Source organism: Paenibacillus sp. LK1 (assembly GCF_002750415.1).
In the GTDB taxonomy this organism is placed as follows: Bacteria; Bacillota; Bacilli; order Paenibacillales; family Paenibacillaceae; genus Paenibacillus; species Paenibacillus taichungensis.
On the sequence record NZ_PEII01000006.1, the window covers coordinates 230,686 to 288,356 of the forward strand.

The following is a 57,671-nucleotide window of genomic DNA, read 5'->3' on the forward strand; positions in this document are numbered from 1 at the left end:
CTGCAAGACAACCAGTACAACCGGGAACAGGCTTACTGGATGAGCCAGATGAATGGGGCAGAGCCCCTGGCGTTACAGCATGATTATCCGGCAGGCGCTTCGCAAGAGGGACTGGGCTATGAATTGCGTTTTGACATTTCGGAATCGCTGATGACGGATATTACGCAAGTATCCAAAGACAACGAAGTAACCGTATTTATGTTTTTTATGGGCGCCTTTGCAATCCTCATGAATAAATATGCGGGTACACAGGATATTACGTTTTCTTCCCCGTATTCACATCGGCCAGGGATGGATTTGGAAGAAACGATCGGTTGTTTTGTCCATATGCTGCCTATGCGATTTCACCTTGACCCCGAATCCACGCTAACACCTCTGCTGCAACAAGTAGCCGCAACCTGGATGGAGACTTATAGACATATCGGTTACCCGAACAACCTCATCGTCAGGGACAGTATGTTACAGGCTCGGCCTGGATCACCATCGTTGTTTGATATCTCCTTTGTCTATGATTCCTACGAAGAAGAAGATGCTTTTGGAACGCATATGTTGGAACAGGACCAGGTTACTTTTCCTGGTGATCTGATGGTAATCCTGTATCGCTCACCTCAAGGTACACAATTGAAGCTTCAATATAAATCAAATCTCTTCCATGCCGATTCCATGAATCGTATGGGGCAACGGTTCCTCTATTTGCTTGAACAGCTGGCAGCCTCTCCTGAGAAGTCCATCCGTGAGTTCAGTCTGCTGATGCAGGAGGAAAGAGAGACCCTGCTTCACGAGCTCAATCAAACTGCTTATTTCCCGTACATCCCGCAACATATTATCGATGTATTCCATGAGAAAGTTGCACGATTTCCGGATCGCGTTGCTCTGCTGGAAGGCAGCCAACATCAGACGTATGCGGAGGTCAATGCCAAAGCCAATCAACTGGCCAATCAGATCATGGCGCGAAAGAGCAGGGATAACGAAGCAGTCGGCGTTCAAATGCCCCGCAGCTCAGATCTGGTGATTGCCTTGCTCGCTGTGTTAAAAGCAGGATGTGCTTTTGTCCCTGTGGACCCGGCCTATCCCTTCTCCAGAAAGAGCTATATTGTAGCGGATGCAAGCATATCGATCGTGCTGGCCATCCAGCCTGAAGAAGAGGACAAACTGCTCGATGTACATTTTATATACACGGCAGATGGTCATGCCTACACAGGAGATTGCTCCAATCCCGGACATGAACTCAACCCGCATAGTCTTGCCTACATCATGTACACCTCGGGATCAACAGGCAAACCGAAGGGAGTTATGATCGAGAATCACAGCGTAGTAAACACTCTGCTTGATCTGGAGCGGCGCTTTCCGGTACAGGCCAATGATGTGTATTTGCTGAAAACGGCTTATACCTTTGATGTTTCCGCGACGGAACTGTTCGGCTGGTTTATGGGAGAAGGTGCCTTAAGTATCCTTGAGCCTGGAGCAGAAAAAGATCCTTCCCGTATTGCGTCCACCGTTGCGGCACATCAGGTAACCCATATCAATTTTGTCCCTACCCTGTTCCGTCTTTTTCTGGAAACGATGGAACTGCGTTCAGACCTATCGCCACTTGAAACGTTGAAATGGGTCTTTGTTGGCGGAGAGGCTGTTACACCGGACATAATTCAGAAATACAACAAGCTGGGTATACGGGCAAGTCTGGAAAATGTATACGGCCCGACAGAGTGCACCATCTGGGTATCGCATTATGCATTAAGCAACTATGAAGGCCCAGGTACTGTACCGATCGGCTTCCCGCTTAATGAGTCAAGATGGTATGTCGTTGGCAGTGATAACAGCCTTCAGCCTGTCGGTATTCCCGGGGAGCTGTGCCTAAGCGGAGTAGGACTTGCCCGTGGGTATCTTAATCTGGAACAGATGACTCATGAGAAGTTTGTCCTCAATCCTTTTTATGAAGAAGGGCAAGACCCGGAGTATTTCAGGTATATGTACCGCACTGGTGACCTGGTTCGTTCGCTCCCCAGCGGAACAATCGAATATCTGGGTCGCATTGATTTTCAGGTCAAATTTCAGGGAGCCAGACTGGAGACGGGAGAAATTGAGAATGGCCTGTCATCCTATCCGGGAATTATTCAGAGCGTTGTGGTCATGAAATCGTTTGAGGGCAGACCGGGCTTGCTATGTGCGTATTATCTGTCAGAGCAGGAACTCCCTGCATCCCAGTTAAGAGAGCATTTATCCAATTCCCTGCCGGCGTATATGATTCCATCCGTATTTATACATAAGTCTGAATTTCCGCTGAATAGCAGTGGGAAGATTGACCGGAATGCGCTTATGGCGGATATGACACATACCCACGCTTCCAGTACAATTTATGCCGCTCCGGTCACTGAACTTGAGAAGATTGTGGCTGCGGTATGGTCCCAGGTGCTGGGCGTTGAAAAAGTAGGCAGGGATGATCATTTCTTCGATTTGGGTGGCAATTCATTTTCCGTTATTCAGGCTCACAATAAGCTCAAGCATTATACAGATGTGGATTTCCCCGTTCCCCGCTTTTTTGAATGTCCAACACTGCGTCAATTTGCAGCTCAGGAACAGGCTGAAGAAGTCTACACACTGCCTTCTGAACGGGAGAAGATGTTTCAACGCAGGGCAGGCATCCAGCGGGAAGACATTGCTATCGTGGGTATGGCCGTGAATGTGCCGGGCGCGGAGGACATACGGGAGTTCTGGAGCAATCTGGTTGAACGGCGCGAGAGTATTCATTTTTATAGTGACGAGGAATTGAGAGAGCTTGGCGTGGATGAAACATTGCTACGTTCTCCCCGATACGTCAAGGCCAAAGGCCGTGCGAACGGTATTGATGAGTTTGACGCCGGCTTCTTTGACTACACACCAGGGGAAGCCAAGATGATGTCACCGCAGTTCAGACTCCTTTATCAGGGAATATGGGAAGCACTGGAGGATGCGGGCTGCAAACCGGATGAGGCAGGGAAAGTGGGCGTTTTCCTGGGCGGTTCCGATGATTTTGAATGGTATCGTCAGGTGCTCTATAACGATGCAAACTATAGCAGCAAGTACGAAGCTTTTACGCTCAGCACCAATCATTTTCTCGCGACCCGAATGGCGTACAAGCTTAATTTGAAAGGTCCGGCCTATACCGCACTGACGGGATGCTCCACTTCACTGGTTACTCCTCATCTGGCGTGCCAATCGCTCATTGTTGGGGAATGCGATGTGGCTGTAGCTGGTGGAATTACGGTGGAGCTTCCGAATGAAGGGGGCTACCTGTACGAGGATGGCATGATGTTTTCAGCCGACGGTCACTGTCGCCCATTCGATGCAGATGCCAGCGGAACGGTTTTCTCCAATGGCATGGGACTCGTGGTGCTGAAGCGGGTGAGCGATGCGCTGCACGACGGAGATCATATTTACGGCGTGATCAAGGGATCAGCCATTAACAATGACGGGCAGGAGAAACTCAGTTTTCTTGCTCCAAGCGTGAGCGGCCAAACCGAAGTGATTCAGGATGCTTACAAGGTAGCCGGAGTGGATCCGGAAACGGTGAGTTATATCGAAGCCCACGGTACAGGAACGCTGCTCGGTGATCCAATCGAGGTGAATTCGTTAACTCGTGCGTTTGCTTCGGATCAGAAGCAGTTCTGTTATCTTGGGTCGGTCAAGGGCAATGTAGGGCACATGGATACAGCGGCTGGAGTTGTAGGTTTGATTAAAGTCGCGCTTAGCCTGGGACAAGGGTATATTCCGGGAACAGCCAATTACGAGAAGCCAAACCCCAAGATTGATTTTTCAAATACACCTTTCAAAATCAATGCACACGGGGTGAATTGGAAACAGGCCAACGACGGGCTTCTGCGGGCAGGAATCAATTCATTTGGTGTGGGGGGCACGAACGCTCACATGGTATTGGAGGAGGCACCCGAGATGGAGAATTGCAGTCCGGATGATGATGTTAATCTATTGCTTTTTTCAGCTAAAACAGAGCACTCGCTGAATCGCACGGCTGAACGGATCATGGAGCATCTACTGGAGCAGCCGCAAACATCGGTTTCTAACGCAGCCTGGACTCTCCAGACAGGTCGATCTGTTTTTGCATATCGCAAGGCGTTGGTTGTGGACAAGACATGGAGGGACCATCCTGAAAAGTTGCTACAGCAGCTTCAGAAAGCACGTGTGGTTCATCAATCGCCACAAGGCAGCCGTCCTGTATTCTTTATGTTCCCAGGCCAGGGCAGTCAGTATCAGGGCATGGGGGCAGAATTGTACAAATCTGCGGAACAGTCCGGCATAGCTCCCCTGTTCAGAAGTTATATTCAGGAGATTCTTGATCTGCTTCCTGCGGAGGAACGGGAAGATATGCTGTCCGTTGTATATGGCGATCAGCAGCCTGAACGAATCAACCAGACGGAGTACAGCCAGTTTGCGTTGTTTATGACCGGTTATGCCATGGCTAAATCACTGCTGGATCTGGGTATTCGTCCGGATGGCATGATTGGGCACAGCATTGGAGAATTGGCTGCAGCAGCTGTAGCCGGAGTATTCGAGCTGCAAGACGCCGTTCAGATGGTACGTCTCCGCGGACGTTTGATGCAGCAGCAGCAGCCAGGTGTCATGCTCGCCATTATGGCGGATGCAGCACGGGTGAAGTTACAACTGGAACAAGACGAAGATGTTTGGCTGGCCCTTGTTAATACGACAGGCTCCTGTGTGGTGGGCGGAACGGCAGCATCTATTGCAAGAATGGAAGCCAAGGCAGAAAGACAGGGCTGGAAATGTGTTCGTGTCAAAACTTCTCACGCGTTTCATACCCCAATGATGGACCGCGCAGCCACCGAGTTTGGACGTTATCTGGCAGAGCACTCGCTTCATGAACCAGCGATCCCGTTGTTGTCCAATACGAGTGGGACATGGGCCCGTTCTGATGAAATTACGAGTCATGACTATTGGTCCCGGCACATTTTGCAACCAGTACTGTTTGAAGCGAATCTGGCTGAAGTGTTGAAGGATGATCGTGCCGTGTTGATTGAGGTTGGAGCAGGGCGAACGTTGAGTTCCTTTGTCCGACAGCATACACGGTCACGTGATTCTCAGACCGTGCTGAACATGCTGCGTCACGTGAAGGAATCAGAGCAAGACCATGTTTATGTAAGTCGAAGACTCGCCGAATTATGGTGCGAAGGTATTGAGCTGAACTGGAAGGTGCTCAAGGGCGAGATGATACGCCGAAAATGCTCATTGCCGACATATGTATTCCAAAAGCAATTCTATCCTGTGGGTGTTTCACTTTCGGAGACATCGATATCTGATCGAATAGGAAACAGAAACGAACGGATGGTTTCGGAACGGAAACAGGCAGGGCGTTCAGCGCCACTGGCAGGAGCAGGGGAAGTCTATAATGGTGGGCCAGACCAGTTAAAGCAGGTAGTGCTTGAGGCATATCGAACGATCTTTGGCATAGAGGATCTGGAAGAAGACGTTAACTTCTTCGCGGTTGGAGGCGATTCCCTCAAAGCCGTCAGCCTGTCGGCGTCCATCCGCTCATATACAGGCATTCAACCTGAGGTTGCCGATGTATTCAACTATTCTACACCTGTTCAGTTAGCTGAGCATATCTATGAATTGGCAAAACCGGACTTGAATCTGCAAGGTCAGCAAACGATTCATCCTGCGGCTAAGATGGAGGCTTACCCGATCTCTCCCGCACAGATGCGTATGTATACTCAGGCCATGCTTGATCCAGGCAGTACAGCTTACAACTTGCCATCTGCAACCATCATTGAAGGGGACTTGAATCCCCGGAAGGTCGAAGCCGCACTGGAGAAGCTGGTGCAGCAGCATGAAGTTCTCAGAACATCATTTGAGATCCGGGGGGATCAGGTCGTTCAGTTGATTCATCCATCCGCACGTTTGGAGATGGGTTATGCCCAAAAGGAATTGGCGAACGATCAAGAGGTAACATCGTTGATTCAGTCACTGATTCGTCCATTTGATCTGAAGCAGACGCCACTTATGCGGGTGGACCTGATCCGAATTGGCGAGCGGAAGCATCTGCTGTTCTTTGATATCCACCATATCATAGCAGATGGTACATCTGTCGAAATAATCACCCGTGATTTCAATACGCTGTATTTCGGCGGAGAATGTGCTGCCCGTCTGCAGTACAAGGATTACGCAGTATGGCAGCAGCAGCGTCTTGCTTCACAGGGTTACCAATCGCATCAGGCGTTCTGGCTGGAACATCTGGGCCCTTCGGTGCCTGCCCTCCAGCTTCCGTTAGATCATGCACGTCCTTCGCAGCGAACCATGAAAGGGGAACGTCTCCATTTCACCCTGAGCCCTTCGTTGACAGAGCGCCTGCACAAGCTAGCTTCTTCTTCCGAATCTTCGATGTACATGGTGATGCTTAGCGTATGGAATCTGCTCCTTGCACAGCACACGGGGCAGGAGGATATTGTGGTAGGTACGCCTGTTGCGGGCAGGCTGCAAGAGGAGATCAGAGAGACGGTAGGGATGTTCGTCAATATGCTTGCCATGCGAAACTTTCCAGCTCGTGGGCGTGTGTATAGTGATTTTCTGCGCGAACTCAAGCAGCACACACTGGACGCATTTGCTTATCAGGAGTATCCGTTTAATGAACTTGTGACGCAGTTGGGTGCCAAGCGAGAGCTCAATCGAAATTCAATATTTGACGTTTGTTTTGATTATCAGAACATGGAGCTGCATGGACTTGAGCTTGACGGTTTGTTCTTCAGCTCTCTCCCGGTGGAGACGGGGACGTCTACCTATGATCTGCTGCTGACCTGTCAGGAAAACAGGGAGAAGCAAGTGATGGAAGGATATTTGGAGTTTTCGCTGGATGTGTTCGAACGGACAACCATCCAAAAGTTCATGGAGGACTTCATCGGCTTGTGTGAGCTGGTTGTTCAGCAGCCGGATCTGTCTGTGAGCGAGCTGCTGGAGCAAAACTCCCATTCTCGGGAACCCGCCATGCATCCGCTTGTTGGCCCGCATTTGATATATGATTACACGCTCGGTTTGCACAGTTTGTTTGAACAGCAGGCGAAGCTTGTGCCGGACAAAGTCGCGCTGTTAACTGCCTCAGGAGCTGCCCTTACGTACAGGGAACTGGATGAGAAGGCAAACACGCTGGCATGGAAGCTGCTGGATCAGGGCGTCCGCAGGGATGAACCTGTAGGCATAATGTCCAGGCGTAATGAGGCGCTGATTATTATGCTGCTTGCCGTGCTGAAAGCAGGAGCAGCTTACGTACCTCTGGACCCGGCTTTTCCGGAACAGCGGATTTTGAACATGATCGAAGACAGCCGGATGAACTTGGTGTTATGCACTTCCGGGGAAGAGGATACCGTCGCTTTTGACGGCGTACGGATGATCTATGATCCAATGGTCGTTGACGTGCGTTCATCCCTCAATCCCCATGTGGATGTCCTGCCTTCCGACCTTTCCTGTGTCATCTTCACTTCAGGATCGACCGGCAGACCCAAGGGGGTCATGATTACGCATGAAGCAATGGTTAATTTTGTCGAGGATATCCGGAGCAGAGGCATTTTTGCAGAGGAGACCGACCGCGTAATCAGTGTAACGACCATTTCCTTCGATATCTTTGGATTTGAAGTATGGACGCCTTTATGCACAGGCTATTCCCTTTATCTTGCCGATGAGCAGGAGCAGCTTGATCCTGTTCTGGCTTCGCTCCGCATTCGCGAACATGGCGTTACACATATTCTCAGTACAGTGTCGCGTATCAAAGCATTTGTTGAAAATACCGATTTTGCCAAAGGACTGGGCAATCTGAAGTGTATTCTTACCGGAGGTGAACGGGTTCCCGCGGGACTGCTGTCTGATCTGAAGCGACTCAGTTCGGCAAGAGTTTTTAATATGTATGGCCCAACGGAAACAACCATCTGGTCAACAACGAAGGAACTGCATGACCCGGACAGCATTACCATCGGCAATCCGATTGCCAATACAGAAGTTTATATTGTGGATGAGCAAGGTGCCATGCTGCCGCACGGAAGTTATGGTGAACTGTGTATCGCAGGTAAAGGGTTATCTCGGGGCTATCTCAACAATCCAGCAGAGACGGAAGCGCGATTTATCGCGAATTCCAATGTACTCGGTGGTCGTTTGTATCGTACAGGTGATCTCGCCTGCATTCAGCCAGATAGAGAGATTCAGTTGTTGGGACGGCTGGATCAGCAGGTGAAGATTCGTGGTTACCGAATTGAAATGAATGAAATTGAGCAGGCAGCGATGGCTCATGAATTGATCAGGGAAGCTGTGGTCAAAACCGAAGGAAACGAGCCGCACCAGCTGCAAATCATTCTGTTTTACAGTCTGAAGCCTGAGGTTGCCCTGATGGGCAATGAGGGGGATGCCATGCTTCGTTCATGGCTAAGAGAGCGTCTACCGCAATACATGATGCCGTCCCGCTTGATTCGTTTGGACAAGCTGCCGGTGCTGCCTAACGGCAAACTGAACCGCAGCGCGCTGCACCTGGCTGATGAAGAGGCGAAGCATATGGCTGGTGCACTCCCGGCATACAGCGCATCTCTTCAGGGGGCGGAACAGGCAAAAGCAGCTTTGCAGCAAATGCTTGTGGGAGCTTGGAAGGAAGTACTCAACGTGGATCACGTTGGCGTGAATGATCACTTTTTTGACATTGGCGGCAATTCACTGGGACTGATTTTGATCAATAACCGGTTGAATACGTATCTGGACCAAAGTGTTCCACTGGTGCAGCTGTTCGAGCATTCCTCCATCGCATCATTGGTTGAACATCTTATGTCCGGGCAAGTGGCCTCACCCGTTTCACCATCGATCCAGATGAGTCATGCTCATGAACTTGCTATGGGAGCTCAAGTTGAGGAAGTAAAATTGGCAAGCAGTTCGGCACCTTACGAGTTGAACCAGGCAGAAACGGAACAAGCGAGGCTGGAGTCACGAGAGCAGGAAGCTTTCGAGCAGCAACCCCCGGTTCTTTCGAAGCAAGCCGCTGTAACGCCAGCTTCGTCAGATATTGCTGTCATCGGTATGGCCGGACACTTCCCTGGTTCGAGAAGTATTGATGAATTCTGGGCAAATTTAATGGAAGGCAAGGAGGGCATCACCCGTCTGACAGAGAAGGACCTGACGGATGCAGGCGTCCGGCCTGATAGTTTTGAACATCCGGATTATGTCAGAGCCAAGGGGGCATTGCAGGATACCGAATTCTTCGATTCCGAATTTTTTGAATATCCGCAGCAGGAATCCAATATTATGGACCCGCAAATTCGTTTGCTGCATCAGTGTTCCTGGGAGGCGCTTGAGCATGCCGGATGTGATCCGTATAGCTATGAAGGTTCCATAGGTTTGTTTGCAGGCAGCGGGCTGAGTTTGCCATGGATGGTACAGTTTCTCGGTCGCTCGGGCAATCTGCTGCAAGCTTTTGAAGCCATGACGCTGAATGAGAAAGATTATATTACAACCCGGGTATCTCACAAATTAAATCTCACAGGGCCCAGCATGGCGGTACAGACCGCATGTTCGACTTCTCTCGTCGCCATCCATCAGGCAGCAGAATCACTGATCCGGGGAGAATGCGATGTAGCACTTGCTGGAGGGGTCTCCATCTCCTATCCGCTCAGAGAAGGCTATCTCTGGCATGAAGGCATGATTTATTCCAAGGACGGACATTGCAGACCGTTCGATGAACAAGCATCGGGTACCGTGTCAGGCAACGGATGCGGAATGGTTGTGCTTAAATCGCTCAGTAAAGCGCTCAGGGACGGAGATCATATCTACGGCGTGATTAAAGGCTCGGCCATTAACAATGACGGTCTGGACAAAATTGGATATACGGCACCAAGTGTTGCCGGACAGGTTAAAGTGATTGAGGCGGCACTTCAACGTTCGGGCATTGCTCCGAGTGAGATTTCCTATCTCGAAGCGCACGGAACAGGCACCAAATTGGGTGATCCGATTGAGATTGAAGCGCTCCGGCAGTCATGGGGAACGGCAGATCAAAATTATTGTGCTTTGGGTTCTGTCAAAGCCAATATCGGGCATCTGGATGCGGCAGCAGGTGTAGCGGGTTTTATTAAAACCGTGTTGACGCTGTACCACCGGGTCGCTCCACCCCAAATTCACATGCAGCGAACCAATCCGATGCTGAACTTGGAACACAGTCCTTTCTATATTAATACGGAAGCGCAGCCTTTCAGCAATCCGGCGCAGGTTCTGCGTGCGGGAGTCAGTTCGTTTGGAATCGGCGGGACGAATGCTCATGTGATCCTGGAGCAGCCACCTGTTCAGGAAAGACATGTCAATTACCAGTCCGTGCAGCTGCTGCCATTCTCGGCCAAGAGCGAAACAGCGCTGGAACGAACGTATGAATCGGTTTTGCAGGCCATCCATACCATGCCGGAGCAGTTGTCCGATGCCGCATGGACCTTGCAGAAGGGCCGAAGCAGGTTCAAACACCGAAGGGTGATGGTTGCGGTAGATGGTTATATCCCGCCAAGGGGGCAGGCTGGCGACTATGAGACTCGAGCAAGCATAGCGGAGGGAAGGCCGAAAGTGATATTCGACCTCGACGGAACTGCAAATTGGGAAGCACGCAAAATTCGGGAGCTGTATGCTTCCGTGTATCGCAGTCAGCCCTCGGAGGCGTTCAAACTGCACTTTGAAGAGATACTGAGCCTTTTTGAGTCCAAGGAACAGTATGCGATTCGCCAGGGCATGGGACGGCCGTTAACGGATTCCGGGCTAGAGCGTATGCATTGCTTTGTTGTACAGTACGCACTGTTCAGGACGGTCATGCAGTTCGGTATCCAACCGGATGCTGTTTGCGGACAGGGTGTTGGTGAACTGGTTGGCCTGGTCATCAGTGGTGCGCTTGAACCAGTACACGCCGTTCCTCTTTTATACGGTAAGGAAGACTGGTCATGGCAGGAAGGCGCCTTGTCAGATGGATTGGCAGGAAGACTGACAGATGAATATGCAGCAGACCTTGTGTCCAGGATTCGACCACTTTGTTCAAGGGAAATGCTATTTCCTTTACAGAATCGAGAGTCTTTTTCAGAGAGTGCAGGTGACAGGAGTCTGCTCTGGATCACGGTAAGTCCGCAGCAGGATAAGATACAAAGCTTCAAGAACGTGTACTCGACATCAAATGTCATTTCTCTACTGGAGAATCGTCCTGGTTCACTTGAGGCGGATGTATACTTCATGAAAATGCTTGGCTCCTGCTGGTGCTCCGGCATTGAGCTGGATTGGGCACAGTTATACGGAACGGATCGGGGACGAATCATGTCTTTGCCAACCTACTCCTTTGATCCGATTCCCCATAAACATGATGTTCCATTGTACCAACTTGCAGGTATGCCGCAGGCGGCAGCAAGTTCAGAACAAGCTGTAGAATCCTCTTTGTCTGCAGCGGCAGGATTTTCGATGACTGAGAACGAGATACAGGCTGCTTTGCTGCAGTTATGGCAGGAATTGCTTGGTTGCGATTCAGTTGATCCCGAAGATGATTTCTTCCAGCTTGGGGGGCACTCGTTGAAGGCGATATCTCTAGTGTCACGCATAAAGGAAGTTTTTGGACTGCATTCAGGATTGGACGATGTATTTGAACATTCTGGTTTTGCCCAGATGGTGCAATGGATTAGTGAGCATCAATCTGCAAGCAACTACGGATCAATGAATTCCATTCCGCCTGTGAAGCAGAAGGATAGGTACAAGACGACTTCTGCTCAGCGAAGAATGTACGTGATGCATGAGTGGATGAACGGGGAGAGTACGGCGTATAATCTGGCGAGCTTTTACAGAATTAATGGCGAGTTGGACATTGCTCAGTTCCAGACGATAATGGATGCTCTGATTCAGCGGCATGAATCGTTCCGCACCCGGTTTGAAATGGTTGATGGTGAGCTTTTTCAGATCGTGGAGGATCAGGTTCCAAAGGTCGTGGAAGTGCTGGAATCGGAGAGCATGGCGATAGAGCATGTGCAGCATTGGGTTCAGCCCTTTAATCTGACCTGTGCACCATTAATTCGTGTGAAACTCGCTCGCCTTTCAACCCGCGAGCACATCTTGTTTATCGACATGCATCACATTATTTCCGATCAGAGCTCTATTGCCATTCTGATGCAGGAATTTGCTCGCATGTACCAGGGAGAGGCTCTGGAACCACTTCATATCCAATATAAGGATTATGCGGAATGGCTTCATGAGCGTACGCTGCATGGTGTATCAGCTGAAGATGCAGAATTCTGGAAGCAGCAATTTACGGATATCCCGACACCACTCGAATTGCTTACCGATTACCCGAGACATGAGGCTACATCTTACAGGGGAGACAGACTTTCAATAGCACTGGATGAGTTGTTGAGCGGGCAGGTCAACGAATTCTGTACCCGACATGGCATTACACCGTACATGCTGTTCATGGCAACGCTGAACGTATTGATCTGGAAGTACACAGCCCAGGACGATCTGGTTGTTGGTACAGCGGTGGCGGGCCGTGAACAACCCGAACTGGACAGTGTTGTTGGAATGTTTGTTAACATGTTAGCCATTCGTACAAGCATGCACGAAGAACTGTCCATCGTGGATTACGTGCAAGGGGTACGTGATAAGCTGTTGTCCTGTTATGCACATCAACAATATCCGTACGAGGCGCTGGTAGAACAGCTCGGTTTATTTGGTGACACCAGTCGTAATCCGCTTTTTGATGTCGTGCTGAATTATATCAACATGGGGACGGCTGATCCTGAAGTGGGTGAATTGACATTTGTACCATGGATGGAGGGCAGTGTGGAGGCCAAGTTTGATCAAACCTGGACAGTGGCCGAACATGAGCAGTACTACACGGTGGAACTGGAATATCGCAAGGACCTGTTCAGAGCAGAGTCCATGCAGCTGATGCTGGATAAATTCCGGTATATTTTGTCCCAAATGACTACAAGTGATGTGGAACGAATTCGTCAGATCAGCCTAACTTTACCGGAAGAGGAAGAGTGGCTGATATATGGAGTGAATGATAATGCCATTGAGTATCCGCGAGATGCAACCATTCCTCAGTTGTTTGAAGAACAGGTTCGGTTGAACGGTCAGCAAACAGCTTTAGTCTGGGAAGACGCGGAATGGAGTTATGCTGATTTGAATCAACGAGTCCAATGGCTGAGTTCCAGATTGATGAGCGAAGGTGTGAAATCGGGCTCCAGTATTGCTCTGATCCTGGACCGTGGACCGATCCAAATGGTCAGCATCCTTGCTACACTCAAAGCTGGCTGCAGCTATGTCCCGATTGATCCTGCTTCGCCGCCTGTGAGAATCGAATTTATTTTAAAGGATAGCGGTGCATCCGTTCTGTTAACGGAGAGAGAGTATGCCGTCACCTGGCAGTCGGTGGTACCTTGTATTGTGCCTGCCGATGAACTGGAAGGGTTCATCTCGCCGTCGATGACAGAACTTGAGAACGATATGGAAGGCAACGATACAGGTGATATGGGGATTACGGCTCTTGACCCGGCTTATATCATCTATACATCAGGATCAACCGGAACTCCAAAAGGTACGGTGATGAGTCATCGCAATGTGATCAAAGTGATGAAAACCAGCAACTTTGTGACCGTGGTGCCTGAAGATCGCGTTCTGCAAATCTCGAATTATGCATTTGATGGTTCCATTTTCGATATCTTCGCTTCATTAATAAATGGGGCAACGCTTGTACTAATCTCAAAAGAGGTCACTCTGGATATGACCAGCTTGGCTGACGTCATTCGCCAACAACGAATAACGGTATTCTTCATCACAACCTCGTTGTTCAATCTGTTGGTGGATTGGGATGCAGAATGTTTGAAAAATGTGCGCAGAGTTATGTTTGGCGGTGAGGCTGCATCAGTGAGTCATGCCAACAAAGCTCTCGCAGTAGTGGGGCCGGGCAAATTGTTGAACGGATATGGACCAACGGAAGCAACCTTTTTTGCCTCCTACCATTTACTTGAACAAATGGAGCCTTACTCAGGTTCTTTGCCTATAGGATATCCATTATCGAATACCGCACTATATGTTCTGGATGATGGTCTGAGACCTGTCCCACCCAACGTTCCTGGTGAACTGTATATCAGTGGGGACGCTGTTGGAATCGGTTATCTCAATCGTCAGGAACTTACAAGCAAACACTTTCTGGACGATCCTTTCCGAAAGGGAGAGCGGATGTACAAGACAGGGGACATTGTCAAACGTTTGGTGGACGGCAGTTTGATGTTCATTGAACGCGCTGATTTTCAAGTCAAGATCAGAGGTTTTCGCATTGAGTTGTCGGAGATTTCCAACTGCATGGAACGCCTTGCGGGTGTTCGGGATGCGTATGTCATGACAGCTGCCGATGCGTCGGGCAGTCTCTATATCACAGCCTATTACACCTGTGAATCCCATACTGTAATTCATGCGGAGGAACTTCGAAGAGAGCTTCAACAACGGCTGCCTGAATATATGGTGCCGGCACAGATTCAACGTTTGGACCATCTGCCGATTAATGCAAATGGCAAAGTGGACCGAAAAGCCTTATCGGAGATGCAAGAAGTTCCATCGGTATTTAACGAAGAGAAATCACCCCGAACAAGGGTGGAGCGGACTATTCTTGACGCCATGCGTCAGGTTTTGGGAAATCCGGCTTTTGGCATGGAAGATCATTTCTTCCAGAGCGGGGGGCACTCGCTGAAGGCGATTGCATTCACTCAAATTTTGTCAAAAGAAGGAATTGCCATCAAGGTAAACGAATTATTCCAATATCCGACAGTTCGAGGGCTTGTCAATCTGGTACAGATCCGTCCTCAAGCGTCCGTTTTGTACGAAGAAAGCCTGCAAATTCAGTCCCCCATTACCATTCCACAGGACATCCCACTACATGAGAATCAACTGGACAGCCTGGTCCTGCATGTAATAAACAGCTGTAATCAGGTTTCATCCTTCATGGCGGGCACGACCACCGTTGATCGTTTCCCACTCTCTCCAATCCAACAGGCACATGTTTCTGCAACTTCACGAGCAAGCGGATTTATAACTACACTTGAAGGCGATTTGAACGAACAGGCGGTCAAAGCATTGATCCTCAGGGTGGTAGCCCGGCATCAACTGCTGCACAGCATCATATACGAGACAGATACATTGAACTGGCATCAGTGTGATCTGTCGTTAGCCGCCGATATGCTGCAACAATTGATACCGTATCTGGATACACGTCATTACGCTCAGGCTACCCTGGAACGATTGGAGCATAGATTGGCACAGACCTTGCTGCACCAGATTTACAATCTGAATGAATTGCCTTGGCGTCTGTGTATACTGCGTACAGGAAACAGGGAGCACAAGTTTTTCTGGAGTTTTGATCATCTGGCGTTTGATGGCATGAGTGCGGAGATTATCAAACAACAGCTGGAGCTGGAGGCATTCAATATCCAGCAAGGGTTCGAAACTGTTCACCCATACAATGTTCTGAAGTATGAGGACTACGTACGGTTGGTGTCTAATGGACCGGCAGGGGTGGACGAGAATGAATTGGAACAACAATTTTCACTCCGATTGTGGGAAGAGTGCAACAGCAGCATCACCAACAAGCTCCAGGAAACAGAACGTCCGCAATCTTCATCGATAATGGTTGAATTACCGCGTGCCGGGAAAGAGAATGTCGATGATTGGTGGGCAAGTTTCCGATCCTTTGCTGACATTATTGCAACCTATCTAGATGTAAACCAGTTGCCCGTTGCTCTGGTGCATTACGGCAGGGAATACGGCGAGCAGTCCTTTTACAACCATGTGGGTGAATTCCTCGATCTGATCCCGGTGCTTGTAGGCCGTGATTTTACTCAGGAAGACCTGATCAAACAACTGGATTGGGTGAAACGACATCATATCAATTTTATGGCACTTGCCCAAGAAGCTCCTGTTTCAGCGGACTATGCTGTCATTCAGAAACACTTGGGAGCAGCATACCGGAAGACCGCAGACCAGGAACATCGGAATTTGATTCTGTTCAATTATCAGGGCTTCATCTCCAGTCGAGAGGCGGTTCCGATGTTGGAAACATCGGACGAGCATGACCTTTCTTCAGCTCTAGCTCAATTTGAATGGGTCATTCATTACGACGAAGAGTATCTGTATGTTCATTTGACTTGTCAAGCCGGGCTGGATACCAAGCGTTTACAACAGCTTATTCACCAGCAGATCGGCAGCGATGTGAAAGTGAAAGTTCATAATGAGGCAGTGGAGGTGCAGCATGTCCAGTAAATCCATACAACGAGGGCCCGAACTGATTGTGCCGGAGTATTATTCGACTGTGGCTGAGCTTCTAATATATATTGCAGCGGTTCATCCCGAAAAGGGAATCACGTATATCAGTTCTTCAGGTGACGAACAGTTTGAATCGTATCCGGAATTGCTGATTCAGGCACGCCTGTACCTGCAGGGCCTCCGTGATCAGGGCATCAGGCAAGAACAGGTCGTTATTTTGGAAATAGATCAGTCCCAGGAATTTTACCGTACGTTTTGGGCTTGTATGCTGGGCGGCATTGTTGTCGCCCCTGTGAGTCCTCCTGCAGCTTGGGAACCAGGCTCGGCCGGTCTGGACAAATTCACGAAAGTCTGGGAGGTTCTGGAGCGTCCGGTTGTGATCGTTGAGGAAGCATACATGCCGAAATATAGTCAACTCGCGAACAATGCGGTATTTGAAGGCCTTTCGTTAATCAGTGTGAACAAGCTCAAGGCATCCCGAAATCCGGCGAAGGCGTGTACCACAGCACCCAATGATATTGTATTTCTGCAATTCTCATCAGGTAGTACAGGCATTCCCAAAGGGGTTCAGTTGACGAACCACAATATTATTGCGAACAGCATTGCCTGCAAGACATTTCTTGGGGCGGAAGAAGGAGACAACGTGTTTACCTGGCTGCCTCATACGCATGACATGGGGATGTTTGGACAGCATCTCACCCCTATCTTGAGCGGAGCTAACATTATGGTTATGTCTCCCTATACTTTTGTACGATCGCCTTATCTGTTTTTGAGAAAAATTACGGAGCATCAGGGGAAATGGTTCTGCTGCACCAATTTCGGTTTTGAATGGATGGTTCAGAAGATTCCGGATTCGAAACTCGGAACACTTGATCTGTCTTCACTTCGTATGACACTGAACGGTGCGGAACCTATATCCACGGCAGTAATTGAGCGCTTTGTTCAGAAATTCGCAGCTTGCGGTTATCGTCGGGACATGATGTTTCCTGCGTACGGCATGGCTGAAGCGACTGTAGGTGTATGTACTTCCATTCTGGGGGAAGAGCCGCGCATCGAACGAATCTCTCGTGCAAGGCTCGTGCAAGAAGGGCTTGCAGTTCCGGTTAATATCACGGAAAGCGAACCAACGGATGTGATTGAATTTGTCCATGAAGGGTATCCGATGACCGGCATTCAGATTCGGATTGCGAATGAGCATGGGGAAGTGCTGGATGAGCGTGTCGTTGGCGAAATTCAGATTCGCGGCGAATCGGTAACATCCGGGTATTACCACCTTCCGGACGTAAATCGTGAAATATATGTGGATGGGTGGCTGCGGACAGGCGACCTGGGTTTCATGGCCGGCGGCTCGCTCGTTGTCAGCGGACGAATCAAGGATATCGTCTTTATTCGGGGACAGAATCATTATGCCCACGATCTGGAAGAGATTCTATACCAGAATCGAAGCATTCCGAGAGGTAACCTGACGGTAGTAGGCCATTTTAACAACGCCTCACAAGTGGAGGAACTGCTAGTATTTGTGAAATACAAATCGGTTGTTCCACAGTTTCTGGAGGTGCGTCAGGATTTGATTCACCGGATGAGAGCCGAATTGGGTATTGAAATCACTCATGTTCTCCCTATTAAGGTGATACCGAAGACGACCAGCGGAAAGGTCCAGCGTTTCATGCTCAGAAACGAATATGAGTCCGGAGCATTTGATACGGATATTAAGGTTATTGAAGAACTGATTTTCCAAAACAGACAACAGCAGCAGTTCGAGGGGATTGCATCGGCGTCATTGGAACAAACGGTACGTGAAGCTTGGGCGGAAACGCTCCGGCTTCCCCTGGATCAGATTACGACGGATGTTTCTTTCCTCGCATTAGGAGGCAACTCCATTCTGTCCTACCAGCTGCTTGATAAACTGTCTGCACTTATTGGGCGTGAACTGGGTCAGGAACTGCTTGTTTTTTGCAGAACTGTACGCGAGATGGTGGAGTATCTACAGGAACTTCCTGCGGAAACAGAGCCAAGTGAACAGGCTGTGCGAGCGGATAATCATCTGAACGTACATCGTGCTATCGCCATTACCGGATTAGCCTTGCGTTTGCCAGATGCGGATACTCCGGAGCAATTCTGGAACAACCTGGTTCAGGGGCTTGATAGTGTTGACCGAATTAGCGCCGATCGTGCGATGCGTTCTAAGCGGCTGGACTGGGATGACTGGATTGGGGAACTCAAACAACCGGATACCTTTGACCATGAGTTCTTCGAGATTCCATCGGAACAAGCCACATTTATGGACCCACAGCATCGCAAACTGCTCGAAGTTTCTTACGAAGCTCTAGAAGATGCGGGCATGCTTGTGGATCAGGAGGATAAGCGCAATGTGGGTGTATACGTGGGCATTAACCCAAGCACCTATTTCGATCTGGTCGTTGACTATATGAATCAAAGTGATGGAAAGGAAGTCCATTCCCATGCGATGGTCGGCAATATGTCCAATATTGCTGCGGCTTCCATTTCACACCTGTATAACTTTACAGGTCCGGCCCTTGCCATCGACACAGCTTGCTCGTCCTTTCTCGTAGCACTGACGCAAGCCGTTACAGCCATTCAGGAAAAGCGAATTTCCGGTGCAGTTGTAGGGGGAGCAACCATTCTGGCTTCACCGCATGTACATCAGTTATCCCGCCATGCTGGAATCTGTTCATCCACGAAACATACCAAGGTCTTTGACCGAGAGGCCGATGGTTCAGTGATCGGGGAGGGTGCAGTGGTTGTATACCTGGAGCCGCTAACAGAGGCAGTTCGTGCCAATAAACATATTTATGGCCTGATTCGCGGGACAGCGGTTAACAATGATGGCTACTCTCTGGGCATTATGGCCCCGAATCCTCAAGGACAATACGAGGTGCTTCGCTCCGCTTACCGGGACGCCAATCTGAACCCGAGCGAGATATCTTATATTGAAGCACACGGGTCCGGTACGAGAATCGGTGATCCGATAGAGGTGAACGCCTTGCTTCGGTTATTTCAGGAAAAAGGGTACAACAATACCACTTCCATAGGCTTGGGTTCCGTCAAAACGAACATAGGGCATTTATTTGCAGCTTCCAGCGGTGCCAGTCTGGCCAAGGTTCTGCTCAGTATGCAGCATGCCGAATTGGCACCAAGTCTTCATATGGACAAGCCCAATCCGGCCCTCAGGCTGGAACAATCGCCTTTTCACATCGTCAGTGAGCATCGGTCATGGGACGTTCCGGAAGGGAAGACACGCAAAGCGGGCATTAGTTCGTTCGGGCTTGGAGGAACCAATGCTCACATTGTTCTGGAAGAGTGGAAAGCGTCCGTTCGGACAGAGGGTCCGGCGCGCGGACAGTTATTAACGTTTTCAGCCAAGACAGAGCAGGCTCTGCAGAAGCTGATTCATAACACCAAGCAATTTGTGTCGGAACATGAAGATCTGCATGCGGAAGATCTGTGTTTTACTCGGAACCGGTATAGAAGGCATTATCGGTATCGTGCAGCAGTCATGGTTCGCTCAACCGGGGAGTGGAATCTGGAGGACATACAATTTGGTTTCAAGTCAAGAAATCGTGCTGCTCGTGTAACGATAGTGGTAGGAAATCAGGCTGCACTTGACGCGACCTATTGGACAAGCGTGATTGAAACGCTCACCCGCTTTGTGCCTTCTATCCATGAGATTCGCGGGATAGAGGCGGGAGAAGAACTTGTTGCCAGGTTGGACCATCCTCAAAATTCGTCCAGCAAGCCAGCAAAGGCCGACATCGTCATTACAATTGCTGCAAATCCTTCGGATCAGACTGCGGGGCTTGCAGATTGCACTGGCAAGGAGCAATGGATTCATTTATCCAACAAGGATTTACTCGCTGTGGAGGAACAGCTTGCATCCTTGCTGGGACAGCTATATGTGCTTGGTGCTGCTTTGAATTGGGAACAGTTGCACCCGGATGGTTCGGGACAGATTGTGCATCTGCCATCACATCCATTCGAGCCGCATGTCCATTGGGTCGATGTGAATCAGGGAACGGAGGTCATGATATGACAAAAGAAGAAATCGTACTGTTTATGAAAAGCGAAATTGCTGCCGCACTAAATGAGGAGCCGGAGGACATTGATGAAGAGATGAACTTTCTGAAAATTGGGGTCTCTTCTGTACAGGCTCTCAAAATTATTAATCGTACGCGCAAGCACCTGCAAGTGGATATCAGTCCGGTAGCTTTGTTTGAATACAAAACCATTGCTGAATTTGCCTCATATCTCCATGAATCCCTTCTTCAAGAGGGGGTAGTTGAATGATTGAACTGGATCTGCAACAAGAGATTATTCACGAGGCTGAGCAGTTTGCTGCCAGCGAGATTCGTCCCTATGCTCAGCAGATTCAGGAACAGCAAGCCATCCCCGAATCATTGATCCGGGCCATGGCCCAAAAAGGCTACCTGGCGGCTTCTGTGCCGACTGAATATGGCGGTCTGGGCCTTGGACCGAGGTCTTATGGACAGTTGACAGAAGTGTTTGGCAAGGCTCTCCCGGCTGTACGCAGTTTATTGACGGTACATACGTCACTTGTAAGTGAAACTCTGGTTCGTTTTGGAACGGAAGAGCAAAAATCTTCATGGCTGCCCAAGCTGGTAAGCGGGGAATGGATTGGAGCCTTTGGCCTCACTGAACCGGAAGTGGGCTCGGATGCCAAAAATGTGAAGACAGAGTGGCGCGAAGAAGACGATGCTTATGTGTTGAACGGGACCAAAAAATGGATTACGTTCGGGCATTTGGCAGATGTGTTTATCATCATTGCGTCAAAGTACGGAAGAAGTACGGCTTTTTGGGTGGAACGGAAATTTGATGGTGTACTGACCAAACCCATTGAAGGCGTCATGGTGGGCGGGGAAACCGGATTGGCCGAGATTGAGCTGCATGAGGTACGTGTACCCAAAAGTCATATCATTGGACGGCTAAATGAAGGCTTCGAATACATTGTTACCGGTGCGCTTGACCAGGGCAGATACAGCATCGCTTGGGCCGGATTGGCCATTGCACAGGAAGCACTTGATTCCATGGTTACTTATTCGCGAAAGCGAAAGCAGTTTGACCAGAAACTTCATCACTTTCAACTGATTCGCGGCATGATTGGAGATGCAGTAACGAAAGTCCATGCCGCAAGGGCATTATGTTTGCGGGCAGCCGAGCTCAGAGAAGCCAGGGACCCTCAGGCTGTTATGGAAACAACCATTGCCAAATATTTCACCTCCAAAATTGCTGTGGAAGTGGCAAATGATGCGCTCCAGGTCCATGGTGCAAACGGAATTAGCAATGAATACCCCGTATCCAGGCTGTATAAGGAAGCGAAGATTCTGGAAATTATCGAAGGATCTTCGCAGATGCAGCAGGAGATGATCTCGCATTACGGTCTAAAGGCGTATTACAAGCGCGGCGGTGGAGTATGACGATCTGTGTCTTATTTCCCGGACAGGGGAGCCAGTATATCGGAATGTGCCGTGATGTGCTGAACAACGAGCCAGAGGCAAAACGCATTTTCGCCGAGGCGAGTGAAGCTCTTGGTTATGATCTGGGAGCGCTGATTATGGAAGGAACGCTGGAGCAACTAACAGACTCAGTGCATGCCCAGCCTGCTGTCGTGACGGCAAGTTATGTACTCTTCGACTCATTTGTTCGCAGTACAGGACTCGTTCCCGACTACGCGATCGGTCACAGCCTGGGAGAGATTTCGGCTCTCGCAGCCGCGGGAGCGATGCCGTTTGCCGATGCGATTCGGTTCACGGCAAGAAGAGGCGAATTAATGCACCGTGCGATTCAGGAACAAAAAGGCAGAGCCGGACTTGTGGTGGATATAACCCAGGCAGAGCTCGAGGAAATGGTCAACAACATACGTCAAACGGATTATGTGACCATCTCCGGTTACAATTCACCGAGACAATTCGTCGTTGCGGGTACCGCGAACGGGCTGCGGTTGCTGGATGACAACATAGATCAGACTAGCGGGGAATTCATCCCTTTCCGCATGATGCCCATGAAAGCAGACGCACCTTATCACTGCGAGCTGATGCGGTTTATTCAGCCTGAGCTTGATGAGCTGCTGGCCGGAATAACGTTTTCCACACCCCGATTTTCAATCTGCTCCACGGTGCATGGAGAACTGATTCAGGGGCCTGGAGACATCGCTAAGGTGCTCAGTCATCAATTGCTGCAACCGATTCGCTGGAATCAGGCATTGGCACATGTGCATCAATTGGGGGCAACGGTATGGATCGATGTTGGTCCAGGGGAAAGTATCAGGAACATGGTAGCTGAGAATACAGCACTGCCTGCCGGTTATTCCTTAGACAATCCGCAAGACCGATCCACGTTGGTTCAGCTATGTGAAACCATCACTCAAAGCAATACATAAAGGAGGCACGGCAGGATGATTACAGACATGTCGGATTATAACCAGCGGGTGAAGCAAAGGCTGCCCGGAGGCGTGCATTATAATTTTCATCTCCCGTGGGAAGAAACACCGCTCCATTTCACGCATGCTTCCCGAAGCAGAGTGACGGACATGAATGGTAACGAGTATCTGGACCTGTATGCCCGGTTTGGTGCCCTGATTGTAGGTCATGGCAATGAGGAGTATAACGAGTGTCTGAAAGATACCATTGATCGTGTTCTGTCCGTGAGTCATTGTGATCTGGATGCAGAGGCGCTGGAATTAATCCATCAATACGTACCTTCGGCAGAGATGATTCGTTTCGGGTTATCCGGCACAGAGATTGTTCAGAATGCACTTCGACTTGCGCGAGCATATACAGGGAAAAACCGCTTTGTTCGCTTCGAAGGCCACTATCATGGCAATGCGGATAATATTATGGGCGGCAAGACCGCACGTACAGGTCTGCCGGTTCCTTCCGACTATCCTGGCGACATGAAGGGAACGAAAGGAAGGGCAAGAGATGCCATGGAGTCACAGTCCTATCTGTTGCCATGGAATGACGCCGAACGGTTGGAGGAACTTTTCCGGCAGCAAGGTGATGATATCGCAGCCGTCATCATGGAGCCTGTATGTGTCAATGGAGGCGGAGTGATGCCTGCTCCAGGCTATCTGCACAAAGTGAGACAGCTATGTAACGATTATCAGATTGTTCTCATTTTTGATGAAATTATTACTGGATTCCGTATGGGACTGGGCGGGGCTCAACAGCTGTTCGGTGTTACACCAGATTTGACGACGCTTGGGAAGGCTATCGCTGGTGGCGGCGTGCCAGTATCAGCACTGGTTGGAAAGTCGGAAATCATGAAGCTGCTCGTGGATAAAAAAGTAATCCATGCGGGGACGTTTAATGGGTACCCGCTGGGTACGGCTGCAGTAAAGGCAACGCTGGAGATGCTTGGCCGCAAGGGAGGACAGGCCATGGACATCATGAACCGTCATGCCGAGATGATTCATGATGTGCTCCGCCGGGAAGCAGCAAAGGCCGGACTCCCGCTGGTTGTGCAGGGTCCTCCGGGCTGTGCTTCTTATCACTGCTGTACAGAGCCGCTTCAGGATACGTCTGAGTATACGTTTGAATTAATGTCTTTTGATATTTTGTTGAATGGCAAGCTTGCCGAGCATGGCATTCTGGTGTCAACGCTCTCGCGGATGTACCCAAATATTATGTTGGAGATGAAGGATGTTGCCTGGTTCAGCGAGCGTGTTCCTGCCGCACTGGCGGAGATGAAAGAGCTTTATGACGAACTGATCTGACGATAGCTCAACAAGGAGAGTGGTTAGGTTTGCATAATCAACTCATTGCAATTATCGGCGCAGGGGTAATGGGCTGTGCTACGGCCCTGGATATTGCGAGGGCTGGATACCAGGTGATTCTGCAAGATATTTCGGAAACAGCTATCACCCAGGCGTCTGAAACGATCCGTCGTGAATACCGATCAGCCTGTTTTTTGAAACGGGGATACGGAGACGTTCCGCTGAGCCAAATTATGGAGCGAATTTCGTTCCAGACGGAGGATGCGGGGATTGAAGAAGCCCATATCATTATTGAGAATGTAACCGAGAATTTGGAGTTGAAAAAGGAAGTCTATCAACGTCTGGGCACCAGAATGCGTTCGGATGTGATATATGCCTTGAACACGAGCTGTATTTCCGTTACGAAGCTGGCCTCCTTTCTGCCTGATCCCGGCAGGGCCATCGGGGTACATCTGATGAATCCGGTTCCCGTCAAATCGATGGTAGAGGTCATTAAAGGCCACCATACAACGCCGGATACGGAACGAGAAATGGTGGCGTTTCTGGAGAGTCTCGGGAAGAGTCCTGTCGTAATTGAGGACTTGCCCGGATTTGTCTCCAATCGTCTGTCCCATCTGCTGATGAATGAAGCAGCGTTCATTGTACAGGATGGCATTGCAACACCTGATCAGGTAGATACGATTATGAAAAAGGGTTTTAACTATCAGATGGGCCCTCTGGAGACAGCCGACTTGATTGGTCTGGATACGGTCGTGCACTCACTCCAAGTATTGTACGACAGTTATCAGGACCCGAAATTCCGATGCTGTCCGATGCTGCAAAAAATGGTCGATGCCGGACAATGGGGACGCAAGACAGGTCAAGGATTCTATGCCTATTAAGATGAAGGAGGGCATGTCCATGGAACGGGGCAAGGATATCAAATGTATCGTTTGGGATCTGGATCATACGATTTGGGATGGTGTTTTGCTTGAGACGGGGGATGTACAACTGAAGGCGGGCATCAAGGAGGTGATCGAAAAACTCGACCAACGGGGGATTTTGCACTCCATTGCCAGTAAAAATGATGCAGAGCTGGCTTGGGCAAAACTTGTTGAACTGGGCATTGCCGAATATTTTCTGTATCCCGAAATCCATTGGGATGCAAAGTCTGTCTCAGTTCAGCGTATTCAGAAGAACATCAATATAGGCATGGATGCGCTTATGTTTGTGGATGACCAGCCCTTTGAACTGGAGGAAGTGCAGAGTGTTCATGCAGATATCCATGTTCTTCAGGCTGATCAATACGAGACCTTGCTTGATGATACAAGGCTTATGCCTCGGTTCATTACATCAGACTCCGCGCGCAGAAGGCATATGTACCAAGCTGATTCAATCCGCAAGCAGGCGGAAGAACAGTATGAAGGCCCGTCTGAGCAATTTTTGGCCAGTCTTGGTATGAAGTTTGCCATCTATGAAGCTGCTGAAGAAGACTTGCAGCGTGCGGAGGAACTGACGGTTCGCACCAATCAGCTTAATGCCACAGGCATTACTTACAGTTATGAAGAGCTGCATCAATTGATGACCTCGCAGGATCACCTGTTACTGGTGTGTGAACTGGAGGACAAATACGGGACGTATGGAAAGATTGGACTTGCGCTGATTCATATGCAACCGGATGTATGGAGACTGAACATGCTGCTGATGTCTTGCCGAGTCATGTCCAGAGGGGCGGGCAGTGTGCTGCTTACTCACATTATGCGTGAAGCCAGGAAGCAGGGGAAACAGATGCTGGCTGACTTCAAAGATACCGGCAAAAACCGGATGATGAACATCAGTTACCGTTTTGCTGGATTTCAGCTGCGATCCACAGATGATGACGGAAACGTATTGTTTTATCATGATTTGCAGCAAGCTGTGGAGTTTCCGGATTACATTGAAGTTTGTGTGCCTGAAAGGCAACATCAATAACAAGGGGGAAGGGCAGTGGATTATCGTCAGGAAATTCGGGAATTCATCGGAAATAACCTTACTATGGATCATGAGGACACTCCAATTAACGATGATGACAATTACTTTGAGTTGAGGTTTGTCAATTCACTCTTTGCGATGCGTTTGGTGGACTTTGTGGAACGTAGATTCCAGATTGAAATCGGAAATGAGGATCTGGATTTGTCCAATTTTTGTACCATTAACCGTCTGCAGGATCTGATTGAGAGAAAGCTGAATGCGAAGGGGGCGGCAATATGATTTCAGCGAATCAGGCATCCATCCGTCCAGTTGCGAGTCCGGCAACCAGTCCATCCAACAAATACATGTATCTGTTTTTGGGCATTTCCTTTGGTACATGTTACGGCATTGCAAGTTTGTTTATGTTCTTTTCCGATTTCATCGTCCCGATCACAGGTGAATTACACCTGATGCATCCGCTCGCAATTATTGCGCTGTACTCACCTTCAATTGCCGGATTAATTACTTGTTATTTGATGGGCGGCAAGGAAGCGCTCAAAGGCATGTTTCTAAAGCTGGTTCCACGCAAAAAGGACCTATTCTGGATTCCGCTCATTATTGGAATTTCCATCGTCTTCGCTTCAACGATGCACTTTGGTTCCTTGTTGTTCGGCATACCAGTCCCTGATCTGACATATAGTGTACCGGAAATGATCTGGCTCGGTATTCTGAATTTGGTTAAGGAAACGGGACTCATTGGTGGGTTGTTCGGATGGATCGGATTTTTGTTACCCTTTCTCCAAGGAAAGCTGAAAAATAACGTCACAAGTGGTTTGCTCACAGGTCTGTTGTTTGGATTATGGGTGCTTCCGGGTTACCTGATTTCTTCCTTCGGCACCTCAACCACCTACATATACTATGTTGTTCAACTTATGGCGTTTATCGTTTTCCAAAGCTACATTTTCAATGCTACCAGAGGTACGCTGCTATTTTATCTGTTGGCCTTCTGGCTCGTGGCCACGGGAAGCCAAATCGACCTGTATTACTTTAATCCGCAAGTGCAAATTATGCAGTTCTTCTTCTTTGTCATATCCGCAGTTGTCATTCATGTTATCTTCAAACGCAAAAAAGTTGATGTCCAGCTTCAGACATTTCCTGCTTATGTTCTGGACACAAAGTAGGCAGGTGGTGATGACTACATGATGGAATTAAAGTATCTGGAACAGCTGCAAACGGGGAAGGGGAACAGACAACTCGTCTGTTTTCCCTACCTTGGCGGTCACTCTCAGAGCTTTCAGCCGCTTGTTGGGGAACTGCCGGACACAGAGATTTGGGCCTTCACACCTCCGGGCCATGGTCTGAATACCCAAGCTCCTCTGGAGCATATGCAGCAACTGGTGGAGCTGTATACCAGCCAGATTCTGCATGTGATTCGACCGGGCAGTACGTTGTTTGGGCATAGTCTGGGAGGCATTACGGCCTATTTCGTTGCACAACGTTTATATCAGGAAATTCCGGATGTTGCACAAACGCTGCAGCTTGTATTATCTGCCTGCAACACGCCATCCGAGTGTGGTAACCAGCATTACGAAGGAATGTCTGATGAGGGGCTGATTGATCATCTGTTCTCTTACGATGGGCTTCCACAAGAGTTAATGCATGAAAAAGAACTGTTGTATTATTTCCTGCCTGTGATTAGGGCTGATTTCAGACTGCTTGAATCGGCAGCAAGCATTGAGCATCAGCCTTTGTCAATGCCGGTGCTGTATTTGTGGGGGGAACGAGATCGTACGGTTTCCCTTCAGTCGGCGCTGAAATGGGGCCGATACGTTGAACCACCAATGAAGCTTCAGACCATCAGAGAGGGCAATCATATGTTTATCATGCATCAACCTTCAACGGTGGCACAGGTTCTGACAAGCTTTATGACTCCAGATGAATAAGAACAACTTGTAGATGAGAGGAGCCATGTTCGTTTATGCTGCTACGAATGCTGAGAAATGATATCACCAGAAAAAAAGGGATCACAGCTGCGCTGTTTATTTTTGTACTGCTGGCTGCCCTGCTGGTATCTTCGGGATCAAGGATGATTATGGAACTGACGAGTTCCATTCAATATCTGTTCTCTGAATCCAAGGCACCACATTTTGTACAGATGCACGCTGGAGAATTGGATCAGGCCAAAGTAAACACTTGGGCTGATGGTCAATCCAACGTTGCCCAGCATCAGATTGTAGAGATGGTCAATATTGATGGCGCCAATCTGTTTCTTGGGACAGAGTCAGAGAAAAGCAGTGTAATGGATATTGATTTTGTTACACAAAATCAGAATTTTGACTACTTGCTGAATTTGAACAGTGACATCATTCAGGTTAACGATGGGGAGATCGCGGTTCCTGTATATTACATGCAGCAAAAACAATTAAGCTTAGGAGATCAGATCCAAATCGACAATGGACAATTTCAGCGTTCGTATACCATCGTTGATTTTGTTCGAGATGCCCAGATGAATCCTTCCGTTGTTCACTCCAAACGTTTTGTGGTGAGTTCGAATAATCTGGAGGAACTGAAGCAGGGCGTCGGGGAGATGGAATATCTGATCGAGTTTCGCCTGAAAGATTCTGGACAGATAGGGGCGTTCACCCAAGCTTATCAAAATGCAGGCTTGCCTAATGCCGGTCCGGTCGTAACTTACGGTCTGTTTCAGTTACTGAATGCCATGACCGATGGTGTAATCGCAGCCGTCATCATATTGGTCAGTCTTGTGTTGATTCTGATTGCCATGCTCTGTATTCGGTTCACGATGCTGGCAACGATTGAAGAGGATTACCGGGAGATCAGTGTCATGAAGGCCATTGGAATCGCGGAGAAAGATATCAAGAAACTATATCTCATGAAGTATATATTTATGGCAGGCCTGGCTTCCTTGCTGGGGTACGTTGCATCACTTGGTGTAAACAGGCTGTTTGTCGCAAATATTTTGTTGTATATGGGCAAAGCCCCTGCAACCGTGCTGCATTTCGCCGTGCCATTGCTGGCTGCCGGTTTGATCTTTGTCATGGTGGTGCTGTTCTGCCGGACGGTATTGCGGCGGTTTCGTTCCATTTCTGCGGTGGAGGCGCTGCGGACAGGAAGTCTGGGAGATACGCAGATCATTCGCAATCGCCTTAGTCTGTCCCGAAATCGCTGGTCTTCCGTACCTGTCTTTCTGGGACTGAAGGAAGTTGTACAGCGAATCAAAATGTTTCGTTTGTTATTATTTGTGTTTGTCGTCAGTTCGTTCATCATGATTGTGCCGATTAACTTCCTCAATACCTTGCAGGCACCAAGCTTTATTTCCTATATGGGCGTAGGACAGAGCGACATTCGTATCGACTTGAGACACACGGACGATGTGGAGCAACGCTATGATAATCTGATCACCGAGATCAAAAATGACCCGAGTATCAAAACGTATTCCCCACTGGTAACCAGCCAGTTCAAGGTTCGGAATGCGGAGGGCAGCTATGATAATCTGAGCGTGGAGACCGGGGACTTCAGCATTTTCCCTTTGTCCTATGTCAGTGGTAATGCACCAGCAGCCGGGAACGAAATTGCATTGTCGGATGCGAACAGCAGCGAGCTCGGACTGAAAACGGGGGAACAGCTCACCCTGCTGGTAAACGGTAAAGATCAGGTCATGACAGTCAGCGGTATCTATCAAGACGTGACAAACGGCGGGAAAACAGCGAAAGCTCTGCTGCCATACAACAAGGACAGCGTTCTGTGGTATGTGGTCAGCCTTGATCTGAAAGATCGCGGTCAAATGGCGACCAAAATTGCCGAATACGAGACGTCCTTCGCTCCAGCCAAAGTGACGGATCTCCAAGGTTATCTCGATCAGACGCTCGGAGGAACCATTCAGCAATTAAAAATGGTGACCATGCTGGCCTTGGCCATTGGTGTATTCATTTCGATATTAATTACTTCGTTGTTCCTTCAAATGTTGGTAGCAAAGGACAACAATGATATTGCTGTATTGCGAAGTCTCGGTTTTGCCTTATCCAAGATAAAACTGAAGTATGTGGTGATGTCGCTTATTATTTTGGTCGTGGGCGTTGCTGCCGGAACGGTACTGTCCAATACGCTCGGGCCGTTGCTTGTCAGCAGCATCATGTCCACCTTTGGTGCATCCAGTATTGTCTTCGTAATTAACCCGGTACAGGCTTACATCCTGTGTCCGTTGTTGCTTGCAGGCACTATCGTATTGACGGCTTGGATCAGCATCCAGTCGATCAAGGAAAGTAGCATATCCAAAATGATCGTGGAATAGGGGAGAATCAGCGATGACAACGATACTAGAAGCAAAAAACGTGAATAAATCCGTAGCAATCGGCGAGAATGATGAACATAGCATTTTGAAAGATATCAATCTCCAGTTAAAAAAGGGAGAGTTCGTCTCGATTATGGGGCCGTCCGGCTCAGGCAAGTCTACATTGTTGTACAACGTTAGCGGCATGGATCAGATCAGTGGCGGGAGTGTCTATTTTAACGGCAAAAAAATATCGGCATTTCAGGAGAGTGATCTGGCCAGTCTGCGCTTGACCAAAATGGGGTTTATCTTTCAGAACATTCATCTTCTCAAAAATCTGAATCTGCTCGACAACATTGTGCTTTCCGCGTATCTTGCCAAGAACAGCAGCAGGGATGCAATTAATACACGGGCGATGTCACTCATGAAAAAGATGGGGATTGATACGCTGGCTCATCACAACATCACGCAAGCTTCAGGGGGACAGTTGCAGCGGATTGCCATTTGCCGGGCGTTGATCAACAATCCGGATATTCTGTTTGGGGATGAGCCGACAGGGGCACTCAATTCCAAGTCAACACACGAAATCATGGATATTCTCGGAGACATCAATGCTGCCGGCACAACCATTCTCCTGGTAACACATGATGTCAAAGTGGCCGCCCGATCGGAACGGGTTCTGTTTATGATGGATGGCAAGCTGGTTGCTGACAAAAATATCGGAAAATATGCAAGAGAACGTCAGGATCTGAAAAACCGGGAAAGCCATCTGTCACAATGGTTAACCGAAATGGGGTTCTAACCGGAGAACTTCACGACTAGAATAGACCGACAGTCGGTCGAATGGATTGGAGGACAGAAAATGAGATTGATCAAAAATCCGGAAGAACGCAGAAATGAAATATTGGATGCCGCCGAGATTCTGTTCGTGACAAAAGGGTACACCAAAGCGACTGTCATGGATATCCTTCAGGCTTGCAGCATTGCGAAGGGTACCTTTTATTATTACTTCCAGTCCAAGGAAGAGGTAATGAACGCCATCGTCATGCGTTTTATTCTGAACGGGGAGGCATCAGCCAGACGTGTGGTATCTGATCCGAACCTGAACGCGCATGACAAAATTTTTCGCATTATTATGGCGCAGAATCAGCCTGATGACAACAAGCTGGGACTGATTGAGCAACTGCACCATGTACAAAATGTGGAAATGCATCAAAAGAGTCTTGTTGAGACAGTTCTTCGATTAAGTCCTATCCTGGCTGAAGTGGTTGAGCAGGGCATCGAGGAAGGAGTGTTTCACACACCCAATCCAAAGGAATCGATTGAGTTTTTACTGGTATCCTCACAATTTTTATTGGATCAGGGTATTTTTCAATGGGAGGAAGATCAGCTTCTCAAAAAAGTGGAAGCTTTCGCTCATATCACAGAACGTGTTCTGGGAGCGGAACAAGGAAGCTTTGCCTATGTTACCCGTTTGTATTTTCCCCATCAAGCCTAAACGAGAAAGGAGCGCTATCAATGGAACACACGGTTCACAAATCTTTCGGTAAGTTTCTGGTTGTATGGTTTGGTCAGCTGATCTCCATGATCGGAATTGGTCTCACGGCCTTCTCACTGGGGGTATATGCTTTTGAAAAGACGAATACGGCAACAAGTGTTGCACTCATTACGCTGTTTACATTTCTGCCCAACATTTTGCTTCGGCCGATTGGAGGTGTCTTGGCAGATAGGTTTGACCGCAGAACGATGATGATCATTGGTGATTTGGGTTCGGCTGCCGGTCTCGTTTTTATTCTGACCATCATGCTTACGGGTGATATTCAGTTATGGCATATCTATGTTGGGGTAGCATTCAGTTCTGTGTTTTCGGCACTGCAAAGTCCGGCATACAAGGCTTCCGCCACCGATCTGCTGGACAAAGACCAATTCTCCAAAGGAAGCGGACTTGTGCAGCTGGCCGAATCCTCCAAATTTTTATTTTCACCCATTATCGCGGGCATTCTGCTCAGTATCACAACCATTAAAGTCATTCTGGTCATTAATATTGCAACATTCCTGATCGCTATTCTGGCTGTGCTGGTTATACGGAAGAGCATGAAGGTGGAGCGCGAGGAAAAAGAAGATCAAAACTGGATGACGGATATTCAGGAGGGATGGCGCGAGGTTGTAACCAATAAGGGAGTGCTGCTGCTGGTCATTATTATCTCTCTGGTTACCTTCTACCTCGGATTCCTGGAGACGCTGATTGGCCCAATGCTCTTGTCTTTCACGGATGCCAAAACACTTGGAACATTTCAGTCAGTTAGCGCTATTGGCATGCTGATTAGCAGTTTATGTATCGGCATATTCACGATGACGAAGAAATACGCCAGTGTGCTGGTGATGGGGTTGATCATGTGCGGACTGTCCTTCTCACTACTTGGGGTCTCCACGAACATTTATTTTATCATCTTCGCTGGCTTCCTGTTCCTCTCTTCACTTCCGTTTGTCAACATGAGTGCGGATGTGTTGGTGCGTAATAACATTGCCAACGAGAAGCAGGGCAGGGTCTGGGGCATCATCGGTATTCTGTCACAGCTCGGCTTCATCATCGCGTACAGTTTGGCCGGATTTCTGGCCGATCACGTGTTCAACCCGCTCATGATGGAGGGAGGGGCACTTGCATCTTCCGTGGGGCAAATCATTGGAACCGGGCCGGGCAGAGGTATTGCCTTACTGTTTATCATTGCAGGTCTGTTCGTGATCCTGATCGCCATCATTACATCTCGTCTGAAAATGATCAAGACACTGGAGCAAAGCAGCGATATTTCATCTCCTCCCGATGTGGGTGGATTGGCACACGATTAGGGAAAATAATGCATCAGAACTGATTATGTTAACAGGAAACGAGAACGGAACAAATTGCCAAGGGGTGTTCTCACAGTGGGAGAACACCCTAACAAGTTTAGTGAAATATTACCGAGTAACGATGTACCGATTAGAGGCGCCTGATAAAATGAATCATGCTATCGTTCGTTCCGTATAGATTTAAGAAAAATTATCCCATGATTGGTTACTTATTGTAGTATATCGCCGCTTTTGTTTAATTAACGATTAGATTACCGTAACTTTCCATGTATTGGTAACGTTTAGAATGTGAAAAGCATGGAAGTGTGGCTAAAGCTAATAAAGAATGCGGAGTGAACAGTTATGAAAATGTACTCTAAGGGCGCCCTAATATCGGGTTTCGTAATTTTTATCATTAGTGTTTCAGGCGGTCTCATGGTATCCCAGAATACAAGTGCTAAAAATACGATTATTCCAAGTCATATCACAGCTATCAACTATTTTGAAAATGAATATGGACTGACATTCGGTAGGATTGAAGATTTGAAATCCGTTGAAATACTACCCGACTTAATCTATGCAGGAAGTGTAGACGGCATTGCTGGATATGTCATGAAAACAGATTATCTTAGTGAAACTACACGGACTGCCCCGCTTTTTGATGTTGACGGGAAAACCATCATTGGTTCTATTTTTGTTGGTGGTAAGAAAACGAATTATCCTAAAAATCGTAATGGGCAAACTTACGGTTCTGCCGTTGAGGCTACTTCTCCAGAAACAGAACCTCAACTAATTGAGGCTATTGGTGTGGATGGTACAGAAGGATATGTACTGAAAAAGGACCTGGATGGCGAGCAACCCAGTACACCTGAAGAAGCCATTGCACTACAGAACAGTAGAGCAGCGGATGGCCGTGATATTCCGCTGTATGATCTGGATGGTGAAAACGTGATTGGTGTGTTTCATGTTGGGGGAAAGTAATCAAAACCCTAGAAAGAACTATTACTCAAATCAATCACTCTTTTGCAGATTATTTCATAATTCATCATCTTGAGGTTGCTGTCGGTGGAATTAGAGTCGTGAAAAAAGATAATCAAATTTATAGTGTTAGCCCAATTTTTATACTGCCAGAACATCAAGGAAAAGGGAATGTTCAAGAAGTCTTTACAATGGTTGAGCAGATATATGATGATGCAAAGTCAAGGAAATCGGGTACCATCTTACAAGAAAAAGGAAACTGTTATTTATATGAAAAGATAGGCTATAAAAACACGGGTGCAACAAAAGTAATTAACGACAAAATGACAATGGTATTTAATGAAAAGCATTTATAGACGACTAGCCATTGGATTAAGTTAACCGCCTTTTAGTGGTCGGTTAACTTTTGTATGAAAATCAACAAGAAGTTTAACATAGACTTTCTATTAGAAGATGAAATCCTACTCATAACGACTGATTCAACTAACAGGAAACGATAACCTCAATAAAAAGAAGGAGGCAGCCGATCCACGTGTGATCGGCTGCCTTTGTTCAATTAACTCAGGTTAGTTCATAATTGCAAGTGCACTCGCATTTTAGAGATTAATACTTAAATTGGATTGTCAAACGCTCTAACTGCTGTGACATATCCGACAAGGTTGTGGCTAAGCTCGTAATTTGCTCCATTGAAGCCAGTTGTTCTTCTGAAGATGCAGCTATATTTTGTGAGTTGTCTGCAGCTTGAAGCGCAAGATTGGAGACTTGCTCTTGACCCGCAGATATTTCCTGAACACTTGCAGTTATCTGCTGTGTAACACTGGCGAGTTCTTCCGTTTGTTGCGCGATAAAGTTTGTGGACCCCACAATTTTGTTGAACTGTTGTTCTGTCTCACTAGCAATCTGTATACCGGAGTCGACGTCCTGTTTAACTCGTTCCAACGTTTTAAGAGATTGCTCTATATCTGTACGCATATCATGAATCAACGTGGAAATCTGCCCGGATGACTGATTCGATTGTTCAGCAAGCTTTCTCACTTCAGCAGCAACTACGGAGAAACCGCGGCCTTCTTCTCCTGCACGGGCAGCCTCAATTGAAGCATTTAAAGCCAAAAGATTAGTCTGCTTTGCGATATCCGTAATGGCATGTAGCATCGTACCGATCTGCTGGCTACGTTCATCAAGCATCCTCATTACTACATCGGTTTCATTAACGGAATGGTTAATCAGGTTCATTTGCTTCGTCGTGTGCTCTATGGCAGTACTACCTATATTCGCTAATTCCATCGCATCAACAGAAGAATCAGCAATAGTTGAGGAGCTTTCCGCTATTCGCTGGATACCAATTGATATTTCCTCGAGTGAGTTGGTTGTTCTTTGAAGCATCATTTGTTGCTCCTGTGCGCCGACTGCGGATTCTTGGATCGAAATGGTGATATTCTCGGTTGCTTGACTGGTGTGCTCTGCTCCAAGGGTCAATTCTTTGGAGGATGAAGCTACCTGCTTTGTGGAGAGATCGACTAGTCTAATAAGATATCTTATGTTTTTAATCATTTCATTAAAGTCTTTAGACAGCTCACCTATTTCATCTTTGGACTTTATTTTGACTTCTTCAACGGTTAGATCACCGTCCGCAACGGACTTCAGTCGTTTGGCGATCTTAAGGATAGGCTTCGTTAGACGCCCTGAGACGATGCTGACGATAACTGATCCGAGAACTACTGCAACTGCCGTAACTATTATTACAAGATAAAGAACTTGCGTTGCACCGCTGTTGAACTCACTTAAATATGCACCTGAACCGACGATCCAGCCCCAATGTGGATCCATTTCAACATATGAAACTTTCGTTTCTATTTCACCTGTATCAGGTAGAGCCCACTTATAGGTGACAAATCCCCCTCCGGCTGATCCAACCTTAACAAGCTCTTTCCCCAAATACACGCCATCTTCCGTTACGACATCTGTCAAATCTTGACCTTCATTTGAAGGATTCATCACGGAATGAGCACTCTTATCAACTGCCCATGGATATCCTGTTTTCCCTACAGTATATTCACTTTTTACAGGTCGCTTATTTTCTGCATTTTTTTCACCGAGCAGTTCGACGCGGAGTTTTTCCTGTGCTTGCTCCAATGTTAAATCTCCGCTCTCTACTTGCTCATTGAGGATGCTAATCATGCCAATAACCATATTCACACTATTTTCAAGTGCTGCCTTGCCTGATTCATTCATTTCAGTTTTCGAAACCGTATACGAAGTGAACCCTATCACAATCGTGGGCACAATTAGTATAGCCAAGCATAGAGTGACTAACTTTGTTCTCAAAGATCTCATTTTTAGTATGGATACAATCTTTGTTTTCACTGTATTTCCCCCTCAACACAACAATTTACAGCTCCCATAACTTTAATAGTTAAAATTTAAAATAAAAGTCTGTACATAATATATCGAAAAAATATACTGTAAAATGAAGTCCTCGAGCTATGCCTTTCCTCTTATCTGAATCCACTTGACCTACTAAAAACATTACGACTAGGAGTTTGTGTTTGGTTTTTGTATAGGAATGCTGTTAATGTACTACGCTTAAGGTTAGATGTGATCTTATGAAGGAGGTCATCGTTTCTTGAAATTTGAACTAGGACGTTGCTTACTGAATGAACGATTGATGGAATCCGGAAAGTCAGCGGAATGGCTGGCAAAGGAATTACTTTTTAAACCGGAACGAGTTTACGACTTTATTGAAAACAAAAGAGTGATGCCACTCAAAATTGCCATATCGATCGCTGATTCCATCGGTTGTGATGTTCGTGCCTTGTATGAGTTAATTCCGAATGATTATGAAGTAATGGGAGATTAATGAAATAAGTGGTAGGTTATGTTAAAGATAAAAATGTGCTTCATAAAATTTGGAGGGAATGCCCTTGCCTAAATGGATTGTTTCATTGATTTTTATCTTTACGCTTTCTGTTGGAATCAACAATGATCTACTCATCGCATCAGCTAAACCTACGCTAGCTTTTTCAAATGTGGATTTGGACAAGCTGCAAACTGCTGCGGATTTCAAACTCTTTACGCCGTCTTACTTGGTTGAAAACTATAAATTAGAAATTAAGGAACCATACCCGTTTGATCTTAGACAATCAGTTTCAAAAGTTAGACTTCATTTTTTTGATGAATCAGGACAGACATATTTGTTTGGAATTGAAGAACATAAGGCGGGTGGATATAAAGTAAACCGAGTTGTCACTAGCGTCGATGTTCGTAATCGAACAAGTACAACAAGAACTATAGTCGAGGATTTTAAATTTAATGAACATGGAGAGAAAATGAACATTAATGGAATCGAAGGGCGATTTGAACCATGGGCTAACCATATACCAGGAGGATACCTACGATGGGTACAAAATGATACTTTCATTGAAATGGACAGCGGAGAATTAACCAAAGAGGAAATGATCGCGTTAGCAAAATCAATGAGATGATTCAGTAATTCAAACTAACGGAAAACGAAAGTAATTAAGGCTGCCAGCTTACATGGGAGCCTATTTTATTTGACTTTTATTAGACCACGAAAGCGGAATGACTTGTATTCTTGAAATTAAGCAACAAATTCAATATAAATCCGTTGTAGTATGAGAGAGGTGATATGATGTGACAAAAATGAGTAGTTGGATCTTAGTGTTGGTATTAGTGGTACCCATGATATTTGCTGGGTGTTCATTAACAGAAAAAAATGAAGAAATTGTGACTCAAAGTGTAGTAGCATCTGATTTTGTTCTTGAAGTAACAACGCCAACTATTATAGTTACTGGTGAAGCAATGAAAGTAAAAGGGACTCTTAAATATACGGGTATTAAACCTGTTGAAGTTTCCCATGGAAAACCAATCATTCGTTTTTACTTTTCGGGTAGTAACGAGGAGCGTAATTATAAGGATATGGCATATTTAACTGAGTTTAAGTCAGGTCAACTAGTTGAGGTTGAAGATGAATTTATAGTAACAAAAAAAGGGAAACAAAATCTCTTTGTAAATATTTCAGGGGATATCTCATTAACAATGAATCCAATTGAAATTCTTGTTAAATAATCTTAGTTGAATTCGACTAACGGGCAGGTTAACTTAGTGTCATTTTGTGAAATACAGATGTAACTTTCATTGATTTGATAGTGTTATTAATAACAAGGAATGTCCTAAAGGTTCAAGAATAACTATTAAAAGAATACGAGGGATAAAGTTGTGAAAAAAAAGGGGCTTTTTTTTGCTGTTTTATTATTATCTTTAACAACAGCGACGTTAACTGCCTGTGATTCAACAAGTTCAACTCAAGAGAATACCTCTACTCCAAAGTCTGGTGTATTATCAAGCAAGTCCACAAGTACAACCCTTACTAATTCTTTAAGTGAAGAAGAGGATAAACCCTCGCACTATATTGCTTCTGGAGGCGCAACGGTACAGCAACCCTTTTCAATAAATCCGGAATTTGTACATATAAAACTTCTAATGAAGAACAATAGTAGCCATGAAGTCAATGTTAGTTTAACACATTTAGATACTAGTACAGTGTATTTCGCTAGAACGATTGCTGCCGGGGAATCTCTGGATTGGATAAATATTAATGAAGGTTTCACGCAAGGAATGCGTACTGGAGGCTACTTGCTTCAATGGAGTGGTGGCGGTTATAACGTTGATGGGGAAGTATGGGGAGCAGCTGGTTCAGACCCGGACGATACTGCGCCTCTATCTTATTGAACTAACGGGCAGGTTAGTTTTAATTTGAGGTATCGCTACACGGAATCAATAGAACGAGTTATGTGGTAAAATATAGGAGGAGTACTATTCGAAAAATGAGGAGGCAACAAATACATAATGGTCAATGACCTATACCGAAAAATTGGTCCCTTGTTTATAAAGAAAAATCTAGTTCAGTTAGCATTTCAGTTTTTTATTTCTGCGTTAATCGGAGTTATATATACATTTATGATCATTGATGAAACAATAGGTGGCTATATTAATAAAGTATTTCCCAGTAAGGATGGACCGGATTTTTATCATTATCTGCCCATTGTGATCACTGTGTTAATTTACTCGTGTTTCATTCAAAGAAAAGAAAGAATTTTTATAGAAAAAATTTCATTCAGTTGTCTTCATATTTTGATTGCAATACTAAGCTTTATTTCTTCTCTTATCGTTATAATGATGGTTCAATTCCCATTGATGAATTAATACATCATTACGCTTACGGGAAAGGGTAGTTGAATAAAAACAAGAAAGCAGCCGATTTATGTTGAACTGTACCTCCAATTGCCAGATGATATCTACCTATTGGGTTGCAGTTCATGTGTTTGGCTGCTTTTATTCAGCTAACGGGCAGGTTAGTGTAATTCTTACGTCGAATAAATCTACTATTTGAGCGGGCACTTATACTAAAGGGCAGAATACCACGAAGCTTAGGAGGAATAGGAAGATGATTCGGGGTGTAATTATTGAAGGGATGTCTACTGTAGGAAAAACATCATTATTTTCTGCTATAAAGAGATTACATAGTCAAACACCGAATAATGAAAAAACTATAATTGCAATAAGTGAACACTACTCACAAGTATTGCATTCACACCAAGGTGTTTTAAGATCCATGGATAAGGATGAACATATTTCACTTCTAAGTCGACATGTTGATTATCTTGAACAACAATACGATTGGATTAACTCTCTTGGTCATTCCAAACCATCCAAAGGTATATTTTTTCTTTTAGAGAGGTTTCATGTAAATCATAGAGCCGCATTTAAAGCCTCTCCTGAGATTGAGTTGCTTGAGAAACGTCTATCCATTATGAATGCACATTGTGTACTCTTAACCTTGACCCCGGATGCTGTTGAGTCTAGGTATATTGATAGTCGCGGTGAAGCTTGGAAGTCATATGTTATGGGGGATTCTAGTACTCCCCAAGTATGTGAAACGTTTTTAGATAATCAAGAAAATCTTCGAATGGCTACGAAACAATCATTGATTCCAACTATAGAGATTAACACAGATAAAGCGGATTGGGATGCTTATGCGAAACAAGTCCTTACGGATTTAGGTTAAACGATGGCGTTCAACCAAGACGCTATGGCATCCAGACAGAGATCAGTTAAATCGAATGAAAAGCTTCATTGATGAAACGAGCGGAAGACAACATGTTTAAGTAATCGATGAGACCAGGTGGGGATTTCGAAATGAAGACAATTAAGTGTATGATGGAACACCTGTACTGGGCAGACGGACGTATCCTGGACGTGCTCGAAGAGAGTGGGACGAAGAACAAGGACCTTCTGAAACTGGTTCGGCATGTTGCGTTCGCAGAACGAGTCTGGCTGTCCCGATTGCAGGGCAAGGGCAGCGCGCAATATTCGTTATGGGAAGAAGCGGAAGACCTGGCGGCGCTCCGGACGATGTTCGAAGAAAATGCAGAGCAATATCGCGTCTATATCGAAGGGCTTGAGGAATCTGAGTTGGACGAAATGATCGAATACGCGAATCAGAGTGGGGTTTCATTCCGAACATCCGTCCGGGACATCCTGTTGCAGGTTCTCTTACATGGGCAATATCACCGGGGACAGATCAATCGGGTACTTCGGATCGAATCGGCAGAGCCTGTCCAAGTAGATTACATCACATTCGCGAGGCTCTAACGGGCAGGATAGCGTGGTGTATGGAGGACTGAATATTCATAGATAGGTTTCTTAATAAGAGGAAAAGAAACCTATCCCAGGGATAACCGAATGAAAATTAAGAAAAAAGAGATTTCAATTAATCATTAAACTCTACAAACACATGCATATACTTATCTAATCCTGGAAGACCGGTCGTTTCTTTGATATCCAAAAATTTAAGTTTTTCTTCCCAGTCCACTCTTTCTTGGTCGGACTCATCAGCAGCTACTTCAAAAATATATGCTAAGACAAATGCATCAATACTTGAGACTCCATTTTTTAATTGTACCCACTCTCGAGGGAGAACAACTTGATTTTTACCCGCTGTGATTTCTTTGCCAGAGAAATTAAGAATCAGTTCTTGGCCTTGATTTTTAACCGTAGTAATTTTTTTCTTTCCGTCCCAATTAAACGTTGCTCCAGATTGTTTAAAAACATCCTTCATAGGAACATAAGTGGAGTTATACGTCGTTCTAGTCAACTTGTGGTCCTTTGTGATATTTAGTTCTATCTTTTTTAATGAAGGATTATATGTATACGCTGCACGTTCCTTAAAAGGTAGATCCTTTAAAGGTTGGTCCGTAGCAGATGCAACCGACACTACACCCACAACTAAAGTTGACATCAACAATAGAGAAACTAATCGCTTCATCTTGATTCCTCCTTAAGTATTGTTATTCACGTAACATAAACGCTACAAGACAGGAAAATGTTTCCTTTAAAATCCATTTGTATGAAAAGGGAGGTTAGGCATGGAAATTAAGATACGAGAAATTGTAGCGAATGATTATACTGAAGTTGTTTTTTTATGGAACGATGTGCTTGAGATTCGCAATGTTGATGATGAAAACTTCCGGGTTACTATAGAAAAAATGAATGAGGATGGGAATTACAAAACATTTGTTGCATTGTTTGAAAATGATGTGGTTGGTTTTGTAACTATAGTTCAGGCATTGTCCATAGGGGTTTCGATTGGTTATTTACATATACAAGCTCTGGCCGTTAAAAAGGAATTTCAGCATCGTGGGGTAGGTACACAACTATTAAGACACACTGAAAATTATGCTAAAGAACTCGGAATATCTAGTATTATTTTATGCAGCGGATTCAAGCGAACCGACGCCCATGCTTTCTATGAGCATAATGGCTATGACAAAGATTCATACTGCTTTGATAAGCTTATTAACCTTGGCTAGTAAGTAATAATTGAATCAAACTAATCAATATTTCCTTTACTTGAGAGGGGATTGAGACGTATAATCCGTTCAGACATCAGAGCAAGAAGAGGGGAAAAATGATTATGAATAACGGGTTAGTCAACGCTATTATTGCGTATATCATGTGGGGGGTTCTCCCGCTTTATTGGAAGTTGTTTAGCGAAGTTCCGGCAGGCGAGATTCTGTCGCATCGTGTTGTATGGTCATTCGTTTTTATGGGTATTCTGGTCGCTGCCCAGCGCCGCTGGGGTGACATAAAGCGGATTGCAACTAACCGCTCGCTTCTTCTGTCCCTCACCGCCAGTGGAATGCTGATTGCAGTTAATTGGCTTATCTTCATCTGGGCGGTCAACAACGGCCATGTCGTAGAGACAAGCCTTGGCTATTATTTGAATCCGTTGCTGAACGTCCTGTTAGCGGTTCTCTTCCTTCGTGAGAAGCCAAACCGCGGCCAATGGCTTGCGATTGCCATCGCTGGCGCAGCGGTGCTTATCATCGCGATTGACTATGGACGGTTTCCGTGGGTCGCGATCTCGCTGGCTGCGTCATTTGGTTTGTACGGCCTGGCGAAGAAAAAGATCAAGCAAGACGCTTCTATAGGTTTATTCTCGGAGACGGCTGTAGTCCTGCCTGTCGCGCTCGGCTACTGGATCTATTTGGCCGTTGTGGGGAAAACGACGGCATGGACGCTGCCTGCACCGACGTTCATTGAATTGCTTCTTTCCGGTGTGGTCACGGCGCTGCCGCTGCTCTTTTTTGCGCGAGCAGCCGCCCGGATGTCGCTGTCAACGCTCGGCTTCGTTCAATATATCGGGCCGACGATCATGTTGTTACTGAGCATATTCGTATTCAAGGAATCGGTCTCGCCGGTTCTGCTCGTTGGCTTTGCGCTCATCTGGACAGCGCTCGTCGTCTACGCTACAGCATCGATTCGCGGCGCGAAACTCGCGAAGGCGAGCTGATGGCACAGGACCCCGGTATTATCAAAATGGCTCTTTCCGTCCAATAAGGCGGAAAGAGCCATTTTTTGTTTGTGGTGTTATCTGACACTTCGAACAAGAGCCGAAAGGCACTTATAAGTTGATAAGAAAGATTTTTAATCCTCTGAAAAAGCTTCCATTTATAGTATGATAAGACTATCGCTAGCTTCTTCAAACATGGCCTGTATTATCTCTGCGGCTATCGGGCAAAGGCCATATCGAATGATCACGAAGACCATCCTATAGATAAAGATAAGGAGACCAAATATGACCGTAACTTCGATTATCGAACAAATCCGTATTATCGAATACGATCCCTCCTACGCTGCCGCAGTCGCTGATATGTGGAACCGCAGTAACGAAAGTTGGGGAGGTGGCACCAACCAGAGAACGGAGGATACCGTTCGCCGGGAGATGGAGACTTCGTCCAATCTTCATGTATTTCTGGCCGTTCATGAGAAAGAGGTTGTTGGCTTCTGTAGTTTTGCCCACTACCGCTATGACGAGAATGCCCTTTATGTACCGCTGTTGAATGTGCGCCCCGATTATCACGGCTACAAGGTCGGACGTAATCTGATCCTGAATGCCGTTCGCAAGACCGTGGAAGCGGGATGGCCTCGCCTGGATCTGTTTACATGGGCAGGTAACACCAAGGCTGTACCGATGTACAAGAAATGCGGGTTCTTCTGGGAGAAAAAGGATGAAAATGTGCATCTGATGAACTTCATCCCGACCATCTTGCAGACGGAAGCACTTGCTCCTTATTTTGAGGACCTGGATTGGTACGCAGATAGCACCCGTGAACTCGTCATCGAGCCGGATGGCCGACGGGAGCGTGGTTTCGATTTCTTTGATTATTCTTGGAAAAAGGGAGATATCTCCTTGCGAGCCGAATTCGAGAAATCGGGTCGCGGGCTGACAGCTCTCGAAACACCGGAGTACGAAATTACCACAGAGATCGACGATCATGATCTCGTATTTGGTTCCACATACAAGGTTCGCTACCGAATCACGAACCGCTCAGCATCCGAGCTGAAGTTCGAGATCAAGGGTCAGGACAACAAAAATATTCGTTTTGCGCTGGACGTTGCAAGAGCGGTTGCTCCGGGAGAAACGGTAATCGTGGAGGGCGAATTCCACCTTGATCCGGTTCAAGAGGAGCAAAGTCAGAATAAGACCCATCCCGTTGTAACAAGCACATGGCTGATTGGTGGCAGAAAAGCCGAGTTTCGTATGGGCGTTGCCCCGAAATTCCCGGCCAAGATCAACACGGCGTTGCCCGTGAAAGAGCTCTATACAGGCATTCCTGCTGAGCTATACCTGAACGTGGAGAATAATTTTGATGCCGAAGCGGAGTTCACTTTTGACTTGCCAGAAGAAGAATTCCTGGAGTGGGCAGAACGTTCGGTGAGCCTTACGGTCCCTGCAAAAGGCAAAGCATCTGCACCGGTAGCTTTCACCTTGCGTTCGTATGGTCTCTATTCGCGGGAAGTAGAGGTAACAGCTGTTCCGACGGATAGACAAGAGGTATCTTTTACAACCAAGCTGTCTGTTCTAATGAAGGGAACACAAGGACGTTACGGTGGGGAAAACGGGGAACAGTGGGTGGCCGTGAACGGTGCATTCTCCCTCCATATGAGCAAGCAAGAGAACAACATGTGGATTGAATATCCTGGCTCCGTCCACACGTTCTGGTGGACCTATCCGAAGCTGGGTAAGCCATTTGCAGAAGAGTTTTCCAAGAAACAAGCCAAGGAAGTCAACATCTATCCGGAGGGAGAAAACCAGGTTCTCGAAGCACTGTATGAATCGGAAGATTTCCCTGGTATAGAGATCAAGTCCGTGGTCAAACTGTCTGCTAACGGAATTGCGGAGTTTTACCACGAAATTGGGAATACTCGCAGCGCAGAGCTGGAAGAGAATATGTTCTTGATGACGAACTTTGGTTTCTTCGGCAACCGGCTTATTCTCCCGTACCAAGGCCGTTATGTAGACATGGGCGATGCGTACTCTGGCGATCCGAGCCACTGGGACAGCGCCCAAATTACAGAGAACTGGCTGTTCTGCAAGGAAGAGTATGGTGCTTGCGGTATCTATTGGGACCCTTCGCTGAAGCTGCTTCGTCCGGAACACACGCTGGGGTTACAGCATGAGCTAGGCCGGATTCCAGCAGGAGCCGTTGTGCAAACAAAGGCGACCGTATTTGCTCTGAATACCTTTGCCAAATGGCAGGATTTCCGATCATTCGCTCAAAAACGGCATAGCCCGGTTGTACCGAAGCTGGACAACCATCTTGAGCTGGCATTGGGTGGTGGCAATCCGTTTGCCCAGGATGTGCTGACAGCAGAACTGATTGAACGGAAGATGGTCCCGCTCGCTGGAAACCTGGAACTGTACGTGCAGAATGGTGGCACACCAGAGCATTTAGCTGCTGATATGGAATTAAATCGAGAGCAGGATCTGCGCTCTGCTAAATTGCAGTTCTCCCCTGCGGAAAAGGATGAGACAGGAGAGAGCGAATTTGGCTGGAAGGTTCGGGCCGTATATCGAGGCGAGGATCGGATTCATGAACGTACAGCCCTCTGGTATCCGCAGACAGGAACAGCCGTTGATTGCGTGATTGAAGAAGGTCCAGCAGGTCCTGTGTACACGGTGAGCAACGGAGTTCTTTCGATGGCAGCTGCCCCTGGTTTCGGAAGTGTCGTGCATTCCTTGAAGTACCAGGGTGAAGAATGGCTGGACAGCACGTATCCGGAAGCAGCCCCGCGTTCCTGGTGGAATCCATGGTACGGTGGACTGGGTGTAGGTATCCCTGGTATGAACGGTTTCAGCCGTCAGTTGGAACAAAGAAGCGCGGCTTGGACGGAGCGGAAGGATGAATTCGGTAACGTCTGGAAAGGAATTCAGATCACAACCCGCATCGAGAAGCATGAAGCGAATCGGGGAATCACGGTACAGCAGCATTACCTCATGCTGCCCGGCGTTCCAGTTCTCTGTGAGTTGCACTCGGTTAAGAATGAAAGCGGATTGGCGCTGGATTACTCGCTAGCCGAGGAACATTTCTTCAAACCATCGCCAGTCTTTGCTGATGGTTGGCTGGAACATCCTGAGCAAGGGCGGTACCCTCTCGGAAAGGTAGACGGATATCTTCAGTCCAAGGGTTTCTTGCGAATGGGAGCAGTTTCGCGTAAAGACATGATGCATGCAGTGAATCGTTACCCTAATCAGAATGCTGCGGGGGTTGTGAACAATGTGGTGCTTGGTCACAATGTGTATCACAATCTGCCACTGCTGAACGGGGAGACGGTCTGGACAGAGCCGACCTATCTGATTTTGGGGCAAACTCCTCTGAATCCAGAGGATGTACGTGGCCTTCTGCAGCTAAACTTTGCAACTTCAAAAGGTGAAAAGGAGGCTTAACATGCCGATTATTGATATTCACATTCATCTGTCGGACATCGACAGCTTTCATCGAACGGCGATAGATTTATCGAAAGTGGATTATTCTGCCGCTGGCCTCAAGGCGGAGTTTGATAAGAACGACGTGATTCTTGGCATCGGAATGGGGGTTACGGAGCAGACGAAGGGAGCATTCCCGGATTCCAGTTCTCCCAACCCGATGGGACTTGATTTGGAAGAAACGGTCCCTTCATTCCTCATGGAATGCGTCGGCATTAATCCAAACCACCTAGGTGGTGAAAACGCTCAGGACGAGCTGGACCGGATTGAAGCACGATTGCAAGCTCCTGAGGTAGCCGGAATTAAACTATATGCGGGGTACTATCATCACTACGTGTATGACAAAATCTACACACCGGTCTATGAACTGGCAGCAAAGTATAACGTGCCGGTGGTCATTCATACGGGGGATACATACTCGATGAATGGATTGCTCAAATATGCACATCCGCTGACCGTGGACGAATTAGCTTTTCAACAGCGCGGTGTGAATTTTATGATCTGTCATTTGGGTGATCCTTGGGTGATGGATGCCGCTGAAGTCGTGGCGAAGAATCCGAACGTTTACGCAGATTTGTCAGGCCTTGTTGTCGGTGATCGGCCCCATTTTGAACGGTTTATGAGCGAACCCTTGTTCATGGATCATTTCCGCCGGGCACTGGTGTATTCGGATCATTACGAGAAAATGCTGTTCGGAACCGACTGGCCGCTCGCGCCGATCGATCTGTATGCAGAATTCGTCCGTCGACTTGTGCCGGAGCAGCATCATGAGAAGGTATTCTACGAGAATGCTTTTGGTTTATTTCCGCGCATTAAACAGCGAATTGCAGATCTGGGTTAAGCACCAGTTCATAATTGTTTGTGAAAAATGTAAGCCATGTAGGTCGTGGAAGCATACGATGTTCATGCTGAATCTTTATCATGTAAGCTCCTGTCACTTCTGGTGGCAGGGGCTTTTTTTCGGCAAAACAGTGAATTCATCTTATGCTTAACCTGGAATAAGGAGGGGATTAGGAGAACAAAGGTTGAGTTACCATCTTCATATACTTTTTTAAGTCGTCTTTTGCATATGAGTGTTGTTCCCATACCCCAAGGTTCCAACTCATATAGCGGATGCCAAGGTATCGGGATGCCCGGGAGAAATACTTTTCGAATTGATCTTGTGGAATATCATATCCGTGGGAACTCAGGGCCTCCCGATAGATGTCTACTTGTCTCATATGGCTACAGCGTAGAGGAATATCGAAGAACAAGGAGCCGTACCTTGCTTCCTCCCAATCAATAAAATAGACATCCTCATTGTTATGTACCAGTACGTTTCCGGGATTCAGATCATTATGGATCATCGTATGCATATGTTCATCTCTGATCAGAACTTCAAGATCATCTACGATGGTACTGGCTAGAGCTTCAATTTCCGATATGATTGGTAATCCAAATTCCGCAATGAATGCTGGGTTCTCTATGGCGGCGTTCCACGAAGGTCTCCAACGATTTTCCATCATGCCGATGATATGATTCCGATCCACAGTGGGTATCCAGGGCATTTCTTTTTTTAACCCCATATTCGTTCCATGTATGTAAGCCAGCGCTCGTAATTCTTTATTCTGGAGCAGATCCATATCCAGATGGCTATAATCGGTTTGGTAGTCCACATCCTGAATGCAGATCAAGCTGCGATCTTCAGTATGAGGCTCACTTGTTAGACTAAATGGCACATTCGCGCCTTGTGAAAATAATCTGGTCAATGCAGAGCGTTCAATGAACGTGGCTTTCTTCGTAATGACAGAAATGTCCTTTTGCACTCCATTGACTAGGAATTCAATATGATGTCGAAGCAATTCCACGGCCTGAAGTCCCAATTGGATAGGGTTACTTTCCATGCTTAGGATGTGAGCATCCGATGAGACATACTGATTAATGGTTTGCTCTATTAATGCTTGTACTGTGATAGATTTCTTACTCATCTGATCGCTCCTTCCTTCCTGCCTATTCGTTAAGTTGCTTACCAAGCTTCGCTGTAATTACAAATGGCACAAGCACCTTATTGGTGAGCGAGCCCACTCGACAAGAGCGTGCCTGTGTTTCTCAGCAACGTCTCTATTTTGCTATTGTTTTTGTAAAAAACCTAATTACGGAATGTCTATGGATTCGATAGAAGCATAAAATTATTAATGAAGCCCTCTTTTTGAAGAAATATGGCTTCCACTTGTTGCGTTTTCAAATCATAGAAATAAATTCCTCGTTCCTGATTCACGTTTGCTTTTGTATTTTCTCCGAGGAAATAGAAACCCTGCCCGTCTTTGGACAAAAACAATCCACTCCTCGCTTTAATGGGAAGATCAATTTCGTTTCTTTCTCCTGTTTTAATATTAACCATACTATATTTAATTGGATTCTTGTTGATATGTTTTGCAGTGGCAATAAGAATTTGGTCTCCCCTTGTTGATAAAGTTAAAATTTGTTCCTCCTCTAGTTCAATAACCTTGCGTGTCTGTTTAGAGATTGGATCTATCTCAATGATCGTATGGTTTGGAGGAACCATCGGTGTTTGCGTTTTATTGGACTCCTCCATATGATTATATTGCTCCTCTTCAGAATATTGGATGGCATAGGATTTTCTTGTTTCTGGATCATAAGAAATATCCCATGTTGTTGTATCCGAATCATTTTCATTCAATATGGTCATGTCTTGAGTTTCTTTATCATAGAACATAACTTTGACAGGCCGTTCTCCCTTCTTAACAGCAGCCATAACCAAAGTATGATCAACGGTATCTGGAATAATTGAATTAATTGCAAATAAGCCTGAGCTTAATTGTTGAGTCGTTTGTGCCTGAATATCATAGGAATACAACTCGTCACTCTTATCTTTTCCAACTCCTGAATAATAGATGGTGTCATTTGCTAAGGAAGCTACAGTTAAGGGATATTGTGAGGTATAAGGTAAATCAGATAGTTTAGTTAGAGCCTTCGTTTGGAGGTCGTATGTGTATACTCTCATGATCATACCATCATCGGTATCTGTTCCATTAACATATTCCGTGTTTGTAATTGAGAGATATTCATGTGCTTCTTCTTCTGGACCACACCCTGCAATGAAGAGAAGTAAAGTTATTACGACTGCAATAAATTGGTTGGGTAGGATCGTTCTTTTCATTATCTTTGCACCCTTTTCACTAAAAGAAACGATAGATGAATTCAAAGTGAATTATACCTTTATTTTACAAATGGAGTAAATGAAAAAAAATATAATACTAGTTACATATAGTTCTATTTTTATATAGATGAATATGAGTTTTAAATAAACATTTTCAGTTCAAACGTTGTTCCTGCTGAACAATTGATTGATATCTACCGATATAAAGTTAACCCATACAATATTGGACACAATCAAGGATGAAATGGAAGGTGGATTCATTTGGTATTCGCGAAGGCGAGAGAACGCGTGATCAACATGTCGTTCAGAGTCAAATTGCCGCTAATGATCAGTTTACTGGTAACCCTCGTATTGGCGGTAACTGCGGTATTATCTTACACTGTAGCAGCAGTGATTACCCTCGACAAAAGCAAGGATGAGATTAAAGCAACCTCTGACCGGATTGGTGCGGGCTTGCTCACTTCACTAACGTTGGAAGAACAGTCCACGTTCCTGATTACAACACATGGCACATTTCAGGAATTGCTGGAGATTCGAAATAGCGAAGGACAGAATGATGATGTCTTTTTCTCGGAAAATAGTGAACTCGTGGATAAGTCCAATGGTATATTGGCGGACAGCCTCGCAGGGATGGAAGGCAACAGCAATATCATATTGCTGGACCGGAAAGGCATCGTCGTTGCAGCGAACGATCCTGAAGCCCTCGGGGGAGAACGTGCAGATCGAGCGTATTTTCAACAGGCGGTTCAAGGCCAGAATGTAATTAGTGAAGGGGTTATCTCCAAGTCACTGGGTACGCTGGGTACCGCTTTTGCAATGCCGATCTACGATGAAAACAAACAAGTGGAGGGTGTACTCGTATCTACCGCATCAACCTCGTTCTTCGTTGACCAGCTTCAGAACATCAACATTAATGAAGAGGGAAAAGTCATTATTCTGGACCGCGTGGGCACGGTAATGTTCAATTCGGCGGATGAGAAGATGGCGGGGCAGAAGCTTGAGTCTGGTGAATATCAGTCACTGATTGATCTGCCTTCTAATGAGCAACTGCAACAAGGTGATGTTAGCACAAAAGACAAAGTAATCTTTTATTCCAAAATTCCAAGATCAGATTGGACCATCATTGTTGAAGATAAACTAAGTGATGTGCAGAAGCCATTAGGGAAAATGGCGAAACAGATGTATATCGTCCTGTTCAGCGCAATTGCGGTGTCTATCATCGCAGGAATACTGATCTCCTTACTGGTTACCAAACCCATTACAAGGCTAACAGCATTGTTCCGACAACTTGCAGACGGGGATCTGACGGTGCAGGCTAAGGGCAAATATAGCGGAGAATTCAAACAACTGGTGGACAGCTTTAACACGATGGCGGCGGGCAACCAACAGCTGATTTCCAGCATGAATCATTCCATCAGCGTACTGAAAACAAGTACAACCGAACTGGATGTGTCCACCCAGCAGACCTCGACCTCCATTGCCGAAACCACGACAACGGCGTTTGAAATTTCACGAGCCATGGAGTCTCAGGCCAATGATACGGAAGCGATCGTGGATAAGTTCATGAACGTGGGCAATAAAATTGCGAAAGTCAATGAGATGTCGCAATCAGTGAAGCTCAAGGCAGACGAGATTACGGATGCATTCAAGAACAACCATGAGGTCATTGACGCGTTGATTGCGGTGAACGGACAGAACGAGGCCGAAGTAGCCAACATTTCCAAAATCACAGTGCAGCTCGCTGAAAGCTCCTCTGGCATTCACCAAATTACAGGTACGATAACCGAGATTGCGAATCAGACGAAGCTGCTTGCACTCAATGCCTCTATTGAAGCCGCTAGGGCAGGCGAGCATGGGCGTGGCTTCGCCGTCGTTGCATCGGAGATCCGCAAACTGGCGGAGCAGACCACAGCCCAGTCGGAGGATATCAGCCGGATTGTGATGCAGACGATTGATCATGTCGAGCAGAATAACCGGAGCGTACAAGCCATTGAGGCGATTGCAGAACAGCATAAGAGCAGTGTAGGCCAGACCAAGGAAACGTTCAATTTTGTCACCCAAAATATGAATGAAATGATGGACCAGGTTCAGGCCATTGCCTCTGAGATTGAATCCATTGAACGGGATAAGGATGACGTCATTGGAGCTGCTCAGAACTTATCTGCTTCGGGTGAAGAAGTGTCTGCATCCGTGGAGGAAGTAACCGCGACGATGGAGGAACAGTCAGGTATGACCGAGCATCTGTCAGAGATGGTACAGACCATCGATGGATTGACCAAACAGCTTGCCGAAGCATCATCCCGGTTCAAAACAAAGTAAATAAGCGCATGAGGTCATTTGACGAGATCCGGTATACTGCGATTGGGCCAAGAGATAACTTTCCAGTCGCACAACTGGTGCAGGCCATACAAAAACAAACAAAGAAAAAACCTCCCAGCCCGTTAAGTTTAAAGGGTTGGGAGGTTTTTTCGTAGGTCCATATTTTCTAACTTTTATCGTACGAACCAACTGAGCGGCTGCGGCGAAGTGTCTGCGGAATCCCGAAGATCATGGGCCTTAACATGATTGCCATATATCATGGAATCACTGCTCAATCGGTAGGAAGGGAAACTGTTCTCTGATTGCAGGCGAAGGCAAGGCTCGAAATAGATCTGTTGCTGTTTGTTGATAAGGAAAGGAAGCGAATCGGATTCAATCCGAATGTCATCACTGTCCGGCTCGTTAACGATCAGAAGCACAGCAGTACCATCACATCCGCATCCATCGGTGTCATAAAACAGCTTGAAATAGCCCGGCCGATCTCCCAGCATCGCGTTAAGTCTTGATTCTGCCAGCGGACTGACCTGAATGATCATAACGTCGTTCACACTCCTCTAATCACCTTATGAATTCGCTTACAATCTAATATATGGAACAATGGTGTGAAATAGAAGGGAAAGCAGGCTGAATCCGATGAAAATTACAAGTTTGGTGGATCATCCGATCGAATGGTTCAATTACTTGAATATCATCGGTGGAGATGCTGTGATGGATCCTCGGAATGAAACCCATTTCATCCCGATTCCTTATCTGGTATGATAAGCAGGAATATTAGAGAAAAAGGATGGTTCCACATATGACACCGATTACCATATATGACATCGCCAAAGAAGCGAACGTATCCGTATCCACGGTCTCCCGTGTGCTGAATGATACGGCACCTGTGCGTGCAAGCACAAGGGAGAAGATCATGTCCATCATTGAAAAGCACCAGTTCCAACCCAACGCGCAGGCGCGCAGTCTGATCAAGAAAGAGACGGGAACCATTGCGATCATCCTGCCAGACATTACGAATCCGTTCTTCCCGGAAGTGTTCTGGGGGGCTGAGAACGAGGCACGTGGATTGGGGTATACGTTCTTCCTGTGCAATACGGCCGGGGATTACAGCCGGGAGTCCGAGTATTTGTCCATTTTGCGCGAGAAGCGGGTAGATGGCATTATTTTTCTCGGTGGACGAATCAACATGCAGGTCTGTCCGGATGAGATGGCTCAGGAATTGATTGATATGGGCAAACGTATGCCGATTGTGCTGGTTAATGGCAATATTGCCAAAGGCGGATTCCATCGGGTGTATACGGATGAAGGGGCAGGGGCTGTTTTGGCTGCTGAACATTTACTAGAACTGGGACATCGGGATATTGCTTTTGTAGGCGGTTTGAAGGAGTTGTCCACCACGATGGTTAAGGTCAAGGCCATTCAGAAAAAACTGCGTGAGCATGGACTCGAAATTCCGAAAGAGCGTCAACTGCTTGGAAGCTTCTCCATTGAAGATGGCAAACGGGAGATGTCTAAGCTGCTGGACCGTGGAAACCCTCCAACTGCGGTGATCTGCGTGAACGACTACACGGCGATTGGTGCGATTAAGGCGACCATTGAGCATGGCTTATCGATTCCAAAGGACATTTCCATTGTCGGTTTTGATGATACGCCGCTCGCCAGTGCCGTTATACCGGAACTGACGACTGTGTCCCAGAATACGTATCAGCTGGGCAAGCTGGCCGTGGACAAGCTGCATGAACTGATTAATCAGGCTAATCCGAAGAAACAGACCATTCTGCAACCAGAGCTTGTTGTCCGCCAAAGTACTGGACCCGCACCACGATAAATGGGGAATGTTTGAAAAAGAAAGCGTTGACATTCCTTCGGAGGGTGAAATATAATGAGGTCGTGAATGAAACCCCTTTCATAAACTGGAACGGGTTTTAATTTTAAACTTTATGAAACCCATTTCATGAAACGGGTTTCAGTTGTCTGATCTTCCATTCATATTTCAAGGGGGCGCACGGTATGAGAAAAAGTTTAAAGGTCATTTCGTTATTGATGCTGGTCATGGTAATGGGTCTGACAGCCTGTAGCAAGGATGACAGCGGTGCAGCTGGTGGCAAGGTCGATCTGAGCATGACGATCTGGGGCTCGGAGGACGAGAAGAAGATTTATCAGGAGAGGCTCGACATTGTGAAGCAGACCTATCCCGATATTAACGTGAAACTGAACGTCGTTGCCGGGGACTATGACCAAAAGGTTCAGACGATGATCGCCGGGGGAACCGCACCGGACATCATGATGATTGCCGAGAACTATCAGGCGTACGCCTCCAAAAACCAAATTGTTTCGCTGGATGATATGATCCAAGCCAACAATGTGAACATGTCAGAGCGCTATTCTGACGACATCGCCAGCCTGATGAAATTCGATGGGAAACAGTTCGGAATGCCTGACCGTGCAGGCGCGATGGTGCTCTTTTACAACAAAGATCTGTTCGACAAGGCCGGAGTGGAATATCCAACTAAGGAATGGACTCAGGAAGACCTGCTCGCTGCTGCTCAGAAGCTGACGGTGAAGGAGAATGGCAAAACAGTTCAATGGGGTTACTACCCAGGCAGCTGGTGGCCGCAATGGATGCAATTGATCTACCAAAACGGTGGTTCCCTGTTCGATGAGAGCGGCAAACCTACCTTCAATACCGAACCTGTACGTAAAGCACTGCAATTCATGAATGATTTGACCTTCACCCATGGTGTGGGACCAACCCCAACGGAGATTGCCGACATGGGAAATATCGGTGCTGACCCATTGTTCGCCCAAGGCAAGATTGCCATGGAGACGACGGGATTCTGGAATATTGGTTCACTTGCCAAGGTGGAAGGCATCAATTGGGACATTTCTCCGATATGGGGAGAGACTAATGCGTTCTTCAATGGCTTTACGATTACGAACGCGTCCAAACATAAGGAAGAGGCATTCAAAATCATAGAAGCGCTGACTACACCAGAAGCACAATTACCGATGATCAAAGCGGGTCAGGATGCTCCGGCAACGAAGGCAGGCCTATCCAGCGATGAGTTCCTGAATGCCGAATATGGCGGCAAGAAAATCAACATGGCTGCTTTCAGCGAGTCCACTATCTACGCCGAGCCATTCAATCCGCAATGGAATGAAATGATGAAGCTCATTAACGACAAGCTGGGTGTCTACTTCAACAATAAAGCTTCACTGGATGATACGGTGACCGAAATTCAGAGCGGACTGGAAAGAATCTATAAATAGAGGTTGTTCACATGCATAAATAGCATCGACAGGGGACAGACGGAATTCGGCATGAATGAATCCGGGTTTCGTCTGCTCGCTTCGTTATGGGAGGGCTTAACGTGAGAAAAAAGGACGGGAAATGGTTTTATATCTTCATCTCGCCTTGGCTGATTGGATTCCTTGGACTTACCCTGGGTCCGATCCTGTTTTCCATCTACATGAGCTTCACCAATTGGGATCTGTTCCAGTCTCCTGAATTCATCGGTATAGACAATTACAAAAACCTGTTGACCGATGACCCGATCTTCTGGAAATCCGTAGGCAATACCTTCTTCTACGCATTAATATCGATTCCGCTGGGCATGTCCATTTCGCTCTGGATTGCGTATTACCTCAACAAAAAAATCAAAGGTATTACCTTCTTCCGCATCCTGTTCTATCTGCCATCTGTGGTTCCGGTAGTTGCAAGCTCACTGCTCTTCATCCATCTGCTTGCACCAACGGAAGGCTTGATCAACCAGGCACTTGCCATCTTCGGCATTCAAGGTCCTGCCTGGCTGCTTGATCCGAACTGGGTTAAACCAGCCTTGATCCTCATGTCGCTATGGGGCGTCGGGGGTGGTGTGGTACTACTGCTGGCGGGTATGAAAGGTATTCCTCAGGAGCTGTACGAGGCCGCCGCCATTGATGGAGCGAAGAGCTCGCAATCGTTCTTCCACATTACATTTCCAATGCTGACTCCCGTCATCTTCTTCAATCTCGTCACCGGGATGATCGGGGCGCTTCAGACGTTCGCACAGGTATTCATCGTTACAGCGGGTGGACCGGATAATGCCAGCCAGATGGTTGTTCCTTACCTGTTCCAGAATGCGTTCCAGTTCTACAAAATGGGATATGCATCGGCCATTGCCTGGGTTCTGTTCATCATCATCATGGCGTTGACCCTGGTTGTGTTCCGTTCGTCGGCGCTATGGGTGCATTACGAGGAGGGAAAAGCAAATGAGTAATCCATCCACTGTGGAGAAAACGATATCTTACATTTTTCTGATTCTGGTCGGGGTGCTGCTTGCTTCCCCTTTCCTGTACATGATCTCCATCGCACTGGCGAGTGACGCTACAACCGTAAAATCAGCCTTTACCTTCATACCGCTCGAATTCCAATGGTCCAATTTCTATACGATCTTCACGAATAACAATCTGGGTACTTATCTGAAAAATTCAGTCATTATTACCGTCATTACCATTATCGGATCGGTGTTGTCAGCATCGGTCGTATCTTACGGCTTCGCTCGGATCAAGGCGAGAGGCAGTCGATTCCTGTTCATTGTACTGCTTAGTACGATGATGATTCCGGGCGAGGTGACGATGGTGCCGCAGTTCATCATCTTCCGTCATCTGGATTGGATCAATACATTCTATCCACTGATCGTGCCTAGTTTTTTCGCCGGAGCATTCAACGTATTTCTCATTCGGCAGTTCGTCATGAGCATACCGAAGTCGCTTGATGAAGCTGCCATGATTGACGGCATGGGACATCCGGGAATCTACTGGAAGATCATTATGCCACTCACCTATCCGATACTTGCCGCCATCGCCATTTTCTCGTTTTCCTATAACTGGGGGAACTTCATGGGGCCGCTCATTTACATCAATGATCCGGAGAAAATGCCACTGGCGCTCGGTGTTCAGCTTCTGACTACGGTCGGTGGTGGACAGATGCCGCCATGGAACCTCGTTATGATTGCTTCCCTGTTCCTGACCATTCCGATGGTATTGGTATATCTGTTCGGACAGCGTTATGTCTATGAAGCGAATATCAGTGGTGGCAGCAGCGGGATCAAGTAACGGGAGGTGAACGCAGTGTTGAAGCCAATGGTGAAAAGCAAGAGCCGTCTACATCGCACATGGATAAAGGGCTGCATGAATCATGAATAACAACAAGGACCCTTTCAACAATGACAACCATAATCATCACAAGCAGCGCAGGTGGCGCAGCCGGAGTTACATCCTGATGGGTGTGGCCCTGATCGCGCTCCTTGCAGGAGGAGGGATTATCATCAATCATTTTGCCAATGAATCATCCAAAACACTTACATTCCAAGGTGAGCCGATACGTCTGAAGCTGGAGCAATCCTATGATCATTTTGAAGGCTGGGGTACGTCGCTTGCGTGGTGGGCCAACGATCTTGGAGGATGGAAAAATCAAGCAAAGGTCAGTGAAGTCATGGATCTGGTGTTTGATGCAGAGAAAGGGCTAGGCCTGAACATTGTTCGCTATAATATTGGCGGTGAGGAGAACCCTGATATGAAGGCGCTTCGGCCCGGAGGAGATGTTCCCGGCTTCCAGCCTGAACCCGGCGTGTGGGACTGGGAGGCAGACGCAGGACAACGTGCCGTATTACAGGGATCTCTGGAACGTGGGGTCAACATTGCTGAAGCGTTCTCCAATTCACCACCTTACTGGATGACGATCAGTGGCTCGGTTACGGGTGCCGTGGATGGCAGCAACAATCTACGAGAGGAT

General features: G+C 46.9%; 39 protein-coding genes (2 of these 39 only partly in view). 34 read left to right on the forward strand and 5 right to left on the reverse strand.

The window, feature by feature from the left end; all coding sequences use genetic code 11:
- From CS562_RS15700 to CS562_RS15780, 17 genes are all read left to right on the forward strand, one after another.
- Positions 1-16,293, forward strand: partial view of a hybrid non-ribosomal peptide synthetase/type I polyketide synthase gene (locus tag CS562_RS15700; RefSeq protein ID WP_099856997.1) — the 3' portion only. It extends 552 nt beyond the left edge of the window; 16,293 of the gene's 16,845 nt are visible here — the last part of the coding sequence; the start codon falls outside the window, past its left edge; the stop codon is at positions 16,291-16,293.
- A complete protein-coding gene (locus CS562_RS15705; protein ID WP_175383293.1) occupies positions 16,283-20,347 on the forward strand; it encodes a beta-ketoacyl synthase N-terminal-like domain-containing protein in 4,065 nt (1,354 codons plus the stop codon). Before CS562_RS15700 ends, CS562_RS15705 begins: the two co-directional genes overlap by 11 nt.
- On the forward strand, positions 20,344-20,601 hold the full coding sequence (locus CS562_RS15710; RefSeq protein ID WP_079350544.1) for an acyl carrier protein: 258 nt from the start codon (positions 20,344-20,346) through the stop codon (positions 20,599-20,601). The genes CS562_RS15705 and CS562_RS15710 overlap by 4 nt, the downstream gene beginning before the upstream one ends.
- Positions 20,598-21,749, forward strand: coding sequence for an acyl-CoA dehydrogenase family protein (locus tag CS562_RS15715; protein WP_099857001.1), 1,152 nt, complete (start codon positions 20,598-20,600; stop codon positions 21,747-21,749). The genes CS562_RS15710 and CS562_RS15715 overlap by 4 nt, the downstream gene beginning before the upstream one ends.
- Positions 21,746-22,711 carry an ACP S-malonyltransferase gene (locus CS562_RS15720; protein WP_099857003.1) on the forward strand — a complete coding sequence of 322 codons (966 nt, stop codon included), beginning with the start codon at positions 21,746-21,748 and terminating at the stop codon, positions 22,709-22,711. The genes CS562_RS15715 and CS562_RS15720 overlap by 4 nt, the downstream gene beginning before the upstream one ends.
- Before the next feature lie 15 nt (positions 22,712-22,726).
- Positions 22,727-24,046, forward strand: a complete 1,320-nt coding sequence (locus CS562_RS15725) for an aspartate aminotransferase family protein (RefSeq protein WP_099857005.1) — start codon at positions 22,727-22,729, stop codon at positions 24,044-24,046.
- A 29-nt stretch (positions 24,047-24,075) separates the two neighbouring features.
- Entirely contained in the window at positions 24,076-24,927 is an 852-nt protein-coding gene (locus tag CS562_RS15730) for a 3-hydroxyacyl-CoA dehydrogenase family protein (protein ID WP_099857007.1), read from the forward strand.
- A gap of 19 nt (positions 24,928-24,946) precedes the next feature.
- On the forward strand, positions 24,947-25,996 hold the full coding sequence (locus tag CS562_RS15735) for an HAD-IIIC family phosphatase (protein WP_099857009.1): 1,050 nt from the start codon (positions 24,947-24,949) through the stop codon (positions 25,994-25,996).
- 15 nt (positions 25,997-26,011) lie between these two features.
- Positions 26,012-26,275 carry an acyl carrier protein gene (locus tag CS562_RS15740; protein ID WP_099857011.1) on the forward strand — a complete coding sequence of 88 codons (264 nt, stop codon included), beginning with the start codon at positions 26,012-26,014 and terminating at the stop codon, positions 26,273-26,275.
- The gene (locus CS562_RS32970; protein ID WP_175383291.1) at positions 26,272-27,156 is read left to right on the forward strand and encodes a hypothetical protein; all 885 of its coding nucleotides are present in this window, start codon (positions 26,272-26,274) and stop codon (positions 27,154-27,156) included. Before CS562_RS15740 ends, CS562_RS32970 begins: the two co-directional genes overlap by 4 nt.
- 18 nt (positions 27,157-27,174) lie before the next feature.
- On the forward strand, positions 27,175-27,918 hold the full coding sequence (locus CS562_RS15750) for a thioesterase II family protein (RefSeq protein WP_099857013.1): 744 nt from the start codon (positions 27,175-27,177) through the stop codon (positions 27,916-27,918).
- A 35-nt stretch (positions 27,919-27,953) separates the two neighbouring features.
- On the forward strand, positions 27,954-30,287 hold the full coding sequence (locus CS562_RS15755) for an ABC transporter permease (protein ID WP_099857015.1): 2,334 nt from the start codon (positions 27,954-27,956) through the stop codon (positions 30,285-30,287).
- A gap of 13 nt (positions 30,288-30,300) precedes the next feature.
- Positions 30,301-31,068, forward strand: coding sequence for an ABC transporter ATP-binding protein (locus tag CS562_RS15760; protein WP_099857017.1), 768 nt, complete (start codon positions 30,301-30,303; stop codon positions 31,066-31,068).
- A 60-nt stretch (positions 31,069-31,128) separates the two neighbouring features.
- Positions 31,129-31,764 (forward strand): TetR/AcrR family transcriptional regulator, encoded by a 636-nt coding sequence (locus CS562_RS15765; protein WP_099857019.1) that lies wholly within the window; start codon positions 31,129-31,131, stop codon positions 31,762-31,764.
- 20 nt (positions 31,765-31,784) lie between these two features.
- Entirely contained in the window at positions 31,785-33,113 is a 1,329-nt protein-coding gene (locus CS562_RS15770; RefSeq protein ID WP_099857021.1) for an MFS transporter, read from the forward strand.
- A gap of 342 nt (positions 33,114-33,455) precedes the next feature.
- Positions 33,456-34,073, forward strand: coding sequence for a hypothetical protein (locus CS562_RS15775; protein ID WP_099857023.1), 618 nt, complete (start codon positions 33,456-33,458; stop codon positions 34,071-34,073).
- Positions 34,074-34,102: 29 nt separating this feature from the next.
- Positions 34,103-34,426 carry a GNAT family N-acetyltransferase gene (locus tag CS562_RS15780; protein WP_483874451.1) on the forward strand — a complete coding sequence of 108 codons (324 nt, stop codon included), beginning with the start codon at positions 34,103-34,105 and terminating at the stop codon, positions 34,424-34,426.
- 247 nt (positions 34,427-34,673) lie between these two features.
- On the opposite strand, the gene CS562_RS15785 is transcribed toward CS562_RS15780, so the two are convergent.
- The gene (locus CS562_RS15785) at positions 34,674-36,434 is read right to left on the reverse strand and encodes a methyl-accepting chemotaxis protein (RefSeq protein ID WP_099857027.1); all 1,761 of its coding nucleotides are present in this window, start codon (positions 36,432-36,434) and stop codon (positions 34,674-34,676) included.
- 259 nt (positions 36,435-36,693) lie between these two features.
- On the opposite strand from CS562_RS15785, the gene CS562_RS15790 reads away from it, so the two are divergent.
- From CS562_RS15790 to CS562_RS15820, 6 genes are all read left to right on the forward strand, one after another.
- Complete coding sequence (locus CS562_RS15790) at positions 36,694-36,927, forward strand: transcriptional regulator (protein WP_099857029.1); 234 nt, start codon at positions 36,694-36,696, stop codon at positions 36,925-36,927.
- Between the two features lie 64 nt (positions 36,928-36,991).
- Positions 36,992-37,552, forward strand: coding sequence for a DUF4367 domain-containing protein (locus CS562_RS15795; RefSeq protein WP_099857031.1), 561 nt, complete (start codon positions 36,992-36,994; stop codon positions 37,550-37,552).
- Between the two features lie 169 nt (positions 37,553-37,721).
- Entirely contained in the window at positions 37,722-38,156 is a 435-nt protein-coding gene (locus CS562_RS15800) for a hypothetical protein (protein ID WP_099857033.1), read from the forward strand.
- Positions 38,157-38,306: 150 nt separating this feature from the next.
- Positions 38,307-38,819 carry a pilus assembly protein gene (locus CS562_RS15805; RefSeq protein WP_099857035.1) on the forward strand — a complete coding sequence of 171 codons (513 nt, stop codon included), beginning with the start codon at positions 38,307-38,309 and terminating at the stop codon, positions 38,817-38,819.
- Positions 38,820-39,534: 715 nt separating this feature from the next.
- Positions 39,535-40,155, forward strand: a complete 621-nt coding sequence (locus CS562_RS15815; protein WP_099857039.1) for a hypothetical protein — start codon at positions 39,535-39,537, stop codon at positions 40,153-40,155.
- A gap of 131 nt (positions 40,156-40,286) precedes the next feature.
- Positions 40,287-40,742, forward strand: a complete 456-nt coding sequence (locus CS562_RS15820; RefSeq protein ID WP_099857041.1) for a DinB family protein — start codon at positions 40,287-40,289, stop codon at positions 40,740-40,742.
- 118 nt (positions 40,743-40,860) lie between these two features.
- On the opposite strand, the gene CS562_RS15825 is transcribed toward CS562_RS15820, so the two are convergent.
- Positions 40,861-41,415 carry a stalk domain-containing protein gene (locus CS562_RS15825; RefSeq protein WP_099857043.1) on the reverse strand — a complete coding sequence of 185 codons (555 nt, stop codon included), beginning with the start codon at positions 41,413-41,415 and terminating at the stop codon, positions 40,861-40,863.
- A gap of 100 nt (positions 41,416-41,515) precedes the next feature.
- On the opposite strand from CS562_RS15825, the gene CS562_RS15830 reads away from it, so the two are divergent.
- The 4 genes from CS562_RS15830 (at position 41,516) to CS562_RS15845 (ending at position 47,260) form a co-directional block, all read left to right on the forward strand.
- Positions 41,516-41,959, forward strand: a complete 444-nt coding sequence (locus tag CS562_RS15830; RefSeq protein ID WP_076287906.1) for a GNAT family N-acetyltransferase — start codon at positions 41,516-41,518, stop codon at positions 41,957-41,959.
- Positions 41,960-42,063: 104 nt separating this feature from the next.
- The gene (gene rarD, locus CS562_RS15835) at positions 42,064-42,942 is read left to right on the forward strand and encodes an EamA family transporter RarD (RefSeq protein ID WP_072734803.1); all 879 of its coding nucleotides are present in this window, start codon (positions 42,064-42,066) and stop codon (positions 42,940-42,942) included.
- 285 nt (positions 42,943-43,227) lie between these two features.
- Positions 43,228-46,380: a GNAT family N-acetyltransferase gene (locus CS562_RS15840; RefSeq protein WP_099857045.1), complete on the forward strand. Its 3,153-nt coding sequence runs from the start codon at positions 43,228-43,230 to the stop codon at positions 46,378-46,380.
- Position 46,381: 1 nt separating this feature from the next.
- Entirely contained in the window at positions 46,382-47,260 is an 879-nt protein-coding gene (locus CS562_RS15845; protein WP_099857047.1) for an amidohydrolase family protein, read from the forward strand.
- Positions 47,261-47,429: 169 nt separating this feature from the next.
- Here the strand turns inward: CS562_RS15845 and CS562_RS15850 are convergent, their stop codons facing one another.
- Together CS562_RS15850 and CS562_RS33450 are read right to left on the reverse strand one after the other, a co-directional pair.
- A complete protein-coding gene (locus CS562_RS15850; RefSeq protein WP_099857049.1) occupies positions 47,430-48,386 on the reverse strand; it encodes a phosphotransferase family protein in 957 nt (318 codons plus the stop codon).
- Positions 48,387-48,562: 176 nt separating this feature from the next.
- Positions 48,563-49,579 carry a DUF5050 domain-containing protein gene (locus tag CS562_RS33450; RefSeq protein ID WP_257219501.1) on the reverse strand — a complete coding sequence of 339 codons (1,017 nt, stop codon included), beginning with the start codon at positions 49,577-49,579 and terminating at the stop codon, positions 48,563-48,565.
- Between the two features lie 261 nt (positions 49,580-49,840).
- Between CS562_RS33450 and CS562_RS15860 the strand changes: the two genes are divergently transcribed.
- Complete coding sequence (locus CS562_RS15860; protein WP_099857050.1) at positions 49,841-51,898, forward strand: methyl-accepting chemotaxis protein; 2,058 nt, start codon at positions 49,841-49,843, stop codon at positions 51,896-51,898.
- A gap of 173 nt (positions 51,899-52,071) precedes the next feature.
- On the opposite strand, the gene CS562_RS15865 is transcribed toward CS562_RS15860, so the two are convergent.
- Entirely contained in the window at positions 52,072-52,446 is a 375-nt protein-coding gene (locus CS562_RS15865; RefSeq protein ID WP_257219502.1) for an iron-sulfur cluster biosynthesis family protein, read from the reverse strand.
- 85 nt (positions 52,447-52,531) lie between these two features.
- On the opposite strand from CS562_RS15865, the gene CS562_RS33455 reads away from it, so the two are divergent.
- The 6 genes from CS562_RS33455 to CS562_RS15890 form a co-directional block, all read left to right on the forward strand.
- Positions 52,532-52,657 (forward strand): hypothetical protein, encoded by a 126-nt coding sequence (locus CS562_RS33455; protein ID WP_257219503.1) that lies wholly within the window; start codon positions 52,532-52,534, stop codon positions 52,655-52,657.
- 37 nt (positions 52,658-52,694) lie between these two features.
- Positions 52,695-53,723 carry a LacI family DNA-binding transcriptional regulator gene (locus CS562_RS15870; protein ID WP_076287911.1) on the forward strand — a complete coding sequence of 343 codons (1,029 nt, stop codon included), beginning with the start codon at positions 52,695-52,697 and terminating at the stop codon, positions 53,721-53,723.
- A 182-nt stretch (positions 53,724-53,905) separates the two neighbouring features.
- On the forward strand, positions 53,906-55,165 hold the full coding sequence (locus CS562_RS15875) for an ABC transporter substrate-binding protein (RefSeq protein ID WP_099857054.1): 1,260 nt from the start codon (positions 53,906-53,908) through the stop codon (positions 55,163-55,165).
- Positions 55,166-55,266: 101 nt separating this feature from the next.
- Complete coding sequence (locus tag CS562_RS15880) at positions 55,267-56,154, forward strand: carbohydrate ABC transporter permease (protein WP_063565348.1); 888 nt, start codon at positions 55,267-55,269, stop codon at positions 56,152-56,154.
- A complete protein-coding gene (locus CS562_RS15885; protein ID WP_072734634.1) occupies positions 56,147-56,992 on the forward strand; it encodes a carbohydrate ABC transporter permease in 846 nt (281 codons plus the stop codon). Before CS562_RS15880 ends, CS562_RS15885 begins: the two co-directional genes overlap by 8 nt.
- 82 nt (positions 56,993-57,074) lie before the next feature.
- Positions 57,075-57,671: the start of a glycoside hydrolase family 30 protein gene (locus CS562_RS15890; protein ID WP_306554266.1), read on the forward strand. 936 nt of this gene lie beyond the right edge of the window; the window shows 597 of its 1,533 coding nt (coding positions 1-597); its start codon is at positions 57,075-57,077; its stop codon lies beyond the right edge, outside the window.

What these genes read in the sequence shown, in the direction of transcription:
- CS562_RS15705 (WP_175383293.1), top strand. Translation starts at nt 16,283, where the DNA reads ATGTCCAGTAAATCCATACAACGAGGGCCCGAACTGATTGTGCCGGAG.
- CS562_RS15850 (WP_099857049.1), bottom strand. Translation starts at nt 48,386, where the DNA reads ATGAGTAAGAAATCTATCACAGTACAAGCATTAATAGAGCAAACCATT.
- CS562_RS15870 (WP_076287911.1), top strand. Translation starts at nt 52,695, where the DNA reads ATGACACCGATTACCATATATGACATCGCCAAAGAAGCGAACGTATCC.
- CS562_RS15875 (WP_099857054.1), top strand. Translation starts at nt 53,906, where the DNA reads ATGAGAAAAAGTTTAAAGGTCATTTCGTTATTGATGCTGGTCATGGTA.
- CS562_RS15825 (WP_099857043.1), bottom strand. Translation starts at nt 41,415, where the DNA reads ATGAAGCGATTAGTTTCTCTATTGTTGATGTCAACTTTAGTTGTGGGT.
- CS562_RS15725 (WP_099857005.1), top strand. Translation starts at nt 22,727, where the DNA reads ATGATTACAGACATGTCGGATTATAACCAGCGGGTGAAGCAAAGGCTG.
- CS562_RS15765 (WP_099857019.1), top strand. Translation starts at nt 31,129, where the DNA reads ATGAGATTGATCAAAAATCCGGAAGAACGCAGAAATGAAATATTGGAT.
- CS562_RS15720 (WP_099857003.1), top strand. Translation starts at nt 21,746, where the DNA reads ATGACGATCTGTGTCTTATTTCCCGGACAGGGGAGCCAGTATATCGGA.
- CS562_RS15715 (WP_099857001.1), top strand. Translation starts at nt 20,598, where the DNA reads ATGATTGAACTGGATCTGCAACAAGAGATTATTCACGAGGCTGAGCAG.
- CS562_RS15735 (WP_099857009.1), top strand. Translation starts at nt 24,947, where the DNA reads ATGGAACGGGGCAAGGATATCAAATGTATCGTTTGGGATCTGGATCAT.
- CS562_RS15750 (WP_099857013.1), top strand. Translation starts at nt 27,175, where the DNA reads ATGATGGAATTAAAGTATCTGGAACAGCTGCAAACGGGGAAGGGGAAC.
- CS562_RS15845 (WP_099857047.1), top strand. Translation starts at nt 46,382, where the DNA reads ATGCCGATTATTGATATTCACATTCATCTGTCGGACATCGACAGCTTT.
- CS562_RS15820 (WP_099857041.1), top strand. Translation starts at nt 40,287, where the DNA reads ATGAAGACAATTAAGTGTATGATGGAACACCTGTACTGGGCAGACGGA.
- CS562_RS15815 (WP_099857039.1), top strand. Translation starts at nt 39,535, where the DNA reads ATGATTCGGGGTGTAATTATTGAAGGGATGTCTACTGTAGGAAAAACA.
- CS562_RS33450 (WP_257219501.1), bottom strand. Translation starts at nt 49,579, where the DNA reads ATGAAAAGAACGATCCTACCCAACCAATTTATTGCAGTCGTAATAACT.
- CS562_RS15710 (WP_079350544.1), top strand. Translation starts at nt 20,344, where the DNA reads ATGACAAAAGAAGAAATCGTACTGTTTATGAAAAGCGAAATTGCTGCC.
- CS562_RS15770 (WP_099857021.1), top strand. Translation starts at nt 31,785, where the DNA reads ATGGAACACACGGTTCACAAATCTTTCGGTAAGTTTCTGGTTGTATGG.
- CS562_RS15760 (WP_099857017.1), top strand. Translation starts at nt 30,301, where the DNA reads ATGACAACGATACTAGAAGCAAAAAACGTGAATAAATCCGTAGCAATC.
- CS562_RS15775 (WP_099857023.1), top strand. Translation starts at nt 33,456, where the DNA reads ATGAAAATGTACTCTAAGGGCGCCCTAATATCGGGTTTCGTAATTTTT.
- CS562_RS15755 (WP_099857015.1), top strand. Translation starts at nt 27,954, where the DNA reads ATGCTGCTACGAATGCTGAGAAATGATATCACCAGAAAAAAAGGGATC.
- rarD (WP_072734803.1), top strand. Translation starts at nt 42,064, where the DNA reads ATGAATAACGGGTTAGTCAACGCTATTATTGCGTATATCATGTGGGGG.
- CS562_RS32970 (WP_175383291.1), top strand. Translation starts at nt 26,272, where the DNA reads ATGATTTCAGCGAATCAGGCATCCATCCGTCCAGTTGCGAGTCCGGCA.
- CS562_RS33455 (WP_257219503.1), top strand. Translation starts at nt 52,532, where the DNA reads ATGAAAATTACAAGTTTGGTGGATCATCCGATCGAATGGTTCAATTAC.
- CS562_RS15830 (WP_076287906.1), top strand. Translation starts at nt 41,516, where the DNA reads ATGGAAATTAAGATACGAGAAATTGTAGCGAATGATTATACTGAAGTT.
- CS562_RS15840 (WP_099857045.1), top strand. Translation starts at nt 43,228, where the DNA reads ATGACCGTAACTTCGATTATCGAACAAATCCGTATTATCGAATACGAT.
- CS562_RS15885 (WP_072734634.1), top strand. Translation starts at nt 56,147, where the DNA reads ATGAGTAATCCATCCACTGTGGAGAAAACGATATCTTACATTTTTCTG.